55 protein-coding genes (1 of these 55 only partly in view) are annotated in these 56,216 nt (G+C 71.6%); 41 read left to right on the plus strand and 14 right to left on the minus strand.

Annotated features, from left to right (window positions below):
• Positions 1 to 115 precede the first annotated feature (115 nt).
• The 5 genes from folP to ACWGR4_RS10940 all read left to right on the plus strand — a co-directional run bounded on the left by folP (position 116) and on the right by ACWGR4_RS10940 (position 3,066).
• Positions 116 to 1,000, plus strand: a complete 885-nt coding sequence (gene folP / locus ACWGR4_RS10920) for a dihydropteroate synthase (protein WP_379999007.1) — start codon at positions 116 to 118, stop codon at positions 998 to 1,000.
• Positions 997 to 1,461 carry a nuclear transport factor 2 family protein gene (locus ACWGR4_RS10925; RefSeq protein ID WP_379999009.1) on the plus strand — a complete coding sequence of 155 codons (465 nt, stop codon included), beginning with the start codon at positions 997 to 999 and terminating at the stop codon, positions 1,459 to 1,461. Before folP ends, ACWGR4_RS10925 begins: the two co-directional genes overlap by 4 nt.
• Before the next feature lie 194 nt (positions 1,462 to 1,655).
• Positions 1,656 to 2,018, plus strand: a complete 363-nt coding sequence (gene folB, locus ACWGR4_RS10930) for a dihydroneopterin aldolase (protein WP_379999989.1) — start codon at positions 1,656 to 1,658, stop codon at positions 2,016 to 2,018.
• The gene (folK, locus tag ACWGR4_RS10935; protein WP_452131609.1) at positions 2,015 to 2,605 is read left to right on the plus strand and encodes a 2-amino-4-hydroxy-6-hydroxymethyldihydropteridine diphosphokinase; all 591 of its coding nucleotides are present in this window, start codon (positions 2,015 to 2,017) and stop codon (positions 2,603 to 2,605) included. The genes folB and folK overlap by 4 nt, the downstream gene beginning before the upstream one ends.
• A complete protein-coding gene (locus tag ACWGR4_RS10940; protein WP_078976563.1) occupies positions 2,602 to 3,066 on the plus strand; it encodes a DUF3180 domain-containing protein in 465 nt (154 codons plus the stop codon). Before folK ends, ACWGR4_RS10940 begins: the two co-directional genes overlap by 4 nt.
• 48 nt (positions 3,067 to 3,114) lie before the next feature.
• Here ACWGR4_RS10940 and ACWGR4_RS10945 read toward each other — a convergent pair whose 3' ends face one another.
• Complete coding sequence (locus tag ACWGR4_RS10945) at positions 3,115 to 4,263, minus strand: ABC transporter ATP-binding protein (RefSeq protein ID WP_379999011.1); 1,149 nt, start codon at positions 4,261 to 4,263, stop codon at positions 3,115 to 3,117.
• 168 nt (positions 4,264 to 4,431) lie between these two features.
• Here ACWGR4_RS10945 and ACWGR4_RS10950 point away from each other — a divergent pair, with 168 nt between their 5' ends.
• The 4 genes from ACWGR4_RS10950 (at position 4,432) to ACWGR4_RS10965 (ending at position 8,536) form a co-directional block, all read left to right on the plus strand.
• Positions 4,432 to 5,172, plus strand: coding sequence for an ABC transporter permease (locus ACWGR4_RS10950; protein WP_395794436.1), 741 nt, complete (start codon positions 4,432 to 4,434; stop codon positions 5,170 to 5,172).
• Positions 5,169 to 5,843 (plus strand): ABC transporter permease, encoded by a 675-nt coding sequence (locus ACWGR4_RS10955; RefSeq protein ID WP_379999013.1) that lies wholly within the window; start codon positions 5,169 to 5,171, stop codon positions 5,841 to 5,843. The genes ACWGR4_RS10950 and ACWGR4_RS10955 overlap by 4 nt, the downstream gene beginning before the upstream one ends.
• A gap of 50 nt (positions 5,844 to 5,893) precedes the next feature.
• The gene (locus tag ACWGR4_RS10960) at positions 5,894 to 6,790 is read left to right on the plus strand and encodes an ABC transporter substrate-binding protein (RefSeq protein ID WP_379999015.1); all 897 of its coding nucleotides are present in this window, start codon (positions 5,894 to 5,896) and stop codon (positions 6,788 to 6,790) included.
• 177 nt (positions 6,791 to 6,967) lie between these two features.
• Entirely contained in the window at positions 6,968 to 8,536 is a 1,569-nt protein-coding gene (locus ACWGR4_RS10965; RefSeq protein WP_452131608.1) for a hypothetical protein, read from the plus strand.
• Between the two features lie 46 nt (positions 8,537 to 8,582).
• Here the strand turns inward: ACWGR4_RS10965 and ACWGR4_RS10970 are convergent, their stop codons facing one another.
• The gene (locus tag ACWGR4_RS10970; protein WP_379999021.1) at positions 8,583 to 9,734 is read right to left on the minus strand and encodes an NADH-quinone oxidoreductase subunit D; all 1,152 of its coding nucleotides are present in this window, start codon (positions 9,732 to 9,734) and stop codon (positions 8,583 to 8,585) included.
• A 70-nt stretch (positions 9,735 to 9,804) separates the two neighbouring features.
• Between ACWGR4_RS10970 and ACWGR4_RS10975 the strand changes: the two genes are divergently transcribed.
• Genes ACWGR4_RS10975 through ACWGR4_RS10985 form a run of 3 tightly spaced genes read left to right on the plus strand, consistent with a single transcriptional unit; the run spans position 9,805 to position 12,992 of the window.
• Positions 9,805 to 10,302 (plus strand): PH domain-containing protein, encoded by a 498-nt coding sequence (locus tag ACWGR4_RS10975; RefSeq protein WP_101897100.1) that lies wholly within the window; start codon positions 9,805 to 9,807, stop codon positions 10,300 to 10,302.
• The gene (locus ACWGR4_RS10980) at positions 10,299 to 11,702 is read left to right on the plus strand and encodes a PH domain-containing protein (protein WP_452131607.1); all 1,404 of its coding nucleotides are present in this window, start codon (positions 10,299 to 10,301) and stop codon (positions 11,700 to 11,702) included. The genes ACWGR4_RS10975 and ACWGR4_RS10980 overlap by 4 nt, the downstream gene beginning before the upstream one ends.
• Positions 11,703 to 11,738: 36 nt before the next feature.
• A complete protein-coding gene (locus ACWGR4_RS10985) occupies positions 11,739 to 12,992 on the plus strand; it encodes a CaiB/BaiF CoA transferase family protein (RefSeq protein WP_379999026.1) in 1,254 nt (417 codons plus the stop codon).
• 532 nt (positions 12,993 to 13,524) lie between these two features.
• Here ACWGR4_RS10985 and ACWGR4_RS10990 read toward each other — a convergent pair.
• Positions 13,525 to 14,478, minus strand: coding sequence for an SAM-dependent methyltransferase (locus tag ACWGR4_RS10990; protein WP_452131606.1), 954 nt, complete (start codon positions 14,476 to 14,478; stop codon positions 13,525 to 13,527).
• A 107-nt stretch (positions 14,479 to 14,585) separates the two neighbouring features.
• Here ACWGR4_RS10990 and ACWGR4_RS10995 point away from each other — a divergent pair, with 107 nt between their 5' ends.
• From ACWGR4_RS10995 to ACWGR4_RS11005, 3 genes are all read left to right on the plus strand, one after another.
• Positions 14,586 to 15,764 (plus strand): sensor histidine kinase, encoded by a 1,179-nt coding sequence (locus tag ACWGR4_RS10995; protein ID WP_379999030.1) that lies wholly within the window; start codon positions 14,586 to 14,588, stop codon positions 15,762 to 15,764.
• A gap of 118 nt (positions 15,765 to 15,882) precedes the next feature.
• Positions 15,883 to 17,115, plus strand: coding sequence for a sensor histidine kinase (locus ACWGR4_RS11000; RefSeq protein ID WP_379999032.1), 1,233 nt, complete (start codon positions 15,883 to 15,885; stop codon positions 17,113 to 17,115).
• On the plus strand, positions 17,112 to 17,810 hold the full coding sequence (locus ACWGR4_RS11005) for a response regulator (RefSeq protein WP_078976573.1): 699 nt from the start codon (positions 17,112 to 17,114) through the stop codon (positions 17,808 to 17,810). The genes ACWGR4_RS11000 and ACWGR4_RS11005 overlap by 4 nt, the downstream gene beginning before the upstream one ends.
• A gap of 65 nt (positions 17,811 to 17,875) precedes the next feature.
• On the opposite strand, the gene ACWGR4_RS11010 is transcribed toward ACWGR4_RS11005, so the two are convergent.
• Positions 17,876 to 18,685, minus strand: coding sequence for an SDR family NAD(P)-dependent oxidoreductase (locus tag ACWGR4_RS11010; protein ID WP_379999035.1), 810 nt, complete (start codon positions 18,683 to 18,685; stop codon positions 17,876 to 17,878).
• Between the two features lie 211 nt (positions 18,686 to 18,896).
• On the opposite strand from ACWGR4_RS11010, the gene ACWGR4_RS11015 reads away from it, so the two are divergent.
• The 13 genes from ACWGR4_RS11015 to ACWGR4_RS11075 all read left to right on the plus strand — a co-directional run bounded on the left by ACWGR4_RS11015 (position 18,897) and on the right by ACWGR4_RS11075 (position 32,136).
• A complete protein-coding gene (locus ACWGR4_RS11015; RefSeq protein WP_452131605.1) occupies positions 18,897 to 19,355 on the plus strand; it encodes a 2,4'-dihydroxyacetophenone dioxygenase family protein in 459 nt (152 codons plus the stop codon).
• A 34-nt stretch (positions 19,356 to 19,389) separates the two neighbouring features.
• The gene (locus tag ACWGR4_RS11020; protein ID WP_452131604.1) at positions 19,390 to 20,571 is read left to right on the plus strand and encodes a cytochrome P450; all 1,182 of its coding nucleotides are present in this window, start codon (positions 19,390 to 19,392) and stop codon (positions 20,569 to 20,571) included.
• Positions 20,572 to 20,789: 218 nt separating this feature from the next.
• A complete protein-coding gene (locus ACWGR4_RS11025) occupies positions 20,790 to 21,227 on the plus strand; it encodes a hypothetical protein (protein WP_452131603.1) in 438 nt (145 codons plus the stop codon).
• Between the two features lie 64 nt (positions 21,228 to 21,291).
• A complete protein-coding gene (locus tag ACWGR4_RS11030) occupies positions 21,292 to 22,230 on the plus strand; it encodes a Rossmann-like and DUF2520 domain-containing protein (RefSeq protein ID WP_452131602.1) in 939 nt (312 codons plus the stop codon).
• The gene (gene panC, locus ACWGR4_RS11035) at positions 22,227 to 23,087 is read left to right on the plus strand and encodes a pantoate--beta-alanine ligase (protein WP_452131601.1); all 861 of its coding nucleotides are present in this window, start codon (positions 22,227 to 22,229) and stop codon (positions 23,085 to 23,087) included. Before ACWGR4_RS11030 ends, panC begins: the two co-directional genes overlap by 4 nt.
• Positions 23,084 to 23,515, plus strand: a complete 432-nt coding sequence (gene panD / locus ACWGR4_RS11040; RefSeq protein WP_395793821.1) for an aspartate 1-decarboxylase — start codon at positions 23,084 to 23,086, stop codon at positions 23,513 to 23,515. The genes panC and panD overlap by 4 nt, the downstream gene beginning before the upstream one ends.
• Positions 23,516 to 23,532: 17 nt before the next feature.
• Positions 23,533 to 25,161, plus strand: coding sequence for an L-aspartate oxidase (locus tag ACWGR4_RS11045; RefSeq protein ID WP_452131610.1), 1,629 nt, complete (start codon positions 23,533 to 23,535; stop codon positions 25,159 to 25,161).
• Positions 25,158 to 26,048, plus strand: a complete 891-nt coding sequence (nadC, locus tag ACWGR4_RS11050; protein ID WP_452131600.1) for a carboxylating nicotinate-nucleotide diphosphorylase — start codon at positions 25,158 to 25,160, stop codon at positions 26,046 to 26,048. The genes ACWGR4_RS11045 and nadC overlap by 4 nt, the downstream gene beginning before the upstream one ends.
• Before the next feature lie 104 nt (positions 26,049 to 26,152).
• Positions 26,153 to 26,941: a type III pantothenate kinase gene (locus ACWGR4_RS11055; protein ID WP_380033046.1), complete on the plus strand. Its 789-nt coding sequence runs from the start codon at positions 26,153 to 26,155 to the stop codon at positions 26,939 to 26,941.
• Between the two features lie 92 nt (positions 26,942 to 27,033).
• Positions 27,034 to 28,056, plus strand: a complete 1,023-nt coding sequence (locus ACWGR4_RS11060) for a hypothetical protein (RefSeq protein WP_452131599.1) — start codon at positions 27,034 to 27,036, stop codon at positions 28,054 to 28,056.
• Between the two features lie 143 nt (positions 28,057 to 28,199).
• Positions 28,200 to 29,801 carry a hypothetical protein gene (locus tag ACWGR4_RS11065; protein WP_452131598.1) on the plus strand — a complete coding sequence of 534 codons (1,602 nt, stop codon included), beginning with the start codon at positions 28,200 to 28,202 and terminating at the stop codon, positions 29,799 to 29,801.
• 91 nt (positions 29,802 to 29,892) lie between these two features.
• Complete coding sequence (lysX, locus tag ACWGR4_RS11070; protein WP_379999059.1) at positions 29,893 to 31,401, plus strand: bifunctional lysylphosphatidylglycerol synthetase/lysine--tRNA ligase LysX; 1,509 nt, start codon at positions 29,893 to 29,895, stop codon at positions 31,399 to 31,401.
• 102 nt (positions 31,402 to 31,503) lie between these two features.
• Positions 31,504 to 32,136, plus strand: coding sequence for a GDSL-type esterase/lipase family protein (locus tag ACWGR4_RS11075; RefSeq protein ID WP_379999061.1), 633 nt, complete (start codon positions 31,504 to 31,506; stop codon positions 32,134 to 32,136).
• A 34-nt stretch (positions 32,137 to 32,170) separates the two neighbouring features.
• Here ACWGR4_RS11075 and ACWGR4_RS11080 read toward each other — a convergent pair whose 3' ends face one another.
• The gene (locus tag ACWGR4_RS11080) at positions 32,171 to 33,031 is read right to left on the minus strand and encodes a M23 family metallopeptidase (RefSeq protein ID WP_452131597.1); all 861 of its coding nucleotides are present in this window, start codon (positions 33,029 to 33,031) and stop codon (positions 32,171 to 32,173) included.
• Positions 33,032 to 33,295: 264 nt separating this feature from the next.
• On the opposite strand from ACWGR4_RS11080, the gene ACWGR4_RS11085 reads away from it, so the two are divergent.
• From ACWGR4_RS11085 to ACWGR4_RS11100, 4 genes are all read left to right on the plus strand, one after another.
• On the plus strand, positions 33,296 to 33,652 hold the full coding sequence (locus ACWGR4_RS11085; protein WP_379999065.1) for a BlaI/MecI/CopY family transcriptional regulator: 357 nt from the start codon (positions 33,296 to 33,298) through the stop codon (positions 33,650 to 33,652).
• Positions 33,653 to 33,829: 177 nt separating this feature from the next.
• Positions 33,830 to 34,732, plus strand: coding sequence for a DUF11 domain-containing protein (locus ACWGR4_RS11090; RefSeq protein WP_452131596.1), 903 nt, complete (start codon positions 33,830 to 33,832; stop codon positions 34,730 to 34,732).
• A 229-nt stretch (positions 34,733 to 34,961) separates the two neighbouring features.
• The gene (locus ACWGR4_RS11095) at positions 34,962 to 35,471 is read left to right on the plus strand and encodes an amino-acid N-acetyltransferase (protein WP_452131595.1); all 510 of its coding nucleotides are present in this window, start codon (positions 34,962 to 34,964) and stop codon (positions 35,469 to 35,471) included.
• 233 nt (positions 35,472 to 35,704) lie between these two features.
• Entirely contained in the window at positions 35,705 to 36,046 is a 342-nt protein-coding gene (locus ACWGR4_RS11100) for a histone-like nucleoid-structuring protein Lsr2 (RefSeq protein WP_379999071.1), read from the plus strand.
• Positions 36,047 to 36,128: 82 nt separating this feature from the next.
• On the opposite strand, the gene ACWGR4_RS11105 is transcribed toward ACWGR4_RS11100, so the two are convergent.
• Positions 36,129 to 36,842 carry an SCO3374 family protein gene (locus ACWGR4_RS11105; protein ID WP_452134087.1) on the minus strand — a complete coding sequence of 238 codons (714 nt, stop codon included), beginning with the start codon at positions 36,840 to 36,842 and terminating at the stop codon, positions 36,129 to 36,131.
• Positions 36,843 to 37,320: 478 nt separating this feature from the next.
• Between ACWGR4_RS11105 and ACWGR4_RS11110 the strand changes: the two genes are divergently transcribed.
• A complete protein-coding gene (locus ACWGR4_RS11110) occupies positions 37,321 to 39,843 on the plus strand; it encodes an ATP-dependent Clp protease ATP-binding subunit (RefSeq protein WP_126639262.1) in 2,523 nt (840 codons plus the stop codon).
• 156 nt (positions 39,844 to 39,999) lie between these two features.
• On the opposite strand, the gene ACWGR4_RS11115 is transcribed toward ACWGR4_RS11110, so the two are convergent.
• Positions 40,000 to 42,180 carry an MMPL family transporter gene (locus tag ACWGR4_RS11115; RefSeq protein WP_452133611.1) on the minus strand — a complete coding sequence of 727 codons (2,181 nt, stop codon included), beginning with the start codon at positions 42,178 to 42,180 and terminating at the stop codon, positions 40,000 to 40,002.
• Positions 42,181 to 42,324: 144 nt separating this feature from the next.
• On the opposite strand from ACWGR4_RS11115, the gene ACWGR4_RS11120 reads away from it, so the two are divergent.
• The 4 genes from ACWGR4_RS11120 to ACWGR4_RS11135 all read left to right on the plus strand — a co-directional run bounded on the left by ACWGR4_RS11120 (position 42,325) and on the right by ACWGR4_RS11135 (position 45,462).
• Positions 42,325 to 43,011, plus strand: coding sequence for a TetR/AcrR family transcriptional regulator (locus ACWGR4_RS11120; protein ID WP_452133601.1), 687 nt, complete (start codon positions 42,325 to 42,327; stop codon positions 43,009 to 43,011).
• Positions 43,012 to 43,082: 71 nt separating this feature from the next.
• A complete protein-coding gene (locus tag ACWGR4_RS11125; RefSeq protein ID WP_379999077.1) occupies positions 43,083 to 43,835 on the plus strand; it encodes an SDR family NAD(P)-dependent oxidoreductase in 753 nt (250 codons plus the stop codon).
• Positions 43,836 to 43,978: 143 nt separating this feature from the next.
• Entirely contained in the window at positions 43,979 to 45,019 is a 1,041-nt protein-coding gene (locus ACWGR4_RS11130; protein ID WP_452133602.1) for an NAD(P)-dependent alcohol dehydrogenase, read from the plus strand.
• 92 nt (positions 45,020 to 45,111) lie between these two features.
• The gene (locus ACWGR4_RS11135; RefSeq protein ID WP_246126865.1) at positions 45,112 to 45,462 is read left to right on the plus strand and encodes a tetratricopeptide repeat protein; all 351 of its coding nucleotides are present in this window, start codon (positions 45,112 to 45,114) and stop codon (positions 45,460 to 45,462) included.
• A 9-nt stretch (positions 45,463 to 45,471) separates the two neighbouring features.
• On the opposite strand, the gene ACWGR4_RS11140 is transcribed toward ACWGR4_RS11135, so the two are convergent.
• From ACWGR4_RS11140 to ACWGR4_RS11150, 3 genes are all read right to left on the minus strand, one after another.
• Positions 45,472 to 46,152, minus strand: a complete 681-nt coding sequence (locus ACWGR4_RS11140; RefSeq protein ID WP_452133603.1) for a lysoplasmalogenase — start codon at positions 46,150 to 46,152, stop codon at positions 45,472 to 45,474.
• A complete protein-coding gene (locus ACWGR4_RS11145) occupies positions 46,149 to 47,015 on the minus strand; it encodes a sterol desaturase family protein (protein ID WP_452133604.1) in 867 nt (288 codons plus the stop codon). The genes ACWGR4_RS11140 and ACWGR4_RS11145 overlap by 4 nt, the downstream gene beginning before the upstream one ends.
• A 151-nt stretch (positions 47,016 to 47,166) precedes the next feature.
• Positions 47,167 to 48,255 carry a DUF2382 domain-containing protein gene (locus tag ACWGR4_RS11150; protein WP_452133605.1) on the minus strand — a complete coding sequence of 363 codons (1,089 nt, stop codon included), beginning with the start codon at positions 48,253 to 48,255 and terminating at the stop codon, positions 47,167 to 47,169.
• Between the two features lie 257 nt (positions 48,256 to 48,512).
• Between ACWGR4_RS11150 and ACWGR4_RS11155 the strand changes: the two genes are divergently transcribed.
• Together ACWGR4_RS11155 and ACWGR4_RS11160 are read left to right on the plus strand one after the other, a co-directional pair.
• Positions 48,513 to 48,752, plus strand: coding sequence for a GNAT family N-acetyltransferase (locus ACWGR4_RS11155; RefSeq protein WP_452133606.1), 240 nt, complete (start codon positions 48,513 to 48,515; stop codon positions 48,750 to 48,752).
• A gap of 83 nt (positions 48,753 to 48,835) precedes the next feature.
• The gene (locus ACWGR4_RS11160) at positions 48,836 to 49,303 is read left to right on the plus strand and encodes an N-acetyltransferase family protein (RefSeq protein ID WP_452133607.1); all 468 of its coding nucleotides are present in this window, start codon (positions 48,836 to 48,838) and stop codon (positions 49,301 to 49,303) included.
• Between the two features lie 17 nt (positions 49,304 to 49,320).
• On the opposite strand, the gene ACWGR4_RS11165 is transcribed toward ACWGR4_RS11160, so the two are convergent.
• Entirely contained in the window at positions 49,321 to 49,557 is a 237-nt protein-coding gene (locus tag ACWGR4_RS11165) for a hypothetical protein (RefSeq protein ID WP_452133608.1), read from the minus strand.
• Between the two features lie 416 nt (positions 49,558 to 49,973).
• Here ACWGR4_RS11165 and ACWGR4_RS11170 point away from each other — a divergent pair, with 416 nt between their 5' ends.
• Positions 49,974 to 51,812, plus strand: a complete 1,839-nt coding sequence (locus ACWGR4_RS11170; protein ID WP_452133609.1) for a hypothetical protein — start codon at positions 49,974 to 49,976, stop codon at positions 51,810 to 51,812.
• Here the strand turns inward: ACWGR4_RS11170 and ACWGR4_RS11175 are convergent.
• A complete protein-coding gene (locus tag ACWGR4_RS11175) occupies positions 51,736 to 52,689 on the minus strand; it encodes an A/G-specific adenine glycosylase (RefSeq protein WP_452133610.1) in 954 nt (317 codons plus the stop codon). The two genes, ACWGR4_RS11170 and ACWGR4_RS11175, sit on opposite strands and share 77 nt — an antisense overlap.
• Positions 52,690 to 52,870: 181 nt before the next feature.
• Here ACWGR4_RS11175 and ACWGR4_RS11180 point away from each other — a divergent pair, with 181 nt between their 5' ends.
• Positions 52,871 to 53,737 (plus strand): hypothetical protein, encoded by an 867-nt coding sequence (locus ACWGR4_RS11180; RefSeq protein ID WP_379999098.1) that lies wholly within the window; start codon positions 52,871 to 52,873, stop codon positions 53,735 to 53,737.
• 100 nt (positions 53,738 to 53,837) lie between these two features.
• Here the strand turns inward: ACWGR4_RS11180 and disA are convergent, their stop codons facing one another.
• Positions 53,838 to 54,947: a DNA integrity scanning diadenylate cyclase DisA gene (gene disA, locus ACWGR4_RS11185; protein WP_246126866.1), complete on the minus strand. Its 1,110-nt coding sequence runs from the start codon at positions 54,945 to 54,947 to the stop codon at positions 53,838 to 53,840.
• A gap of 350 nt (positions 54,948 to 55,297) precedes the next feature.
• On the minus strand, positions 55,298 to 56,216 hold the 3' portion of the coding sequence (radA, locus tag ACWGR4_RS11190) for a DNA repair protein RadA (protein ID WP_452133241.1). The gene runs 473 nt beyond the window's last position; the window shows 919 of its 1,392 coding nt (coding positions 474-1,392); its start codon lies beyond the right edge, outside the window; the stop codon is at positions 55,298 to 55,300.

The raw sequence follows: 56,216 nt of genomic DNA on the forward strand, positions 1-56,216 counted from the left end.
CCGTCCGCCCCCCGCGCCCCCGGGGCGGGCGGCGTGGCTGGCCCCTAACCCCGCCCCGCCGCTTGTGGGGGGGGGGCGCCGGCCCCCCCCCCCCCCCCCCCCTACTCTGTTCCCCATGACAGCGACGACCGGCCCGCGCCATCGGGCTCCCGACCGCCCGCCGAGGGTGCGCGGCCTGCCCGAGTTCGGCCGGTGCGCGGTCATGGGTGTGGTCAATGTGACCCCCGATTCGTTCTCCGACGGCGGTCTCTGGTTCGACGCGAAGGCCGCGATCACGCGCGGGCTCGCGCTGATCGAACAGGGGGCCGACCTGATCGACGTGGGCGGCGAGTCGACCCGCCCGGGGGCCGGTCGGGTGGACGCCGACGAGGAACTGCGGCGGGTCGTGCCGGTGGTGCGCGAGTTGGCCGCGGCCGGCGCGGTGGTCAGCGTGGACACCACCCGGGTCGAGGTGGCGAGCGCGGCGGTGGCGGCCGGCGCCCGGCTGGTCAACGACGTCAGCGGCGGGCTCGCGGATCCGGCGATGGCCGCCTACGTGGCCGAGAGCGAAGTGCCCGTCGTGGTCATGCACTGGCGCGGCCACTCGCGCGGGATGCAGGAGCGGGCGGTCTACTCCGACGTGGTCGCCGAGGTGCGCGCCGAACTCGCCGAGCGTATGGACAAGGTGGTCTCCGCCGGGGTCCATCCCGACGCGATCGTGCTCGACCCCGGCCTGGGCTTCGCCAAGACGGCCGAACACAACTGGCCACTGCTCGCCCACCTGGACGCGCTGCACGACCTCGGTCGTCCGCTGCTGGTGGCCGCGTCCCGCAAGACCTTCCTGGGGCGGCTGCTCGCCGCCGAGGACGGCACACTGCGCCCACCCCGCGGGCGCGACGACGCGACGGCCGCGGTCTCCGCGCTGGCCGCCGCCGCGGGCGCGTGGGCCGTCCGTGTGCACGAGGTGCCCGCTTCGCTCGACGCGGTCAAGGTGGCGGCTGCCTGGCAGGAGGCCCGATGAACCCGATCGACGACCAGACGTCGCCCGAGGCGGACGCGGTACGCGAGGTCAACCTCGCGCTGTGGACGGCCGTCGAGGAGGGCGACATCGACGCCCTCGGCGCGATCTGGGCCGACGGCGCCGACGCGTCGAGCGTGACCTGTGTGCATCCGGGCTGGCCCGCGCTGCACGGACGCGCGGAGATCCTGCGCTCCTATGCGCTGATCATGGCCAATACCGCGTACGTGCAGTTCTTCCTGACCGACGTCGAGGTCAAGCTGGCCGGCGAGGTCGCGGTGTTGTCCTGCACGGCCAACATGCTGACCGGGATGGCCGAGGAGGACGGCGGCGACGAGACGGGTTTCGCCGGGGGCCGTGCGGTGGTCACCAATGTCTTCCGGCGCACCCCCGCGGGCTGGCGGTTGTGGCTGCACCACGCGTCGCCGGTGATGGCGGAGGTCGACGCCGAAGAGGAGATCTGACCGGTCCCGACCGCTTCGAGGTGTCGTTCGGGTGCGTTCGAGGCACCCGGACGACGGAACCTGTCGGGACCGCTGGGTACATTCGTACCGCACAGAGGTGGTCCGGCCGTCGGCGCGACCGCCCCTCGACCGGAAGGGCGACCGACCGTTCGGGGTGCGCAGTGATGGGATACGCGCCGAGGAGGCGACTGATGCTGGACCGCGTCTCGCTGCGGGGGCTGAAGGCCCGCGGCAATCATGGAGTGTTCGCGAAGGAACGCGAAGAGGGCCAGACGTTCGTGGTCGACGTCGTGCTCGGGGTGGACACCCGACCGGCCGCGCGGGCCGACGACCTCACCCTCACGGTCCACTACGGCGAGGTCGCCGAGGACGTGGTCGGCGTGGTCCAGGGCGATGCGGTGGACCTGATCGAGACGCTGGCCCAGCGGATCGCCGACGTGTGCCTGGCCCGGCCGCTGGTGCAGGAGGTGGAAGTGATCGTGCACAAGCCCGACGCCCCGATCACCGTCCCGTTCGACGACGTGACCGTGACCATCGTGCGGGGGCGCGACCGATGACCGACATCTCCGCCGCGCGGACCCCGCGCGAGCCGGCCCCGGAGCGCCCCGCCGAGACCACCGCGCAGCGCGCGCAGCTGTCCTGGAGCCGGGTCGTGCTCGCGCTCGGCAGCAACCTGGGCAACCGGCTCGAAACCCTGCAGGGCGCGATCGACGAGATCGCCGACACTCCCGGGGTGACTCTGCTGCGGGTATCCCCGGTCTACGAGACCGACCCGGTGGGCGGCCCCGAGCAGGGCACCTACTTCAACGCGGTGGTCGAGGTGCGCACGCTGCTCACCCCGGATCTGATCCTGGAGCGCGCCAACTCGATCGAGGAGGCGTTCCAGCGGGTCCGGGTCGAGCGCTGGGGACCGCGCACGCTCGACGTGGACGTGATCTGGTTCGAGCACGTGACGCAGGACGACCCGCGGCTGACCCTGCCGCATCCGCGCGCGCACGAGCGTTCGTTCGTGCTCGCGCCCTGGCACGACATCGACCCCGAGGCGGAGCTGCCGGGTCACGGCCCGATCGCCGACCTGCTCGCGCGGGTGGGCCCGGCCGGCGTGCACCGCCGTGACGATCTGGAGCTGACCGCAGACCGATGAAGCCCACGCGCCCGCTCGTCCTGCTCGCCCTCGCGCTGGGGGCGGGCGGCATCGCGTATGCCGGAATCGACCTGTGGGACTCGCGCGGGACACCGCCCGTGGTCCCGATCCTGGCGCCCATCGTGCTGCTGTGCCTGGCCGCGGTCGCGCTGGCCACCGCATTGTCGCTGCGCTCGCGGCTGAAGGCGCAGCGCGAGCGGCGCCCGAACGCGCGCGCGGTGGACCCGCTGGTCGCCGCGCGCGCGGTGGTCTTCGCCAAGGCGGGCTCGCTCGTCGGCGCCCTGGTGGTGGGTCTGTACGGCGGCTACGCGCTTTACCTCTCGCACTTCCTGGAGGTCACCGAGCGCTCCGCACAGGCCCAGCGGTGCGCGTTCGCGGTGGGCGCGGGCGTGCTCCTGGTCGGCGGGTGTCTGTTCCTGGAGCGCATACTGCGCGTGCCCGAGGATCCCGAGGACAAGTGAATCGGGGGCCGGTACCCACCATCCGGTAGGCGGTACGGCCGGCCCCGCTCACCCCTCGATGGTGTCCAGGACGACCTCGGCCGGCGGGATGTCCCGCTCCTCGGCGCCGATCGACCGCCGCAGCGCCTCGTGCAGCCGCGCCGGGGTCAGCACCCCCACGAACCGGTCGCCGTCCACCACCGCGATCCAGCCGGCGTCGTGCTGCAACATCTCGCCGAACGCCTGCTTGAGCGAGGCGTGCACGGGCACCCACGCCTCCATCCGCCGGGCCCGGTCGCGCACCGTGCCGGTGGCCACCCGGTCGTCCACCCAGCCGTGCAGATCGCCCGCGTCGTCGAGCACCACCGCCCAGCGCGAGCCGGCCGCGCGCAGCTTCGCCAGCGCCTCCGGCATCGGGTCGTCCAGGCGCACGATGGGCGGCAGTTCGAGGTCGTCGGGGGTGATCTCGGTCACCGACAGCCGCTTGAGCCCGCGGTCGGCGCCGACGAAATCGGCGACGTAGTCGTTGGCGGGCGCGCCGAGCACGCTGGAGGGTGTGTCGAACTGCTCGATGCGACCGCCCATCGAGAACACCGCCATACGGTCGCCGAGCCGCACCGCCTCCTCGATGTCGTGGGTGACGAACAGGATGGTCTTGCGCAACTCCTGCTGCAGGCGCAGGAACTCGGTCTGCAGGTGCTCGCGCACCACCGGGTCCACCGCGCCGAACGGCTCGTCCATCAGCAGCACCGGCGGGTCGGCCGCGAGCGCGCGGGCCACGCCGACCCGCTGGCGCTGACCGCCGGAGAGCTGGTGCGGGTAGCGGTCGCCGAGTTTCGCCGGGTCCAGGCCGACCAGTTCCAGGAGTTCGACGCCGCGTGCCTTGGCTTTCTTGCGGTCCCAGCCCAGCAGGCTCGGCACGGTGACGGTGTTCTCCAGCACGGTGCGGTGCGGGAACAGGCCGCCGGACTGGATCACGTAGCCCATCCGTCGGCGCAGCTTGACCGGGTCGGCCCGGGTGATGTCCTCGTCGTCCAGGAAGATCCGCCCGGACGTGGGCTCGATCAGCCGGTTGACCATCTTCATCGTGGTGGTCTTGCCGCAGCCGGACGGGCCGACCAGGGTGACCAGCTCGCCCGTGGCGACGTCCAGGGACAGGTCCGCCACCGCGTCGGTGCCGTCGGGGTACCGCTTGGTGACGCGGTCCAGCCGGATCATGGGGGCCCTCCGGGGCATGGCAGGCGGTCGTGGCAGGTGTCCGGAGACCCGAGTGTTTCCCGACCCCCAGGGGAGGCAACGTACCCGGGTGCCCCTGCCCGCACACCGGGTGTGTCCGCCGTCACGGGCATGCGTGTCCGACCGCCTGGGTACTGTTCGCCCGTGATTGTGGCCTCCGGTGACTGCCTGAAGCGCAACTCGTGGATCTGCGGGAAGTACTTCGACGAGTACTCCGGGGAAATCACCACGGCGTTGCGTGAACACATCTATCTGACCGTCGTCTCGGTGGCGATCGGCGTGCTCGTCGCGTTTCCGATGGCCCTCGCGGCCCGGCGGTGGCGCCCGGCGGGCAGCGTGCTGCTCGGCTCCACCACGATCCTGTACACGATCCCCTCGCTGGCGATGTTCGCTATTTTGCAGCCGTTCACCGGCTTGACCGAGACCACCGTGATCATCGGTCTGGTGCTGTACTCGCTGACCATCCTGGTCCGGAACATGCTGGCCGGTCTGCGGGCGGTGCCGCCCGATGTGGTCGAGGCGGCGAAGGGGATGGGCTACGGGCCGGGGCGACTGCTCTTCCAGGTCGAACTGCCGCTCGCGCTGCCCGCGATCATGGCGGGCGTGCGAGTTGCCACGGTGTCCACGGTCGCGCTCACCACGGTCGGCGCGATCGTCGGCTCGGGCGGCCTCGGCAATCTCATCTACTCGGGCATCGACACGCTGTTCAGGGCGCAGGTGCTCACCGCGTCGGTGTTGTGCGTGGCGCTGGCGATCGTGGCGGACCTGCTGTTGCTGGGCGTACAGCGGTTGTTGACGCCGTGGGAGCGGGCGGGCGGCCGCAAGCGGCGGTTGCCGCTCGTGTCCGCGCCGACCGCCGAGGTCGACACACGAGCGGGGGCGGCGGCGTGACCGTACTGGGAGACGCCTGGGACTGGTTGGCCGACGGTGCGAACTGGAGCGGCGAGAGCGGGGTATGGAACCGACTCACCGAACATGTCCTGCTGACCGTGGTGTGCGTGCTGATCTCGGTCGCCATCGCGTTGCCGATCGCACTGTGGCTGGGTCATCTGGGTCGGGGCGGCGCGCTCGCGATCAACATCTCCAACATCGGCCGGGCCATCCCCACGTTCGCGGTGCTCGTGCTGCTCGGGCTCAGTCCGATCGGCATGGGCGACACCGCGACGATCATCGCGCTGGTGCTGTTCGCGATCCCGCCGGTGCTCACCAACGCCTACGTCGGCATGCGCGGAGTGGACCGGGACGTGGTCGAGGCCTCGCGCGGCATGGGCATGACCGGCGGCCAGATGTTGCTGCGCGTCGAGCTCCCGCTTGCGCTTCCGTTGATCATGACGGGAATTCGTACGTGTGCCGTTCAGGTTGTTGCCACGGCAACACTCGCGGCACTGGTCGCGGGGGGCGGTCTCGGGCGCATCGTCACGGCCGGTTTCGACCTGCAGGACAACGGTCAAGTAGTCGCGGGGGCCTTCCTCGTGGCCGCGTTGGCTCTGGTGGTGGAGGGCCTGTTCGCGCTCGTGCAGCGGTTCACGGCCCGGACACCGCGTGGCGGTGTGACCTCGTGAGAACGGAAAGGGCGGTGCATCGCATGCCGAAGCGGCGCGGTGGAACGGGTATGACGGTCGGTGTGGCGGCGGGACTCTCGCTGGTCTTCCTGGTGGGCGCGACGGGGTGTTCGTCCTCGGACGACGACAAGACGACGGTCGGTTCGGCCGGCTTCACCGAGTCCGAGATCCTGGCGCAGATGTACAAACAGCTGCTCGACAAGGGCGGGGTGAAGGCGAGCATCAAGACGGTGAAGAACCGTGAGCTCTACGAACCCGAGCTGGAGAAGGGCAAGATCGCGGTTGTGCCGGAATACGCGGCGACCATGGCGGAATTCCTGAACCGCAAGAAGAACGGCCCCGACGCGGCTCCGGTCGCCTCGCCCGATGTGACGGCCACCGTCGCCGCGTTGAACACGCTCGCGGGTCCGGCCGGGCTCAAGAGCGGCGAACCCTCGCAGGCGGTGGACCAGAACGCGTTCGCGGTGACCAAGGACTTCGCCGCGAAGTACAACCTCAAGACGCTGTCGGACCTCGGCAAGGCCGGCGTCGATGTGAAGATCGCGGCGGGCGAGGAGTGCAAGACGCGGCCGTTTTGCGCACCGGGCCTGGAGAAGACGTACGGCATCAAGGTCTCCGGCGTGGACCCGCTCGGCGTCGGTACCACCGCCGCCAAGCAGGCGGTCAAGAACGGCAGCGACCAACTGGTCCTGACCACCTCCACCGACGCCACCCTGGACCAGTTCGGTCTCGTCGTGCTCACCGACGACAAGAAGCTGCAGAACGCCGACAACGTGCTTCCGGTGGTCAACTCGGGCAAGGCGGACAAGATCCTGCCGCTGGTGAACAAGCTCGCCCCGGTGCTCACCACCGAGGACCTGACCGCGCTGAACAAGCAGGTCGACGAGGACCGCAAGAAGCCGGCCGATGTGGCGAAGGCATACCTGAAGTCGAAGAACCTGATCTGATTTTTCGGTAAAACCTCGTCACCGGCAAATACCCCGACGCCGGCCGGAGTTGCATATGACCGGCCGGTGTTCGGGGCCGTTTCGAGCGGAGTTGCGGGTAGCGAAGGCGGAAAACGACACGCGCGCACGACAGCCCCCGCACCGAGCCGAACACCGTGTGCGCGCTAACGTCTCCATATGCCCCGTGGACGCCATCGCTCGGTCTCGACCGCCACACGCATATCCCTGCTTGCCGCCATATGCGCACCGGCGCTGGTCGCCGTCGTGCTGGCGGTGGTCGCGGGGGGTGCGAACACCCTTCGAATCGCCGTGCTGCTCGGTGTGTCGTCCGCCGTCGGTGCGGTCGCGTGGGTGGTTCGCGGGAGCACCGCGCACCAGCGGCGTCTGGCCGAGGAGAGCATCGCGCGGCGTCGCGAGCGCGAGCGCATGGCCGAGGAACTGCGGCTGGCCGTCGAGCGGGCCGAGGAACACGGGCTGGTTCTGGACGTGGCCGCCGAGCATCTGACCTCGCGTCCGCAGCAGTTGACCCCCGATCTGTTCGCGCGGGCCGCGGCCGTGCTCGATCTGCTGGACCGCCGCGGTGGTGGGGCCCGGCCCACGGCGCCGTCCATCGTGCCGGCCGTGCGGCGACCTCCGGTGTCCTCGCCGGACCTGGTTCGGGCCTATGCCGCCTCGATGTTCGGCCCGGGTGCGCGGTCGGGCGTACGGCCTCCGGTCGCGCCGGCGGCCGCGGTCGCGGCGGCCGCGAACGAGGCGGTGCGCAGCGACGAGCGGCGCGTCGCGCCTGCGGCGGGCGTGCGGGCGATGCCGGAGGCCGGTGCGTCCCGGGCGGGCGCCGCGTCCGAGTCCGATGCCGTGCCGGCGTCGACGCCTGGGTCCGGGAAGGCCGGTGTGCCCGAGCCTGCGATTGCGGCCGTGACCAAGGCAACGCCCCTGCCTGCGGCGGCGGTTGATGCCGAGTCCGGACCTGCGGCTGCGCCGACGCCCGTGGCCGCGACCGTGCTTGGATCCGAGACCGTGCCGGCCGTTGCGGCCGCGCGGCCCATGGCGCCGATCGCGCCGCCCACCGAACTCACCCGGTACACCGAGGCCGTTCGCGTCGCCGAGCAGCCCGCCGGCGCCGGGACCACGCCCGAGGCGGCTGCGCCCGTCGCGGAACCGCGTGCCGCCGAGGCGCCGGCCGACGTCCCGGTCACCGGGGGCTCCGCGGATGTACCCGCCGTGACCGAAGCCGCGGACACACCCGGCGTCGAGAGCCCCGCGAGCGTGCCCGTCGCCGCCGAGACCGCCGAGGTGACCCGGATGGTGCGGGACAAGGTGCTCGAGGTGACCCGTCGGGTGGCCGGCGCCGGTGCGTCCGGACGGTTCGACTTCTTCGCGCCGCGTGCGCCCCTGGCCGAGCCGGAGGCCACCGGCTTCCTCACCGACGAACTGTTCGGCTCCGACGCGCGCTACGACGCGCTCATCGCCGGCCGCCCGCACGTGGACCCGGTCGAGCCGGCCGACGTCGCGCCCGAGACCGACGACATCGAGGCCGACCGGATCGCCGACCCGGTGCACGCCGAGGCCGAGGCCCCGGCCGCACAGCCCGCGCCGGTACACCGTGGCCAGGGTGTGCGCTTCGCCCCCGCCGAGCCCGGCCGGACCCCCACCGGAGCCACGCAGCGCAAGCCGCTCCCGGTGGACCTCACCGCGCACGACGACACCGAGGAAATCCCCCGCATCGACATCCGCAAGCACGCCTAGGCCCTGTCCGGCTGTAGGCGGACCCGACGGATCCCGGCGGGTCCGCCTACTTGTCGATGTCGCCGACGACGAAGAACAGCGAGCCCAGGATCGCCACCATGTCCGCGATCAGGCAGCCCGGCAGCACCTCGCCGAGCACCTGCACGTTGTTGTACGACGCCGAGCGCAGCTTGAGCCGCCACGGGGTCTTCTCGCCCCGGGACACCAGGTAGTAGCCGTTCAGGCCGAGCGGGTTCTCGGTCCACGCGTACGTATGACCCTCGGGCGCCTTGAGTACCTTCGGCAGCCGCAGGTTCACCGGCCCCTGCGGGAGGCCGTCGAGCCGGTCGCAACACGCGTCGGCGAGGTCCAGGCTCACGTGTACCTGCTCCAGCAGGCATTCGAAGCGGGCCAGGCAGTCGCCCTCTTCGCGGGTGACCACGCGCAGTACGTCGGTCAGCTCGCCGTAGGCCAGGTACGGCTCGTCCCGGCGCAGGTCGAAGTCGACCCCCGAGGCGCGCGCGATCGGCCCGCTGACCCCGTACGCCGCCACCACGGCCGGCGTCAGTACGCCCACGCCCCGGGTGCGGGCGCGGAAGATCTCGTTGTCGGAGACCAGGTCGTCGAGCCGGGCCAGCCGGGTGCGCACCGTCGCCACCGCGTGCCGCACCCGCCCGGTCCAGCCCGCCGGCAGGTCCTCCTTGAGGCCGCCGACCCGGTTGAACATGAAGTGCATACGACCGCCGGAGATCTCCTCCATCACCGCCTGGATCTCCTCGCGCTCGCGGAACGCGTGGAAGATCGGGGTGATCGCGCCCAGCTCCAGCGGATACGAGCCGAGGAACATCAGATGGTTGAGCACCCGGTTCAGCTCGGCGAGCAGGGTCCGCGCCCACACCGCGCGCTGCGGCACCTCCATGCCCAGCATGCGCTCCACCGCGAGCACCACGCCCAGCTCGTTCGCGAACGCGCTCAACCAGTCGTGCCGGTTGGCGAGCATCACGATCTGCCGGTAGTCGCGGACCTCGAACAACTTCTCCGCGCCCCGGTGCATGTAGCCGACGATCGGCTCTGCGGAGACGATCCGCTCGCCGTCGAGCACGAGTCGCAACCTCAACACGCCGTGCGTGGAGGGGTGCTGGGGCCCGATGTTGAGCACCATGTCGGTCGTGTCGAGCTGGTCGGCGCCGATACCCACGCCCACGGTCCTGGCGGTCATGGACCCTGAGTCTGCCAGTAGTCGCGGCCTCCTTCGCACCCTTGTGTGCCCACCTGGGAAGGTTGCCCCTATGAAACCGGCCGACGACGCCCTGGCACCCCCCGACCTCGACTGGCGTTCCGTTTCGGAACAGCTGTACCGGATGCGTCGGGCGCTGCTGTTCGGCGTGTGCATCCTGTTCGCGATACTCGGCGGCGGCCTGCTCGGGTGGCTGGTCGTGTGGTGGGCGGGCGCGGTGTTCGTGGTGGGTGTGGCCGGCTTCGGGGCCTGGGCGCTCCCGCTGATCCGGCGCAACCAGCGTTCGTGGCGCTACGCGGAGCGGGCCGACGACCTCCTGATCGAACACGGCGTGCTGCTGCGCAGGCTGGTGGTGGTGCCGTACGGGCGGATGCAGTTCGTGGACGTCGCGGCGGGTCCGCTGGAGCGGCACTTCGGGATCGCCACGGTGACCCTGCACACCGCGTCGGCCTCTTCCGACGCACGGGTACGCGGCCTGCCGCCCGCCGAGGCCGCGCGCTTGCGCGACCGGCTCGCGGCGCTGGGCGAGGCCCGATCGGCGGGGCTGTGACCGGCGACGAACGACCGGTGGAGCCGTCGGTCGAACAGCAGGGCGAGCGGCCGGGCGCGCCGACGGTCGAGCCGCGTCGGCTGCACCCGCTGACCCCGCCCGCGCGCGGCTGGGTGGTCATCGCGGCCTGCCTCGGCGTGGTGGTGCACAACGTCAACTCCGGCTGGGCGACCCCGAGTCGGTTGATCATCGGGCTCGGCGTGCTGGTGCCGCTCGCGTTCGCCTACGGCTATCTGTCGTGGTGGTTCACCACGTTCCGGATCGAGGGCGACGACCTGCGGATCGATTCCGGGATGGTGTTCCGCCGGACCCGGCACGTGCGCCTGTCCCGGCTCCAGGCGGTCGACGTGGTGCGTCCGCTGGTGGCCCGGTTGTTCGGGCTGGCGGAGTTGCAGTTGCAGGTGGCGGGAGGGGACAAGGCCGAGGCGAGTCTGTCCTATCTGGGCGAGGCCGACGCGCAGCGGTTGCGGGCCGAACTGCTCGCGCGCGCCGCCGGGGTGCGGCCGGACGTGGGGGAGGCGCCCGAGCAGCCGTTGGTGGCGGTGCCGCTGTCGGCGGTGGTCGGCTCGGTACTGCTGTCGGTGGGCACGTGGGCCGCGTTGGCGCCGAGCGTGGCGATCCTGGTGTTGGCCTTCGTACTGCACGAACTCGCTTTCGTGTTCGGCACGTTGCCGTTGTTCCTGGCCGCGTGGCAGTTCACCGCGGGCCGGGTGATCCGCAACTTCGACTTCACCGTGGCGCGCTCGCCGGACGGGTTGCGGTTGCGGCACGGGCTGCTGGAACAGCGGCATCAGACCGTGCCGCCCGGTCGGGTCCAGGCGGTGCGGATCGTGCAGCCGTGGTTGTGGCGGTTGCCCGGCTGGGTCCGGGTCGAGATCAACGTGGCCGGCTACGGCGGCAAGGACACGGACGCCAAGGAGACGATCCTGCTGCCGGTGGCGCCGCGCGCGGTCGCCCACGGGCTGCTCGGCCAGATCCTGCCGGGTGTGGACATCGACACGATCGAGCTGATCCCGGCTCCGCGCCGGGCCCGCCGGCGCGACCCGGTGGGCTGGTCGGCCTACGCCTACGGTGCGGACGCCGAGGTGTTCGTCGCGCGCAGCGGGCGCTTCCACCGGATCCTCGACGTGATCCCGCACGCGAAGGTGCAGAGCGTACGACGCACCCAGGGACCGTGGGAGCGCCGGTTGGGCCTGGCCACGGTGCACCTCGACTCGACCCCGGGCCCGGTACACGTGCGGGCGGCCCGACGGGACGCGGTGGAGGCGGAGACGATTGTCGCGGAACAGGCCGAACGCTCGCGTACAGGGCGTCGTGGAGCGGGCACGGAACGCTGGATCCAGGGGGCATCTGACAGCTCGTCAGGTTCCGCCTCTTCCCTCGGCGAGGGCGCCGGTTAATATCTGACGCATCGTCATATTCGCAGGGAGGCAGCGATGAGTCAGGTCGAGTCGAAGGGTGGGGCCCCGCTCGCGGGGGTTCGCATCATCGAATGTTCGATGCTGGGACCGGCCGCGATCACCTCGTCGCTGGTGGACCTCGGCGCCGAGGTGATCAAGATCGAGCCGCCGCAGGGGGACTACATCCGCGACATGACGTGGCCGATCGTGGAGGGCACCTCGCTGATGCACCTCCACGTCAACCGCGGCAAGAAGTCGCTGGTGCTGGACCTGCGCAAGCCGGAGGCGATCGAGACCTTCAAGGCGCTGGTCAAGGACGCCGACGCGGTGATCGAGGCGATGCGGCCGGGCGGGCTGGCGCGCCGCGGGATCGGCTTCGAGGACCTGCGGAAGATCAACCCGAGGATCGTCTTCTGCACGATCTCCGGCTACGGCGCCACCGGTCCGTACCGGGACATGCCCAGCCACGGTGTGGCCTACGACACCTGGGCCGGGGTGGTCAAGCCCGCGATCGACGAGGACGGCTTCCCGTACCTGCCCGAGCACGCCTCGATCGGCATCCACGCCGGTCCGATGTTCGGCGCGCTCGGCGTGCTCGCGGGCATCATCCGGGCCCGGGCCACCGGTGAGGGCGGCATGATCGACATCGCGCAGTCGGACGCCGCCGCGTCGATGGACTGGCTGCGCAGCGAGACCTGGAAGGCGTACGAGCGGCCCGAGTCCGAGGTGACGGGGAACAAGTCGGACGGCTACGCCCGGCGGGCGCCCGGCACCGGTGGCATGGAGAAGGGCGTCCGGTACCAGATCTACGCGACGAAGGACGACCGGCACGTGCTGTTCATGGCGTCCGAGCAGTCGTTGTGGAAGAACTTCTGCGAGGCGGTGGACCGGGCCGACCTGTTCGAGCGCTGGCCCGGCTCGAAGTACGCGGACCACGCGGTCGGCAACGTCGAACTGCGGGGCATCCTGCGGGACATCTTCGCCACGCGAACCGCGCGCGAGTGGATCGAGTTCGGCAACGAGGCGAACACGCCGATCGCGCCGGTGAACACGCCGCAGACGATCGCCGAGGACCCGCAGTTCCGGCACAGGTTCCCGTGGATCGGTCAGGATCGGCTCGGCTGCGAGCAACTGCCGTCGCCGATCAAGTTCGTCGGCGAGACGCTTCCCGTGCCGGAGCGGGCACCGACGGTGGGCGAGCACAGCGCGGCCGTCCTCGCGGACCTGCTCGGGTACGACGAGGCCAAGATCGCCGAACTCCGTGCAGCGGGCGCACTCGGCGCGAGCTGACCCCACGGCGCGGGGCCGCGCCCACGCGGCGCGCGCGTTGGGCGTGGGCAGGGCCGGGGTGGGCTTGTGTGGCCGGGCCCGGCTCATGTGTCGGTTGGGCTGGGGTGGCCTCAAACGCCGGCCGGGCTGGATTGTGTCGGTTGGGTTGGGGTGCCGCCGGTGTCGGTCGGGGTGAGTGGGGCGCGCTTCATGTGCGGGCCTTGAACGTTGGCCGGGTCGGGCTTGTGTGGCTGGGTCCGGCTCATGCGTTGGTTGGGCTGGGGTGGCCTCAAACGCCGGCCGGGCTGGATTGTGTCGGTTGGGTTGGGGTGCCGCCCGTGCCGGCCGGGCTGGATTGTGTTGGTTGGGGTGCCGTTGGTGCCGGTCGGGGGGCGCTTGTGTTGGGTGGTGAGGTTGGGCTCGTGGGCCGACCCGGTCTCACGTGCCGTTGCGTTCGGCTTGGCTATACGCGCTGCCCGTTCCGCCCCGGCCTTGCGTGCCGTCCTGGCGCGGACTCTGCCCGTTGCCGCTGTTTGCCCGGTTCGGCGCGGAGTCACCGGGTGGGGGCTGTTTGGGTCAGCCAGTGGAAGTCGCCCAGGCCGCCCCTGGCGGTGAGTTCGCCGGCTTCGCCTGCGTCGCGGAGGGCCGACAGGTATGCGGTCGGGTCGGTGCGGGCGAGTGCGTAGGGTGGGCGTTGCCCGGTTACGCCCAGTGCGCGCAGCGCGTGTCGCTGGGTGGTCAGGACCGTGCCGCCCGCCCCCGCGGCCTCGCCCGCCGCCGCCACCGCGTCCATCGCCACATGGCACGTCACGTCGCACGTGCCGTCCGGCACCGGCGGCACCTGGCGGCCCTGTCGATACCCCGCCAGCGACCCGTACGGCGGTCGCCCCCCGCCCACGTGCCCGTAGTCGATCGCGACCGCGACCCCCCGCTCCAGCCGCCCGACCGCCCGCGCCCACGCCGCGTCCCGGGGCGCGCCGATCTCCGCCCGACGCCCCGGCCGCGCGTCCCCCAGCGGCCACCACCGCTCCAGCCAGCGCGCGTCCTCGCCGCCGACCGGTGCGCCGAGCCGCTCGTGACCGGTGCGCACGTCCACCTCGACCACCCGCACCACCCCGCGCGCGTCCACCTCGACCACGTCGACGGGGATGTTGTCCAACCACTCGTTGGCGACCAGCAGCACATTCCGGCCGGCCGGGATCTCCGGCCCCCAACCGATCGACGGCGGCAACACCTCGGGGCGGTCGGCGACGTCGACGCCGACCGACTCCAGATGCGGCGCGATCCGGCACAGCGCGATCAACAACTCGCCGCGCCCCGCGCCCACGTCCACCACGGTGTCCAGGCCCGAGGCCGCCGCGAGGTCCGCCAGCGCCCGGGCGAACAGCGGGGAGGCGTGTACCGAGGTGCGGAAATGCCCGGCCGGCCCCTCGGCCCGGCGGTAGAAGCCCTCTGCTCCGTACAGCGCCCGACGGGTGGCTTCCTGCCAGGTCAGCCATCGTTCCATCGCACCCGACGGTACCGGCCCGCCGATGCTGCCGTGCGATCGAGGTCGGGTCCGTGGCGATCCGTCCGGAGTGTGGGCGAACGTGTGTGCCCGTCTACCCTGCCTGTGTGCATCACCTGTACGCCTGGCTCCGTGGGCGCCCCCTGCTCGTCGACGGGGCGTGGGCGCTGCTGCTGCTCATGTTCGGCGGGTTCGAGGTGATCATCGATCAACCCGGTCCGCCCGACGTGCCGCACCTGGTCGCGCTCGGCGCGATGTCGCTGGTGCTGCTGATCCGCCGGCGCAATCCCACCCTCGCGTTGGTGGCCACCCTCGTGATCGGGATCTTCCAGCTCTTCGACGACGTGGCGCCGGGCCTGGAGGCACTGGCGATGCCCGCGATCGCCTACAGCGCCGCCGCGTACAGCCCGCGCTGGGTCTCGCGCACGGCGCTGGTCGCCGGCGTGCTCGCGCCGATCGCGGCGGTGCTGCGCTGGTGGGACAACCCGGACGTCGGCGCCACCGGGGTGATCTTCTTCACGCTGCTGCTGATGGGCCCGTTCGTGATCGGCTGGGTGCTGGGCGACTCGATGCGCACCCGGCGGGCCTACTACGTCGAGTTGGAGGACCGGGCCGATCGGCTGGAGCGCGAGCGGGACCAGCAGGCGCAGATCGCGGCGGCCGGCGAGCGGGCCCGGATCGCGCGCGAGCTGCACGACGTGGTGGCGCACAACGTGTCGGTGATGGTCGTCCAGGCCGACGGCGCCGCCTACGCGCTCGACAACGCGCCCGAGCTGACCCGCGAGGCGCTGGGCACGATCTCCTCGACCGGGCGCGAGGCGCTGGCCGAAATGCGTCGCCTGCTCGGCGTGCTGCGCTCGCAGACCGAGACCGACACCTACGTCCCGCAACCGGGCGTCGAACAGCTGGAGGACCTCCTCGACCGGGTCCGCAACGCCGGCCTCCCGGTCGACCTGACCGTGCAAGGGGTGCCGGTCGAGCTGTCCCAGGGCGTGGCGCTGACCGTGTACCGGATCGTCCAGGAGGCCCTGACCAACACCCGCAAACACGGCGGCCCGAACGTCAAGGCGCTGGTGCGGCTGCGCTACCTGGGCGACGACGTCGAACTGGACGTCGGCGACGACGGGCGCGGCGCGGCGGCGCCGGGCGACGGGATGGGGCACGGCCTGGTCGGCATGGGCGAGCGGGTCGCGATGTTCGGCGGCCGACTGGAGACCGGGCCCGCACCCGGCGGCGGTTGGCAGGTGCGCGCGCTGCTGCCGGTACGACCCGCGGACGGTGCCTGAGCCGATCCGGCCGGCCTCCGGAGCGAGACGCACCCGGCGCGGGGTGCGACTTGTGGCGGAGGGATGATTCGGTAAGTCGGTGGACGCGCGTCGGGCGGGGCCCACGTAGCGTCGAAGTGTGCAACGAATCTACGCGTGGCTGCGAGCACACCCCCTGTGGGTCGACTCGGTGTGCACGATTCCGGTCTTCGGCCTCGGTGTGCTTCAGGTCTTCTCCGACGGGTCGAGCTCGGACGCCCCCACATGGTGGTGGCTGCTCCTGACCACGCTGCTCAGCCTGGGCATGATGCTGCACCGGGTGCGCCCGTTCACCGCCACCGCGCTGGTCGTGGTCGGCGGGTTGATGCAGCTGGTCTGGGACAACACGATCACCGCCGCCAACTACGCGATGCTCGTGTCGTTGTACACCGCCGCCAAATCGGGCCCGCGCTGGCTCTCCCGGGCCGGCCTGGCGATGACCCTGATCGGGCCGGCCGTACTGCTCGCCCGGTTCCCCTCCTCGGCCGAATCCTCGTTCAAGGCCAACCTCTTCGGCCTCACGTTCACCGTGGTCCTGCTCGCCATCGCATGGGTGCTGGGCGATTCGATGCGTACCCGGCGGGCGTTCTACGCCGAGTTGGAGGAGCGGGCCACCCGGCTCGAGTTCGAGCGCGACCAGCAGGCGCAGATCGCCGCCGCGGCCGAGCGGGCCCGGATCGCCCGCGAGTTGCACGACGTGGTGGCGCACAACGTGTCGGTGATGGTGGTGCAGGCCGACGGCGCGGCGTACGCGATCGACGCGGCGCCGGATCGCGCCCGTGAGGCGCTGGGCACGATCGCGGCGACCGGACGCGAGGCGCTGGCCGAGATGCGCCGCCTCCTGGGCGTGCTGCGCTCGCAGAGCGAGACCGAGGCGTACGTGCCGCAGCCCGGCGTCGAGCAACTCGACGAACTGGTCGAGCAGGTGCGCACCACCGGCCTGAACGTGGAGCTCACGGTCGCGGGCGTGCCGGTCGAATTGCCGCAGAGCGTGGCGCTGACCGCGTACCGGATCGTCCAGGAGGCGCTGACCAACACCCGCAAGCACGGCGGCCCCGACGTCACCGCGAAGGTCGGTGTCGGCTACGGGGAGGCCGGCCTGGAGATGGAGATCAGCGACGACGGGCGGGGCGCGGCGGCGCCGGGCGACGGCATGGGGCACGGCCTGGTCGGCATGCGCGAGCGGGTCGCGATGCTGGGCGGCCGGTTGCGGACCGGCCCCACCGTCGGCGGCGGGTGGTCGGTCAGTGCGATGCTGCCCTACGCCGGCCGGTCCGATTCCGCGTCCGCCGCCGCAGGCCCGTCCCGAACGACTCTTCAAGGAGCCCAGTGAGCATCAAGGTGATGCTGGTAGACGACCAGGAATTGTTGCGGACCGGCTTCACCATGGTGTTGCAGGCGCAGCCGGACATGAGCGTGGTGGCCGAGGCCGGCGACGGCGTCGAGGCGCTCGACAAGCTGCGGCACGTCGACGTCGACGTGGTTTTGATGGACGTGCGGATGCCGCGCATGGACGGCGTCGAGGCGTGCCGCCGGATCTGCGCGGACGGTGGGGAGAACGCCTTGGTGCTGCCCGAGGGTCGGGTGCGGCCCAAGGTGCTCATGCTGACCACCTTCGACCTCGACGAGTACGCGTTCGCCGCGCTCAAGGCCGGGGCGAGCGGCTTCCTGCTCAAGGACGTGCCGCCGCCGGAGCTGCTGTCCGGGATCCGGGCGGTGGCCTCGGGCGACGCGGTGGTGGCGCCGAGCACGACCAAGCGCCTGCTCGACCGGTTCGCGCCGATCCTGCCCAGCGACCACGAGCCCCGCCCGGACGTGGTGGACGCGCTGACCGAGCGCGAGCTGGAGGTGATGATGCTGGTCGCCCAGGGCCTGTCCAACGCGGAGATCGCGCAGCGGCTGTTCCTGTCCGAGGCGACCATCAAGACGCACGTCGGTCGGATCCTGATGAAGCTCGGGCTGCGCGACCGGGTCCAGGTCGTGGTGCTGGCGTACGAAACCGGCCTGGTCAAGGCCCGCGGCCGGTAGCCTCCCGGGCGCGCGGGCCGACCGCCCGGCCCGCGCACCCGGCCGGCTTGGTCGGCTCGGCCGGGTCAGTCGGTGTAGAAGCCGCCGTCCGGGTGCAACATCTCGCCGGTGAAGTAGGACGACTGGTCGCTCGCCAGGAACAGCGCCGCGTTGGCCACCTCGCGCGCGGTGCCCATCCGGCCCAGCGGCACGCTGCCGAGCAGCCGCTGCTCCAGCTCCGGCACGCCGCGCAGGACCGCGGTCATGTTGGTCTCGATGAAGCCCGGGCCGATCGCGTTGACCCGGATCCCGGCCGGGCCGAGCGCGAGGGCCGCCTGCTTGGTCAGCATCCACACGCCCGCCTTGGACACCGCGTAGCCCGGCCCGCCGGTCTCGGGGTGGCGCGCGGCGATCGAGGCGACGGTGATGATCGAGCCGCGCCGGCCCCGGGCGACCATCCAGCGGGCGGCGGCCTGGACCGCCAGGAGCGTGCCGGTCAGGTTCACGTCCAGCACCCGCTGCCACTCGGCGAGCGGGCTGTCGGTGAACCGCCTGATCGGGTCCGACTCGACCGGGGCGGCCCGCCGGCGCCGGCCGCCGACGTGGTCGGCCGTGGTGATGCCCGCCGCGGTGACCAGCACGTCGATCGCGCCGAACGTGTCGATCGCGTGCTGCATCACCGTCCCGGTGTCGGTCGGACTGCTCGGGTCGGTGTGCATGTAGGTGGCCCGTCGGCCGCGCTTCTCGACCGCCTCGATGGTGTCCATCGCGGCCTCGTCGCGCACGTCGGCGACCACGATGTCGGCGCCCTCCTCGGCGAAGCGCTCACAACACGCGCGGCCGATCCCGTCGGCGCCGCCGGTGACCACGGCGACTCGTCCGTCGAGCTGTCCCATCTCCGCTCCCCATCCCCTGTACCCGTCCCCTGTGCCCGTCGCCGCACGTGTCCCCGCGCGTACGCGTGCGATCGATGGTGTTGCCCATCCTGCGCGGCCCTCGAAACTCGGCGCCGTTCGAGGCATGCTGTTACACCGTTACAGACATGCTGTCGCGCCGCCGCGGACGCGGCGCCCGTCCCGGGGGACCCGCCATGACCAAGGAGATCGCATGACCACCAGCGCACCCGGCCGCCCCGCCGTCCACCTCGGCGTCGACGACCTGCCGTTCGTCGACATCGGCGGCGGCAACAAGCTCAAGGTGTTGTGCGTCAAGGAGGAGGAGGGCCTGTGGATCGTGGAGAACGTCTTCCAGCCCGGCTTCGCGGTCGAGACGCACCGGCACACCGGACCCGTGTACGGCTACACCACCTCGGGCGCGTGGAAGTACGCCGAGTACGACTACGTCAACCGGGCCGGCTCGTTCCTGTACGAGCCCGCCGGTTCGGTGCACACGCTCACCTGCGTGGAGCCGGACACCCGGGTCTGGTTCCAGATGTACGGCGCCAACCTCAACCTGGACGCGGACGGGAACATCACCTCGGTGACCGACGGTCCCGGCACCCTGCGGGCCTACCGCGCGCTGTGCGAGGCGCAGGGTTTCGGCCGGCCGAACGTGCTGGTGGGTTGAGGATGTCCGCGAGTCGAGATTGCGAGGGGGCACGATGACCGCCATCGCCGAGCGGGCCGAACCGGACCTGTACCACCCCGAGCGGTACGTGGACGGCCCGCCGCACGCGCTGTTCGCCGAGTTGCGCCGGACCCGGCCGGTGTACTGGCAGGACATCCCGGGGCAGCCGGGCTACTGGGCGGTGCTGCGGCACGCCGACGTCGAGTACGTCTCGCAACACCCCGAAATCTTCTCCGCCGAGGCCGGCGGGATCCTCGTCGAGGACCTCGAACCGGACCGCCTGGAGGCGCTTCGCGGCACGCTGCTCTCGATGGATCCGCCGCGGCACCGGGCCTACCGCAAGCCGCTGGTCAAGTCCTTCACCGCGCGGGTCGTCGGCGGCATGGAGGATCGGATCCGGGCCATCTGCCGGGAAATCCTGGCCCGGGTGGGCGGCGGCGAGGTCGAGTTCGTGCACGACGTCACCTCCGGGCTGCCCACCCAGGTGATCGGCGAGCTGATGGGCCTGCCGGCCGCGGACTGGGACCACATCCACGCGCTCGCCGAACGCAACACGGCGGGCGAGGGCGGCACGGCGGCGATCGAGATGGCCCGCTACGCGATGGGCTTCGCGGCGCGGCGCCGGATCGAGGAGCCGCGCGCGGACATCACGTCGCTGATCCTGGAGTCCGAGTTCGGCGGCCGGATGATGACCGACCTCGACTTCGGCCGGTTCTTCGTGCAGTTGGTGACCGCGGGCAACGACACCACCAAGACGATGCTCTCCGCCGGGCTGGACGCGCTGCTCGCCCACCCCGACCAGCTCGCCGCGCTGCGCGCGGATCGGGCGCTGGTGCCGGGCGCGGTGGAGGAGATCCTGCGCTGGGCCAACCCGCTGCACTACTTCCGCCGCACCGCCACCCGGGACACCGAACTGCGCGGTGTGCGGATCCGGGCGGGCGAGAAGGTGGCGATGTACTACACCTCGGCCAACCGCGACGAGGACGTCTTCGCCGACCCGCAGCGCTTCGACATCACTCGCAGGCCCAATCCGCACCTGTCCTTCGGTTTCGCCGAGCACTTCTGCCTGGGCGTGCACATCGCCCGACTGGAGGGCCGGGTGTTCTTCGAGGAGCTGCTCGCGGCGCATCCCGTGATCGAGCGGACCGGCGAGCCCGAGCGGTTGTGCTCCAACCTCAACAACGCGCTCACCCGGCTGCCGGTGCGGCTGGGGTAGCGAACGACGACCGAGGGTGACCCCGGGCGGGCCGGGCCCGCCGGGGGTCTCCGCATGCGCTTTTTCCGGTTTCCCGGAGCGTGACAGGCATGCGACACGGGTCGAAAGGGGACACATAGACGATCGACTCGGGGAAGGTGAAGAGGGCCGAATCCTCGTACCCGGCCCGCACAGGCTCGTACTCGGTTTCATCGGCACCGGTCTCCGGGAGGCTTCCCATGGGCAGCCGTCAACTGGTCATACGCGCGGGACGCCGCTGTGCGCTCGCGGTCGCCGCGGTCGGGATCGTCGCGGCGGCCGGAGCCCTGGACGCCGGCCCGGCTCCCGCTCCGTCACCCGAGCGCAGTAGCGCCGTCGCGTCGGTGGAATCCGCGCCCCGAGGCGACGGAGCGAGCCCGTCCGCCTACTCGCTGCAGACCCAGGGCGGTCCGCGCAGCGTGCGGGTCGCCCGGGTGGTCACCGGCACGATGTTGCTGACCGGCCTCGTGCTCACCGCGCTCGGCGCGATCGGCATGCGCGGACCGGAGCTGATCCGCCGCAAGGTCGCCCTGCGGGCCTCCTACGCGGCCGGTGCCTCCCGCTACCGGTGGCCGGCGCCGAGTCCGCGGCCGGCCCACCCGCCGACCATCCCGGGGACCGGTCCGCCCGGCGCGTGAGTACCCTGATCGGGCCAGTACTCGTCCGGTACCCGCCGCGGACTGGAACGGAAGGCTCGCTCGCGTGAACAACGACATCACCGCACGCCCGTATCCGCACGGCCGCCCGCCCGACCCCGCCGACCGCCCCGCGCGGCTGCGCGTGGGCGTGGTGGGCACCGGCCGCGTCGGCCCGACCCTGGCCGCCGCCCTCGCCCTCGCCGGGCACTCGGTGGTGGCCGCCTCCGGCGTCTCCGAGGCATCCCGGCGCCGCGCCGAGGAACTGCTCCCGGGTGTCCCGCTGGTCACCCCGCAGGAGGTCATCGCGGCCTCCGACCTGACCCTGCTGACCGTGCCCGACGACGCGCTGGAAGCCCTGGTGCACGGCCTGGCCGAGACCGGGGCGATCAAGGCCGGTCAACTCCTGGTGCACGCCTCCGGGCGCTACGGCGTCGCCATCCTGGAGCCGGCCACCCGCGCCGGCGCGTTGCCGCTCGCGCTGCACCCCGTGATGACCTTCACCGGCAGCACCGTCGACCTGGAACGGCTGGCCGGCTGCTCCTTCGGGGTCACCTCGCCCGAGGTGCTGCGACCGGTCGCCGAGGCGCTGGTGGTGGAGATGGGCGGCGAGCCCGAGTGGATCGAGGAGCAGGACCGCGCGCTCTACCACGTGGCCCTGGCCAACGGCGCGAACCACCTGGTCACTCTGGTCGCGCAGTCGATCGAACTGCTCGGCGCGGCCGGCGTGCGGGCCCCGGGCCGGATGCTCGGGCCGCTGCTCGGCGCCGCCCTGGACAACGCGCTGCGCGCCGGCGACCACGCGCTGACCGGTCCGGTGGCGCGCGGCGACGCGGGCACGGTGGCCGCGCACGTTGCCGAGCTGCGTCGGGTCTCGCCCGAGGCGCTGGCCGCCTACGTGGCGATGGCCCGGCTGACCGCGGACCGCGCGCTCAACGCCGGGCTGCTCAAGGCCGAGGCGGCCGAGGCGCTGCTCGGTGTACTGGCCGAGGGAGGCCGACCGTGACCGATGTGCGACTGGCCCGGACCGCGGCCGAACTCGCCGAGGACACCCGCCCGCACGGACTGCGCGCGGTGGTGATGACGATGGGCGCGCTGCACGAGGGGCACGCCGCGCTGATCCACGCCGCGCGTGCGTTCGTCGGCCCGGCCGGACACGTGGTGGTCACCGTGTTCGTCAACCCGCTCCAGTTCGGCGCGGGGGAGGACCTGGACCGCTACCCGCGCACCCTGGACGCCGACCTGGCGGTGAGCGCGCGGGCGGGCGCCGACGTGGTGTTCGCGCCGTCGGTGGACGAGGTGTATCCGGGCGGCGAGCCGCAGGTGCGGATCACCGCCGGACCCACCGGCGCGGTCCTCGAAGGCGCCTCCCGCCCCGGCCACTTCGACGGCATGCTCACCGTGGTGGCCAAGCTGCTGCACCTGACCGACCCGAAGGTCGCCTTCTTCGGCGAGAAGGACGCCCAGCAACTGGCGCTGATCCGGCGTATGGTGCGCGATCTGAACTTCCCCGTCGAGATCGTGGGCGTGCCCACCGTCCGCGAACCCGACGGACTTGCCCGGTCCAGCCGCAACCGCTATCTCTCCGCGTCCGAGCGGGAGATCGCGCTCTCCCTCGGGCGCGCGCTCGACGCGGGCGCCGGGCGCGCCGCCGACGGCGCGGCGGCGGTGCGGGCCGCGGCCGAGGGGGTGCTGCGGGCCGTACTCGAGCCCGACTACGTGGAGTTGGTCGATCCCGACGACTTCACCCCGGTGGCCGCGGACCACGCGGGCCCGGCGATCCTGGCGCTGGCGGCCCGCGTCGGCACCACCCGCCTCATCGACAACGCCCGCCTGACGATCACGGGAGTCCCCCGGTCATGATGCGCACGATGTTCAAGTCCAAGATCCACCGCGCGACGATCACGCAGGCGGACCTCCACTACGTCGGATCCATCACCATCGACGAGGATCTGCTCGAAGCCGCCGACATCCTGCCCGGCGAACTGGTGCACGTGGTCGACATCGACAACGGCGCCCGCCTGGAGACGTACACGATCGCGGGCCCGCGCGGCACCGGCGTGATCGGCATCAACGGCGCCGCGGCACGGCTGGTGCACACCGGCGACCTGGTGATCATCATCGCGTACGCGCAGGTCACCGACGCCGAGGCGCGGGCGATGAAGCCGCGCGTGGTGTTCGTCGACGCGGCCAACACGATCACCGGCACCGGGCACGACCCGGCCGAGGCGCTGCCCGGCGGGGAGACCGTGCGCGGCGACCGCGTGGCCCCCGTCCGGACCACGTCGTGAACGCGCCCGCACAACCCATGCGCCTGGCCGCGCCCGATCCCGGCTGGACCGTACGGGCCGATGTCATCGTGGTCGGCTCCGGCGTGGCCGGCCTGACCGTCGCGCTGCGGGCCCGGCGGGCCGGCCGGGTGTTGTTGGTGACCAAGGGCCGGCTCGACGAGGGCTCCACCCGCTGGGCGCAGGGCGGGATCGCGGCCGCGCTCGACGAGGGCGACAGCCCCGAACAGCACCTGCGCGACACGCTCGTGGCCGGCGCCGGGCTGTGCCTGGAGGACGCGGTCCGGGTGCTGGTCACCGAGGGCCCCGACGCGGTGCGCCGACTGATCGACACCGGCGCCGAGTTCGACCGGGGCCCCGACGGCGACGTGCTGCTCACCCGCGAGGGCGGCCACCTGCGCAACCGCATCGTGCACGCGGGCGGCGACGCGACGGGGGCGGAGATATCGCGCGCGCTGGTCGCCGCGGTGCACGCCCTGCCCGACATCGAGGTGATCGAGAACGCGCTCGTGCTCGACCTGTTGAAGGACGAGAGCGGGCGGGCCGCCGGGGTCACGCTGCACGTGATGGACGAGGGCGCGCGCGACGGGGTCGGCGCCGCGGTGGGTCGGGCCGTCGTGCTCGCCACCGGCGGCATGGGCCAGGTGTTCTCGTCCACCACCAACCCCTCGGTGTCCACCGGTGACGGGGTCGCGCTCGCGCTGCGCGCCGGGGCGGAGGTCACCGACCTGGAATTCGTGCAATTCCACCCGACCGTCTTGTGGTTGGGCCCGAACGCCGAGGGACAGCAGCCGCTGGTCTCCGAAGCGGTCCGCGGCGAGGGCGCGTACCTCGTGGACGCGGCGGGCGTACGGTTCATGACCGACCGACACCCGCTCGGCGAACTCGCCCCGCGCGACGTCGTGGCCAAGGGCATCATGCGTCGGATGGCCGAGACCGGCGCCGAGCACATGTACCTGGACGGCCGGCACTTCGGCGCGCAGATGTGGAAGCACCGCTTCCCGACCATCCTGGCCGCGTGCCTGGCGCACGGGATCGACCCGGTGACCGAGCCGATCCCGGTCGCTCCCGCCGCGCACCACGCGAGTGGAGGGGTCCGCACCGACCTGCACGGCCGCACGAGCGTGCCGGGGTTGTACGCCTGCGGGGAGGTGGCCTGCACCGGCGTGCACGGCGCCAACCGGCTCGCCTCCAACTCGCTTCTGGAGGGCCTGGTCTTCGCCGAGCGCATCGCCGCCGACCTGGCCAGGGAACTGCCGCCGTTCGCCGAGCCGGTCGCACCGAGCGCACCCGCGGGGCTGCTGGGCGAGGCGGTGCGCCTGCCGCTGCAACGCGCGATGACCTCGGGCGCCGGGGTGTTGCGCAACGAGGCCGGGATGGCCGCGACCGAGGCCGCGCTGACCGGCCTCGCGGCGCGCGCCGGCGACGATCCGTGCACGTCGACGTGGGAGACCACCAACCTGCACCTGGTCGCGAGCGCGCTCACTCGTGCCGCGCGGCTGCGCGAGGAGACGCGCGGCTGCCACTGGCGCGAGGACCACCCCGACCCCGACGACACGGCATGGCGCGGCAATCTGGTCACGACGCTGCGCGATGGCGAGCTGCGGGTCGCCTATCAGGCCCACGAACCGAAGGAGTCCACCGAGTGAGCACCGACCAGCTGTCCGCCGACCTCACCGCGCGCCTGGCCGAGGCCGGGCTCGACCCGCTCGCCGTCGCCGCGCTCGTGGCCGCCGCTGTCGCGGAGGACCTGGCCGGCGGCGTGGATGTCACCTCGGTGGCCACCATCCCGGAAACCGCGCGCGGGCACGCCGACTTCACCGCCCGCGCCGCGGGTGTGGTCGCGGGCCTGCCGGTCGCCGAGGCGGTCCTCGAACTCGTCTGCGGCGCCGACCTGGTGGTCACCCGGCACGTCTGGGACGGCGACGCGGTGGCGCCCGGCACGGTGCTGTTCGGCGCCGAGACGGGCACCCGCGCGCTGCTCACCGCGGAGCGGGTGGCGCTGAACCTGCTCTCCCGGCTGTCCGGGGTGGCGACCGTCACCCGCGCGTGGGTGGACGCGGTCCACGGCACCGGCGCCGCGATCCGGGACACCCGCAAGACCACGCCGGGTCTGCGCGCGTTGGAGAAGTACGCGGTGCGCTGCGGCGGCGGGGTCAACCACCGCATGTCGCTGTCCGACGCGGCGATGGTCAAGGACAACCACGTCGTCGCCGCGGGCGGGGTCGCGGAGGCGTTCAAGGCCGTGCGGGCGGCGTTCCCGGACCTTCCGGTCGAGGTCGAGGTGGACCACCTCGAGCAGATCCCGCCGGTCCTGGAGGCGGGTGCCGACCTGATCCTCCTGGACAACATGAGCACCCGACAGATGCGCGAGGCGGTGGCCCTGGTCGCGGGCCGGGCCCGACTCGAGGCCAGTGGCGGGCTCACCCTGGGGACCGCCCGGGAGGTCGCCGAGACCGGTGTGGACTACCTCTCGATCGGCGCGCTGACCCACTCCGCCCCGATCCTGGACATCGGTGTGGACCTGCGCGCCTGAGCGACCGGTACCGTTCACCGGATCAACCGTCCCCGCTCCTCCCGCCCTCCCGAAGCCGCGCTCCGTCCCCCACGGCCCGAGCCAGAACACCAAGGACGCCCACGATGTTGCTCACCATCGACGTCGGTAACTCGCATACCGTGCTCGGCCTGTTCGACGGTGACGAGATCGTCGAGCACTGGCGCATCTCGACCGAGGCCCGGCGGACCGCCGACGAACTCGCGGTCGTCCTCGCGGGCCTGCTCGGCCAGCACCCGCTGATCGGCGCCGAGGGCATCGACGGCATCGCGATCTGCTCCACCGTGCCGTCCGTGCTGCACGAGATGCGGGACATGGTGCGGCGCTACTACGGCGACATCCCCACGGTCGTGGTCGAACCCGGGGTCAAGACCGGCGTGCCGGTCCTGATGGACAACCCCAAGGAGGTCGGCACCGACCGGATCATCAACGCGCTCGCGGCCGTCAAGCTGTACGGCGGCCCGTGCGTGGTGGTCGACTTCGGCACCGCGACCACGTTCGACGCGGTCAGCACCAAGGGCGAGTACGTCGGCGGCGCGATCGCCCCCGGCATCGAGATCTCGGTGGACGCGCTGGGCGCCCGCGGCGCGCAGTTGCGCAAGATCGAGCTGATGCGCCCGCGCAGCGTGATCGGCAAGAGCACGGTCGAGGCGATGCAGGCCGGCATCCTGTACGGCTTCGCCGGCCAGGTGGACGGTGTGGTCAAGCGCATGGCGGCCGAGTTGTCCCCGGACGACCCGGACGCGGTCACGGTGGTGGCCACCGGCGGGCTGGCCACGCTGGTCCTGGGCGAGGCGTCGGTGATCGACGTGCACGAGCCGTGGTTGACCCTGATCGGGCTGCGGATGGTGTACGAGCGCAACGCGGCGGTCTGAGCGCGGGCCGGGCCCGGATTCGCCGTCCAAGTCGGAAAAACACAAGCATGAAATAAGCAGGATTGTCCGGCTCGCCGCATACAGTGCGTGGTATGCCGACGCCACATGGTGACCAGGGGATGGCCTTCAGCGCGCACGAGGTGCGGGTGCTGCGTCGGGCGCTGACCGTCGCGCTGCGCGGCGGGCGCGACTCGGTCGACTTCTGGTTGCTGGGCCGGGCGATCAGCGAGGCGCACGACGAGCGGGAGCGGCTGCGTGTCTTCATGTCGGCCGAACTGCGCCGCTATCGCGCTGCGTTGCCGGGGAGCGCGGCCACGTTCCTGACCTGCCTGCGCAACGCCGTGGACGAGATCGCGCACGTGCCGTCGGCCGAGGACCTGGCCGCGCTGCGCACGGTCGTCGACCTCCCCTGCGGCCCCCACGAACGGGCAAGCCGCGCGGCCCTGTTGCGCCGCTGCACGCACTTGGCCGAGGCCGCCCTCGAACAACGCCTCACCGCCCGCGCCCACCGCCGAGCCGCCGCCGAAGCCGACCGCGCCACCCGCCCGGACCCCCTCGACATCCTCATCCCGGGCCGCGCGACAGCCGCTCCGCCTCCGTCGCGCCCGACGGCCGGCACCACTCGACCCACCCCGCCCCCCGCGCCGGCGCAACCCACGACGCCGGAGGTCGAGGCGCACGCACCGGCCGCGCCCGAGCCGGCCGCCGTCGAGCCCGCCGCGACCGAGCCCGTCGAACCCGCAGCGCCGAAGCCGGAAGTCGTCGAGCCCGAGGCAACCGAGCCCACCGACCCGGAGGCCACCCGATCGGAGCACCCCGAGCCGGAAGCCGCGGGACCCGAGGCGCACGAGCCCGAGACCAGGGCCCCCGAGGTCCGGGAACCCGAAGCCCACGGTCCCGAAGCCCACGAGCCCGAAGCCCACGGTCCCGAAGCCTCGACTCTCGAACGCGAAGCCCCCACACCGGAATCCACTCGCGAAGACGCACCGACAACGCCGCCGGCCGTCGACGTCCGGCCGACGGAAACCCTCTCCCAGGTGATCCCCCATCGCCGCCAAGGCCGCATCCTCGGTCAACTCCCCACCCCGGAAATCCTCCAGACCGGCACCGGCTGAATTCCGTGCTGTGGTCGGGTCGGCCTTGGGGGATCGTTTCCCACCGCCGCCTCGGCGACGTGGCCTCGACCCGGGTGGTCACAGGACCTCGTCGACCGCGGGGTCGTACGCTCACCTCGTCCGGTCGAGCCTGGGGGATCGTCGTGCTCCACACCTGTTCGTCCCGTGCGCGAGCCCTCGTGGTGATCGTCGCCGCGTTCGTATTGCTCGGCGCCGGTGCCGCGGTGACCCCGGCGCGCGCCGCCGGACCGACCCTGACCCTCGGTTTCGTGTCCTCCCACATCACGATCAACGATGTCGTGGTGAACGAGGCGGCGCCGACCTCCGGGTTCGACCTGTGGCTGACCTCCTCCGGCGGCGCCGTCGAGGACGTGCGGATCCTGATCGACACGACACGCATGACCGACTACCACGTGGGCCTGCCGGAATGCGGCGGCGGGGAGAAGGAGGGCCTCCTCGACTGCCCCGTCGGCACGGTCGACGGCTATCGCGAACTGCCGCCGATGCGCGTCGGCACCCGCAACGGGCCGCGGGCTCCCGAGGAGCGATTCGGTCTGACGGTCGTGGCCGGCGACGGGCGAGTCCTCGTCGCGAAGACCGAGTTCACGGTGTCGAAGGACACTGCGCCGCCCAACGTCTACGGGCTGAAGAATCCCGTCCCGGTGCAGGCCGACGGGACGGTCGACGCGGCACCCATGTTCCGCAACCAGGACGACGAGGCCGTCGGGGACCTCGTCGTGCACATGCGAACGGGACCGGGCGTCGACTTTCGCGAGCGGTTCGGCAACTGCTACTACTCGTCCGCCGACGGCGCGGAACCACCCGAGGCCCTGTGTGTGGCCACCGGACCCTTCAGCGCCCAAACCACATATCGGCCGACGAGTCGCGTCGGCCTCGGCGTCGCGCAAGACGTCGTGCTCTCGCACTTCACCGTCGAGGTGCAGAACTTCGAGCGGCGAGACCTCGACGATTGGCTGGCTCGGCACGGTCGACCCCGTCCCGGCGACGGACCCGCGCTCGTGTTCACCGAGGTCGACAGGGTCGACGGCGATCTATACCGCCCCTTCAGCGACCCCTACCACCCCAAGTGGAACGAGCGGATGGACATTCGCTCGCCTCGGGCCGACTTCGTGCTGTCCGACGGCGTCGTCGTGTCCACCCATCCCGCCGGCATGGGCTCTTCGGCGACCTACGTTGACTTTTCCGTCCGAGTGCGGAACGTGAGCCCGGGTCGGGCCTACGGGCACCTCCTCGACCTGGCCGTGGACCTGCCTCCGGACATCGGGGCGGGCAGCAAGCTCTGTCGACCGCAGGGCCAGGGTCTCCGCACGTACACGTGTCAGGTGATCGCGGATCTGGCCGCCGGCGAGAGTGTCGACTACCGCATGCAGGTAGTGGCGGAACCCGGCTCGGGCGGCAGCGTGCGGGTGAGCACGGCGGGGGCGGGTCCGACGCCGGGCAATCACTCCGTGCGGATCGCCTTCCCCGTGGCTCCCGGGACTCCCCGGACCACTGGGACACCCGAGCCGATGCGGAGTGACGAGGCCGACCCGCCTCCGCCGACAGTCCCCGAAACCGGTGCCACCTCCACCTCCACCACCTCCGGCGGCCTGTCGACCACGGCACTGGCCGCCCGCTGGGCCGTGGCCGCTCTCGCGGTCGCGGCCGTCGGGTTCGTCGGGTACCGGCGCCACCGGGCGTCCCGCGCCGGCGCCGCGGGATCGCCCCGCCCGCCTGCCGAGTGACGGCCGGGCCTTCGGTCGGGGTGCCGGGGCGGCTCGCCCGGACCGGGGAAACCGGTTCGAGGGTCCGACGGCGGGTCGGTAGCCTTGTCCCGTGACCGAGCAGAGCGCAGCGCAGCCGCAGATCGACGACCTTCCCGAGCAGATGCGGGTTCGCCGCGACAAGCTCGACCGGCTTCGGGCGGAGGGGACCGACCCGTACCCGGTCGGCTTCCCCCGCACCACCACGGTGGGCGCGCTGCGTGCGGAGTTCGACGGTCTCGAAGCCGATGTGGAGACCGGGCGCCGGGTCGGCGTGACCGGCCGGGTCGTGCTGTACCGCACCGGCGGCAAGCTGTGCTTCGCCACGCTGCGCGACGGTGACGGCGACATCCAGGTGATGGTCTCGCTGGACGGCGTCGGCGCCGAGTCGCTGGCCGCCTGGAAGAGCGACGTCGACCTGGGCGACCATGTCGGTGTCGAGGGCCAAGTGATCACCTCCCGGCGCGGCGAGTTGTCGATCATGGTCGACTCCTGGGCGATCACGTCCAAGTGCCTGCGTCCGCTGCCGGACAAGCACAAGGGCCTGACCGACCCCGAGGCCCGGGTCCGCCAGCGCTACGTCGACTTGATCGTCAACGACGAGTCGCGGGCGATCCTGCGCACCCGCAGCCGGATCGTGCGCGCCATCCGCGAGTGGTTCGACGCCAGGGACTTCCTGGAGGTCGAGACGCCGATGCTGCAGCCGGTGCACGGCGGCGCCACCGCGCGCCCGTTCGTGACCCACATCAACGCGTACGACATGGACCTGTACCTGCGCATCGCGCCGGAGCTGTACCTCAAGCGCCTGGTCGTCGGCGGCGCCGAGAAGGTCTTCGAGATCAACCGCAACTTCCGCAACGAGGGCGCGGACTCGACCCACAACCCCGAGTTCACCATGCTCGAGGCGTACGAGGCGTACGGCGACTACAACACGGTGGCCACCCTCACCCGCGAGGTCTACCAGCACGTCGCGCAGGACGTGTTCGGCTCGCAGATCTTCCGCTACGGCGACCGCGAGGTGGACATCTCCGGCGACTGGCGCGAGATCACCGTCTACGGCTCGGTCTCCGAGGCGCTCGGCGAGGAGGTCACCCCCGAGACGCCGATCGAGGCCGTGCGCAAGCTCGCCGACGCCCGCGAGATCGAATACGACAAGTCCTGGGGCCAGGGCAAGCTCGTCCAGGAGATCTTCGAGGCGCTGGTCGAGCACACCTTGATCGAGCCGACCTTCGTCCGCGACTACCCGATCGAGACATCGCCGCTGACCCGCCAGCACCGCAGTGTCGCCGGCGTCGCGGAGAAGTGGGACCTGATCGGCTTCGGCATGGAACTGGGCACCGGCTACTCCGAGTTGGTCGACCCGGTCGAGCAGCGCCGGCGGCTCACCGAGCAGTCGCTGCTCGCCGCGGGCGGCGACGTCGAGGCCATGCGGATCGACGAGGACTTCCTGCGCGCGCTGGAGTTCGCGATGCCGCCGAGCGGCGGCGTGGGCATGGGCATCGACCGGATGATCATGGCCTTCACCGGTCGCGGCATCCGCGAGACGATCCTGTTCCCGCTGGTGAAGCCGACCACCGACTGATCGACTCGACGGGAGCCCCCTCGGTGACGGTTCGTCGCCCCCGAGGGGGCTCCTGTCGCATTTCCGGGCGCGTCACCCGTTCGTACGCATAGGGTCGGCCGCATGGAAGCAGCAGCCCCCGATCTCCGGATCTGCGTCGCCGGCGACTCGTTCGTACAAGGTGTCGGCGACCTCTCCGGCGGCGGATGGGTCGGCCGCCTCGCGGCCGAGTCCCGTCGCCGGGGCCGGCAGGTGACCGCGTACAACCTGGGCGTGCGGTACGAGACCTCGGCCGACGTCGCCGAGCGCTGGTACGGCGAGGCCGTACCGAGGATGCGGCACGCCGACGGCACCGGCATGGTCTTCGCGTTCGGCGTCAACGACGTGCGGATCGAGAACGGCCGCCGCCGGGTCGCCCACGCCGACAGCGTCGCCAATCTCGACGCGATACTGGACACCGCGACCGGCGCCCGCTGGACCTGCCTGGTGGTCGGCGCGCCGCCCGTCCCCGGCGAGCGGGACCACGGTGAGGCCGCGCTCGCGCTGGAGGACGCCTACGCCAAGACCTGCGCCGCGCGGGGCATCCCGTTCGTGCCGATACAGCGCGCGCTGCGCGAGGACCCGCAGTGGTGGGCCGGCATCGAGGCGTACGGCGACGGCGCGCACTGCGACGCCGTGGGCTACGCCAAACTCGCCGCGCTGATCGCCGACGGCGGCTGGTGGGACTGGTTGGACTCGCTGGCCCCGGGGCACTGAGCGCGGCGGCCGACCCGCCGCGCCCGTCGTCCGGTCAGGGCTTGACGCCCCGGCCGGTCAGCCACGTGTTCGGGTCCACGGCCGCGCCGCCGTCGGGGTGCACCTCGAAGTGCAGGTGCGGGCCGGTCGAGTTGCCGGTCGTGCCCACGTAGCCGATCACCTCGCCCGCGGCCACCGAGCCGGAGGTCTTGGCGAACCGCGACTGGTGGCAGTACCAGGTCCGGGTGCCGTCGGGGTGGGTGAGCACGATGCGGTTGCCGAAGGCGCCGGCCGGACCGGCGGAGGTTATGGTCCCGGCCGCGGCGGCGCGGATCGGGGTGCCCGAGGGAGCGGCGAAGTCCAGGCCGGTGTGCGTGTGTGCCCAGCGTGCGCCGCTGTTGCCGAAGCGGCCGGTCAGCGTGTAGCCCGAGGTCGGCAGGACCCACCCCGAGGCGGCCCGCTCCGCGTCCGCCCGCGCCGCCGCGGCCTCCCGCTCGGCCTGTTCGGCCTGCGCCGCGCGCTCGGCCTCCCGGGCCTGCTCCGCCTCGGCCTCCCGGGCCTGCTCCGCCTCGGCGGCCGCCTGCTCCGCCTCGCGCGTCTCGCGGGCCTGGCGGGCCGCCTCCGCCGACCCCGCCGCGTCGAGCGTCGAGCGCTCCTCGGAGCGGGCCGCGACGTCCGCGCCACGATCGGCGAGCCGCCGCGCCGTCTCCGGATCCGCGCTCGCCGCACCGGCCGCCCGCTTCCCGGTCGAGTCCGTCCCCGTGCCCTGGACACCGACGGTGACCGCCACGGCCAGCAGCGCGAGGCCGGAGACCACGACGACCGCCCGACCCGGACGCGCGCCGCGCAACCGGGCGCGGCGGTCGACGGGCGTGGCGGGGACTTCGGTGGGTGGGGAAGCGGGGGAGTACGGCACGAATACCTCGGGGTGTCGACGACGGGGCCGACACCAGTGGTAACAATCCGCCGCATATCCACCAAGTCGTAACGGAGCGGACACTACGCCACCGCGTAGTAGCAAAACCTGCACCCCACGCCAGGCCCCGATCCCGCCGAACCGACGGTCCCCGTTTGAAACCGGGCAAACTCGGACGAAGATCCCCCTACGACGCCGCATAGGAGGCATCGCGGCAGGCGTGACGCAGTTCACGGCCCGACGAGGTTTCCCGAAGGGCGGGACATGAATCGACTAGGCGAACTCGAAGCCCAGGTGATGCTCCGGATCTGGCGGCGCAACAGCCCCGCGTCGGTACGCGAGGTGCAGGAGGCACTGCTGCCCGATCGGGAGCCCGCCTATACGACGGTGATGACCGTGCTCGACAAACTGTTCCGCAAGGGACTGCTGCGCCGCCGGTTGGTCGGGCGGGCCTATCTCTATGAAGCGGTGCACTCGCGCGACGCCCATACCGCCGAGTTGATGCGCGACGACTGGATCTCCGGCGGTGGTCGAGCCGGCGCCCTGGTGCACTTCGTCGAGGGCATGACGCCCGAGCAGATCGAAGTGTTGCGCGACGCGCTGCGAGTCGCGCTGCCGTGAGCCGATTCGCGCGATCTTCGGCACTTCCCTGGGCTGATCGGGGGCCTTGTCAATTCGTTCGGCGCAATCCGCAGCGTCTTCGGGGAGCAACTCTGCGTAATCGTATTAATGATCTACGTAAGAAAAGCGGACTTCCGCGCGGTGGAACGGAAGCTGTGGAACGGAAAGTGGGCCGACATGATGCGAGCGAAAACCCGAGCGGGACGTGCCCTCGCGGCGGTCGCGGTCGGGGCGACCGTCGCGGTGGGCGCGAACCTGGCCGCGGTCGGTACGGCGACCGCGACCCCCGCGCCGCAATACCGGCCGCAACCGGCCGCGGCCGCCCACGCCGGCAATTCCGCCACCGATTTTTCCCGGACCTGGTACACGAGTGCGACGAGTTCGACCGGGACCCGATCGGCAGATTCGTACCCGGGCTCGTACGGCTGGACGTGGTGGTCCTCCACGCGCGATTCCACCCCTACCGACCGAACCGCCCTCGACGACGCCATGGCCGACCTGCGGGCCCGGCTCGACGGCCTGCGGGCGACGCTCGGCCGACAACTCCAGGGCTCGCGCGCCGACCTGACGAGCCGGTTGACCGGCGCGCTGCCGCCGGAGTCCACCAAACCGCCGCTGCCGACCCTCCCGACCAAGCCGGCCGTGCCGCCGTCGCAGCCCGTCGACGTCGCCGCGCCGCCGAAGCTGGAACTGCGCCGCGTGGCCGACCCGGCGCAGGCCAAGCCCGGCGACCGGATCACCCATACGGTGACCGTGCGAAACGACGGCGGCACCGAGGCGAAGTCGGCGATCGTGCGCAACGCGTTGCCGGCGGGCGTGAAACCGGTCGAATCCAAGCCCTCGCAGGGTGAATTCGACAGCGCCACCGGAGTGTGGAAGACCGGCGGGATCAAGCCCGGCGCCGAGGTCTCGCTGATTCTCGTGCTCACCGTGCCGGAAGGCGCGGCCGGATCCGAGATGATCGCGAGGTCGAGTTTCGTCAGCGCGCCCGGTGCCAAGCCGGTGATCCGCAACGCGTGTACCGACGACGCCGAGGCGGCCTGTGCGGGCACACGCGTGGCCGATTCCCGGACACGGTAATGGCCGGGGAAATCCGTCCATATCCGGCCTGATCACTCCACAAGGGCACGGTTCGGATCTCGGCACCGGATCTCGGCACCGCATGTATGAAGAACGTGTGGCCCGGGCGGTGGGAAACCTCGCCCGGGCCTTCGCGTGTCCATCCGGGTGTTTCCACCGCCACCGGGGCGGATCGGTGGTAAACCGGGCGGAGCGGCGACGCCTATCGTGATCGCGATAGCGTCAGCCCATGGAAGTGACGATCCGACGTGCCAGAACGTCCGATGTGCGGGCCATTCGGCGCCTTGTGGATGGGTACGTGGGGCTACGCATCCTTCTCGACAAACCCACGGTCACCCTCTTCGAAGACGTGCAGGAGTTTTGGGTCGCCGAGCGGGACGACAACAGCGAGGTGGTCGCCTGCGGGGCCCTGCACGTGATGTGGGAAGACCTCGCCGAGGTGCGCACTCTCGCGGTGGATCCGGCGTGTACCGGACGCGGCGTGGGACACCTCTTGCTCAGCAAACTTCTGGAGACCGCGCGTTGGCTGGGTGTTCGACGGATATTCTGCTTGACCTTCGAGGTCGACTTCTTCGCGAAGCACGGCTTCGTCGAGATCGAGGAGACACCGATCGACGGCGATGTCTACAGTGAACTGATGCGTTCGTACGACGAGGGCGTGGCCGAGTTTCTGGATCTGGAACGCGTCAAACCCAACACCCTTGGCAACACGCGGATGCTGCTCCATCTCTGGCAGTGATCTCGATCCGCGTAGACCGGACGAGTGTGGCGGAGATCGCGCGACCGGTGCCGGCGAACCCCTTGACGCTTCTTGCCCGCGGCGGTGTGGTGTGCGGTGAAGTCGTGACCACAAACCCGGTAACGTATTGCCGACTCGACGGGGTTCCGCGCCCGTGGGTTTGTATTTTCCCGCAGAAAGCGGTTTCCTTTTCTTGAGCTCGTTGTGAACCCTCCCGATGAAAGGGAATCCTGGTGGCACAGAAGGTCCAGATTCTTCTCGTTGACGACCTCGACGGCGGCAAGGCCGATGAGACGGTGACGTTCGCGCTCGACGGTGTCTCCTACGAGATCGACCTGAGCGCCACGCACGCAGAGCAGCTTCGCGCGGCGCTGACGACCTACGTCGACGCCGGCCGCAAGACCGGTGGCCGGGTCGCCGCCCGCCGCGGCGTTCGCCAGGTGGTCAAGGGTGGTGCCGCCTCGGGCGACACCGCCAAGATCCGCGCCTGGGCCAAGGAGAACGGCTACGACGTGAGTGAGCGCGGTCGTGTGCCGGGCAACATCCGCGACGCCTACGAGAAGGCCCACGCCTGATCGCCGACGCCGTAGACGAGCGGTGCTCTCCCCCGGTACGTACCGGGGGAGAGCACCGCTCGTGTCGTTTTGTGCCCGGTGCTCAGGCGGCGCCGGGACGGTGGTGGGTCAGCAGCCTGGGCTCGCGCATCCGCGGCCTCGGGAACAGTCGTACGTGCTGGCAGGCGTGCGCCAGCGTGCCGATCAGCCGGGTGACGTCCGGGAAGCGCACGTCCACGTGTGGAAGCGCGGTACGCGCCGCGAGGTCGTCCACCGGGGGCATCCGGCCGGGGTCGACCGGGGGCCGCACCCAGCGCGCGTGTTCCCACGACCGGGGCCAGGGCGAGCGCCAGGTGGCCGGCCACGGGAACGGCGCGGCCACCGTGTCGCCCTCGCCGTACGCGCGCAGGTCCAGGTCCAGGTCGGCCCAGTCCAGCCAGTCGAGCAGCGCGGGCAGGTCGCCCGCCACGCCGGGGGCGACGAAGAACTGCGTGCGCCCGCTGCCGGTCGCCGCCACCGGCCCGACCGGCAGCCCCTGGCGCTCGACCCGGTCCAGTGCCCACGTCCCGGCCGCGCCCGGCACGTCCAGGACGTCGAACCGCACCCCCGCGGCCAGCCGCACGGCGGCCCCCGGCGTGTTGGCCCAATACGCCGAGAGCAGCCGCGGATCGGTGGTCGCGGCCGGGATCGGGTCGGCCGACTCGACCGTCCCGGGAGCCGCGGGCCAGCCCAGGGCCCGCGCGTACCACATGGCCTCGTCCAACGGACCGGGCACGACGGGCGCCGAACGGGACGCGAAAACAAGCGTGGCTGCCATACCGTGTTCAACTCCGGGACGACAGCGAGGTTACGAAAGGTGATATGCCAACCGCGATGAGTGACATGGTTCGAGGGCTCGCCGCGCGGCGCCGCCCCCGGTGCCGGCACGGTCGCGTACGCACCGGTCGTGACCTGCCGGTATACAGCAGGTGTCGTCCGGGGTATGACCCGAACATGGAGGGGAGACGGGGAAGCGAAGTCGTCGACGGCGGCCGGATTCGGTGCGATCGACGGCGAAACCGGCGATCGAAAATGCCGCGTTCGCTTCTGGCGTACTCGGAATCGGCCTCAGTACGTGGCCGGCGGGAACATCGTCTCGCACCATCGGGTTTGACTAGTTGTCCAAGGCGGTCCGCAACACGTGGGTCGCCCGTCTTCACGGACGAATCGAGCGGTCCTGCGTGCAGGACTAGCATGCGGAAGGACAGGGAGGGGACCGTCCCCGATCTGCACGACCGCTCTGAGGAGCGATAACGATGTTCGAGAGGTTCACCGACCGCGCGCGGCGGGTTGTCGTCCTGGCTCAGGAGGAGGCCCGGATGCTCAACCACAACTACATCGGTACTGAGCACATCCTCCTTGGCCTCATCCACGAGGGTGAGGGCGTCGCTGCGAAGGCCCTGGAGAGCCTCGGCATCTCGCTTGAGGCAGTGCGTCAGCAGGTCGAGGAGATCATCGGCCAGGGCCAGCAGGCCCCGTCCGGTCATATCCCCTTCACGCCCCGTGCGAAGAAGGTCCTCGAGCTGTCGCTGCGCGAGGCGCTTCAGCTGGGCCACAACTACATCGGCACGGAGCACATCCTCCTGGGTCTGATCCGCGAGGGCGAGGGCGTCGCCGCCCAGGTCCTCGTGAAGCTCGGCGCCGACCTCAACCGGGTCCGCCAGCAGGTCATCCAGTTGCTCTCCGGCTACTCGAGCGGCAAGGAGTCCGCGACCCCGGGCGGCAGCGGGCAGGAGGGCACGCCTTCGACGTCCCTCGTGCTCGACCAGTTCGGGCGCAACCTGACCCAGGCGGCCCGCGAGGGCAAGCTCGACCCCGTCATCGGGCGAGAGAAGGAAATCGAGCGGGTCATGCAGGTGCTGTCCCGCCGCACCAAGAACAACCCGGTCCTGATCGGCGAGCCCGGCGTCGGCAAGACCGCCGTCGTCGAGGGCCTGGCCCAGGCGATCGTCAAGGGCGAGGTGCCCGAGACGCTCAAGGACAAGCAGCTCTACACGCTCGACCTCGGCGCGCTCGTGGCGGGCTCCCGCTACCGCGGCGACTTCGAGGAGCGCCTGAAGAAGGTGCTCAAGGAGATCCGCACCCGCGGCGACATCATCCTGTTCATCGACGAGCTGCACACGCTCGTCGGCGCGGGTGCCGCCGAGGGCGCGATCGACGCGGCGAGCATCCTCAAGCCGATGCTGGCCCGGGGCGAGCTCCAGACCATCGGTGCGACCACGCTGGACGAATACCGCAAGCACCTGGAGAAGGACGCGGCGCTCGAGCGCCGGTTCCAGCCGATCCAGGTCGCGGAACCGTCCCTGCCGCACACGATCGAGATCCTCAAGGGTCTGCGCGACCGCTACGAGGCGCACCACCGCGTGTCGATCACCGACCAGGCCCTGGTGGCTGCGGCGACGCTCGCGGACCGGTACATCTCCGACCGGTTCCTGCCCGACAAGGCGATCGACCTCATCGACGAGGCCGGTTCGCGGATGCGCATCCGTCGGATGACCGCGCCGCCGGACCTGCGCGAGTTCGACGAGAAGATCGCCAACGTGCGTCGGGACAAGGAGTCCGCGATCGACGCGCAGGACTTCGAGAAGGCCGCGTCCCTGCGCGACAGCGAGAAGAAGCTGCTCGCCGACAAGGCGAAGCGGGAGAAGGAGTGGAAGGCCGGCGACATGGACGTCGTGGCCGAGGTCGACGAGGAACTGATCGCAGAGGTTCTCTCGACCGCCACCGGCATCCCGGTCTTCAAGCTGACCGAGGAGGAGTCCGCGCGACTGCTCCGCATGGAGGACGAGCTGCACAAGCGGGTCATCGGCCAGAAGGACGCCATCAAGGCGCTTTCCCAGGCCATCCGGCGCACCCGCGCCGGACTCAAGGACCCGAAGCGTCCCGGTGGTTCGTTCATCTTCGCCGGCCCGTCCGGTGTCGGTAAGACCGAGCTGTCGAAGACGCTGGCCGAGTTCCTGTTCGGCGACGAGGACGCGCTCATCCAGCTGGACATGAGCGAGTTCTCCGAGAAGCACACGGTCTCGCGCCTGTTCGGTTCGCCGCCCGGATATGTGGGTTACGAAGAGGGTGGCCAGCTCACCGAGAAGGTCCGTCGCAAGCCTTTCTCGGTGGTCCTGTTCGACGAGGTCGAGAAGGCCCACCCGGACATCTTCAACTCGCTGCTGCAGATTCTGGAAGACGGTCGGCTGACCGATTCCCAGGGTCGGGTGGTGGACTTCAAGAACACCGTCATCATCATGACGACCAACCTCGGCACGCGGGACATCTCGAAGGGCTTCGGCCTCGGTTTCTCCGGATCGTCCGACGTCAAGACCGGTTACGACCGGATGAAGGCGAAGGTCAACGAAGAGCTGAAGCAGCACTTCCGTCCCGAGTTCCTCAACCGTGTCGACGACACGATCGTCTTCCACCAGCTTTCCGAGGAAGACATCATCCAGATCGTCGACCTGATGATCGCCAAGGTGGACGAGCGGCTGCGCGACCGGGACATGGGCATCGAGCTCCGTCCGGCCGCCAAGACGCTGCTCGCCAAGCGGGGCTACGACCCGCTGCTGGGCGCCCGTCCGCTGCGGCGCACGATCCAGCGCCAGATCGAGGACAACCTCTCCGAGAAGATCCTCTACGGCGAGCTGCGTTCGGGGTCGATCATCGTGGTCGACACCGAGGGCGAGGGCAAGGACGAGAAGTTCACCTTCGAGGGCATGGAGAAGGCACCGCTGCCGGACGCGCCGCCCGTCGAGGCGACCGGCTCGGGCCCGAACCTGACCAAGGAGTAGTCGCCGGCGCGAGCCGACGCGAGATGTGACGAAGGGGCCGCCCCCGGGATGCGAATCCCGGGGGCGGCCCCTTTTCGTGTGCCGCACCCTCCCCCGCGTGACAGGGTGCGGCGGTCCATGAGCGAACCTGCCGGCCGCCGCAGTGTCCGGCACAGGTCAGCGCACGGCGCCTGGCACGTCCGCGCCACGCTCGGCGCCCGCCCGGGCGGGCAGCGCCGGGCCGGACTCCGGGGCCGACTCGTGCAGGCCCACCCGCGCGTGCAGCCTGCGCAGCACCGGCGGGGCGTACCACGCGTGCCGGCCGAGCAGGCGCATCGCCGCGGGCACCAGCACGCCCCGGACCAGCGTGGCGTCCAGCAGGATTGCCAGCGCCGCGCCGAAGCCGAACAGTTGCAGGAAGCTCACGGTGCTGGTCAGGAACGCCACGAAGGTCACCGCGAGCAGCGCAGCCGCCGTGGTGACGATGCGACCGGTGCGACCCAGGCCCTGGCGGACCGCGTCCGCGTCGGACGCGCCCGCGTCGTGCAGTTCCTTGATTCGGCTGGTCACGAACACCTCGTAGTCCATGGACAGCGCGAACGCGATGCAGAACAGCAGCACCGTCATCGAGGTGTCCATCGGCAGCGGGGTGAAGCCGAGCAGGCCGGACAGGTGCCCGTCCTGGAAGACCCACACGGTGATGCCGACCGCGGCCGTGATGCTGAGCCCGTTCAGGAGCAGTGCCCGCAGCGGTTGCAGGATGCTGCCGGTGAACAGGAACAGCAGGACGAAGGTGCTGAGCACGATCAGCCCGAAGGCGAGCGGCAGGCGGTCGCCGATCGAGGCCTTGGTGTCGACCAGGCGGGCGTCGGTGCCGCCGACCAGGGCCTCGGTGGCGTTCGGGGCGGGCACCGCGCGCACGTCGTGGACCAGGTCCTGCGCGGCGTCCGACTTGGCGGGCAGTGTGGTGATCACCGAGATCAGCCGCGCGTTCGGGCGGATCCGGTCGGGGCCGGCGGTGTCCACCCGGGTCACCCCGGGCAGCGCGGCGAGCCGACCCGCGTAGGCGTCCACCGGGGCCTGGGCGCCGGTGCCGAGCAGGACCACGTCGAGCGAGCGGGTGTCGTCGAGGCTGTAGTCCGTGCGCAGCGTGTCGCCGACCTGGCGGGCCTGGGTACTGGTCGGCAGGACCCGCTCGTCGGGCGTGCCGAAGGTGACTCCGAGCAGCGGCGAGGCGGCGAGCAGCAGCACCGCGACCACGGGCAGCGCGGTCAGCACGGGCCGGCGGGTGACGAAGCCGGCGAGTCGGGACCAGATCGGCGCCTCGGCGCCTTGGACGCCCTTGATGCCGCGGATGCGCATCGACTCCACGCGTGGGCCGAGCACGGTCAGCAGGGCCGGGGCGATGATCAGCGCGGCGAGCGCGGAGATGATCACCACGCCGATGCCCGCGTAGGCGAACGAGCGCAGGAAGTACTGCGGGAAGACCAGCAGTACGGCGAGCGCGGCGGCCACCGTCGCGGCGGAGAAGACGATCGTGCGCCCGGCGGTGCGCACCGTGCCCACCACCGCGTCGTGCAGGTCGTGTCCGGAGTGCAGCAGTTCGCGGTGTCGGGCCACGATCAGCAGCGCGTAGTCGATGGCCAGCCCCAGGCCCAGGGCCGTGGTGAGGTTGATCGAGAAGATCGACACGTCGGTGAGGCTGCCGAGGACGAACAGTTCGGCGAACGTGCCCATGATCGCGACGAAGCCGATCACCAGCGGCACCAGGGCCGCGATCAGGCTGCCGAACGCGAGCACGAGCAGCAGCAGGGTCAGCGGCACGGCGATCGACTCGGCGATCGCGAGACTGGTGCCGACCTGGCCGCTGACCGCCGGGCCGATCGCCGTGTCGCCGCCGATCCGGACCCGGAGCGGGCTGTCGGCGGGCAGTCGCGCGCTCTCGGGAAGTTCGGCGATGTCGTCCTTGGCCGAGTGGGCGACGAGCAGCGCGCCGCGTCCGCCGTCGGCCTTGAGACCGGGTGCGTTGGTGGTCCAGTAGGAGGCCACCTGGTCGAAGCCCGGCGCGGCGGCGAGGGCGGCGGTGAGTCGCCGTCCGGCGTCCGCGACGGCGGGGGTGTCCACGCCGGAGCCGTCCTTGGCCCGGACCTCGATCACCACATTCGGGCGACCGCCGAAGGTGTCCTTGATCTCGTTCTGGGCCCGGGTGGAGGCCGAATTCGGCGCGTCGAACCCGCCCGACTTCAGCTTGCCGAAGGCTCCGAAGCCCACCCCGGCCGAGACGAGCAACACCAGTGTGCCGATCACGAGCACGGCGCGCGCTCGGCGGAAGACGAGGTCCCCTAGTCGTTCGAGCATGATCATCGACCTTCCATGCGATCCGTGGGGAACGGAGGGTGCGGAGTCCGGCGAGTCATGTTGACGCCGATAACAATGTTGGCATTGATAACTTTGCATTGAATGTGCGCGGTGTCAACATGGGGCTGGATCGAATGGAGAACCATGCCAAGCGAGCAAGCCGCCGGTACGCCGAGCCGACGCGGATATCACCACGGCGACCTGCGCAACGCGCTGACCGAGGCCGCGGTGGAGCGGGCCCGGGCGGCCGGTCCACAGGCGATCGTGCTGCGCGAGGTGGCCCGGGCGACGGGGGTGTCCTCGACCGCCGCCTACCGGCACTTCGCCAACCATCACGAGTTGGTCGTGGCGGTCAAGGACCACGGCTTGGCGCTGCTCGCGGCGACGATGCGGGCCGAGTTGGCCAAGGGCGAGCCGTGCCCGGACCCCGGTGACGAGGCGATGCGCCGATTGCGCGCGGCGGGTCTGGGCTACGTGCGCTTCGCGTTCGCCGAACCCGGGCTGTTCCGCACCATCTTCTTCGGCGGCGCCGAGGAGGAGCCGATGGTCGGCCGGCGGCAGACGGCCGAGGTCGAGGGCGACGACGGGGAGGCGTACGGCACGCCCGACGTGTCGGACGAGTCGTACGCGCTGATGTCCGAGGCGCTGGACGAACTGGTCGCGCTGGGCCGACTCCCGCAGGAGCGGCGCAGGTATTCCGACGTGGTGATGTGGTCCGCGGTGCACGGCCTGAGCGTGCTGCTCCTCGACACGGAACTGGCCCGGCTCCCGGACGACGTCAAGGCCGACATCGTCAGCCGCGGCCTCGACGTGGCGCTGAACGGTCTGTAACCCCGGCCGGCGTCCCCCGATAGGCCCTCTCCGGCGGGCGGGTGTGGTGGCGGGATCCCAGGATCGAAGGCATGAGTGCCGACTTCGCCGCCAGGACCGCCATCGTCACCGGGGCCGCCTCCGGGATCGGCGCGGCCGTCGCCCGGCGGCTCGCGGCCGACGGCGCTCGGGTCGTGGTCGCCGACCTCGACGACGTCGGCGCGGCCCGCGTCGCCGCCGAGATCACCGAGGCCGGCGGCACCGCCCGGGGCATGCGGGTGGACGTGGCCGACCCGGACTCCGGCGCGGAGCTGGTGCGGGCGACCGTGGCGGCGTTCGGCGGCCTGCACCTCGCGGTCAACAACGCGGGCGTCACCGGCCCGCACGCGCTCACCGGCGAATATCCGGCGGACGGCTGGCGCACGGTGATCGACGTCGATCTCGGCGGTGTCTTCCACGGGATGCGCCACCAGATCCCGGCGATGCTGGAGTGCGGCGGCGGGGCGATCGTCAACGTGGCGTCGATCCTCGCCGTGGTCGGCTTCCCGAACGCGGCCGGCTACGTGGCCGCCAAACACGGCGTGCTCGGCCTGACCCGGACCGCCGCGATCGAGTATGCGCAGCGCGGGATCCGGATCAACGCGGTCGGTCCGGGCTTCGTCGAGACCCCGCTGCTCGCCGACGCCGACCCGAAGGCGCGCGCCGCGCTGACCCGGCTGCATCCGATGGGCCGACTCGGCACCCCCGAGGAGGTCGCCGAACCGGTCGCCTTCCTGCTCTCCGACCGGGCCTCGTTCATCACCGGGAGCTACCACCCGGTCGACGGCGGCTACACCGCGCCGTAGCACGCGCGTCGGGATACCCCGCCCCGGTAATCCATCCGGTTGGCGGGTCCTAGTCTGGAAACGACGTCGCCGGCCCACCGTGCCACCCGAGCACCAGCCATGTCACCCGCATGGGGGCCGGTACGCCGGAAAGGGAGAAACCCATGAAGGCCGTCCAATACGTCGAGTTCGGCAAGCCGGTCGAGGTGCGGGAGATCCCCGCACCCGAACCGGGCCCCGGGCAGGTACTGCTCCGGGTCACCGCCGCGGGCGTCTGCCACTCCGACATCTTCGTGATGAGCCGCCCGCCCGCCGATTTCGGCTTCGCCGCCCCGCTCACCCTGGGCCACGAGGGCGCCGGCGTGGTCGCCGCGCTCGGCGAGGGGGTCACCGGCCTGGAGATCGGCGACGCCGTCGTCGTGTACGGACCGTGGGGTTGCGGCACCTGCCACGCGTGCGCGCAGGGCCGGGAGAACTACTGCTCGCGCGCCGCGGAACTCGGCATCCGCCCGCCCGGCCTGGGTGCCCCCGGTGCGCTCGCCGATTACCTGCTGATCGACGACCCGCGCCACCTGGTCCCGATCGGCGACCTGGACCCGGTGCGGACCGTCCCGCTGACCGACGCCGGGCTGACCCCGTACCACGCGATCAAACGTTCGCTGGACAAGCTGTACGCGGGCAGCACGGCCGTGGTGATCGGCGTCGGCGGCCTCGGCCACATCGGAGTGCAGTTGCTTCGCGCGCTCTCCGCCGCGCAGGTGATCGCGCTGGACGTGAGCGAGGACAAGCTGGAGTTGGCCCGGGCCTCCGGCGCGCACATGGCGATCACCTCCGACGCCAAGGCCGCCGACATCGTCCGCGAGGCCACCGACGGACGCGGCGCGCAACTCGTGCTCGACTTCGCCGGCGTACAACCCACCGTCGACCTCGCCGCGAAGTGCGCCGCCGTGGAAAGCGACCTGACCATTGTCGGCATCGGCGGCGGCACCCTCCCGGTCGGCTTCGGCCTGATCCCGTACGAGTGCTCGGTCAGCACCCCCTACTGGGGCTCGCGCGCCGAACTGATCGAACTGATCGACCTGGCCCGCCGCGGCGCGGTGAAGGCGCACGTGGAGACGTTCACGCTGGACGACGCTCCCGAGGTGTACGACCGGCTGCACCACGGCCGGATCAACGGCCGCGCGGTGCTCGTCCCGGGCGCCTGAGCGGGGTCCGCGCAACCGTTGGAATACCCGGCCGGGGTATTCGGTTCTGTCGGGTGTCCGACGCCGTCACGAGCATCGCGAAGGGAGCCGACGTGACGCTGACCCTGGAGACCTACCGCATGGCCGAAGGACTGGTCGAGCAGCGCGAGCCGCTGCGTGCGCTGCGCCTGTTGGAGCCGGCCCTCGACGAGGAGCGCGACAACGTCGCCGTGCAGCAACTGGCCGGGCGGGCGTACTACCTCTCGCTTCAGCTCCGCCGGGCCGAGGCCACGCTGCGCCGGGTGATCGAGCTGGACCCGTGTGACGCGTGGGCCACCCACGCGCTCGGCCGCACCCTGGAGCGGGCCGGCCGAGGGGCCGAGGCGGCGCCGTACCTGCGGCTCGCGGCGGCGATGAACCCGGAGCCGGAATACACCGCGGCGGCGGCCAGGTACGCCGACTGACCGACCCGCTCAACCCGACGAGGCGGTGGACCGAGAGTCCGCCGCCTCGTCGGCGTGCCGGCCGGGAAACGGCCGGCTTGCCCAGGTGAGCGCCAGCAGCAGCTGCCCGGCCACATAGGTGGGCATCACCAGCGCCGCCTGCCCCGGAAACAGGTCGACATCGGCCAGGCCGAGGGCGATCACCGCGTCGGAGCCCAGGAACAGCGCACCGCCGAGTCCGGTGCGCCGACTCACCCCGGCCGCGCACACGGCCATCGCGGTGAGCAGGAGGCTGTAGCCGAGTACCGGCACCAGCAGATCGTCCAGTCCGCCGCGGACGGTGGCCATCATGGCGCCCCAGGCGAGCAGGTACACCGCGGGCAGCCACGCCGGCAGGGTGATCCCCACCCGCCGGAAGGCGAGCAGGTAGCAGACGTGCCCGACGGCGAACCCGGCCATCCCGACCAGGAACGTGGCCTCCCGATCCACCAGCAACCCCACGTCCCCGACGAACCCGCCCACGAGCGCGCCGATCGGCAGCCGCAGGTCGTGCTCGGCGCCGGGCCGCGCGGCCACCCACACGAAGGCGATCAGCACCGGCATCAACAGCGTCTTGGTGACCCAGCGCGGCCCGTCCACATCCGCCGCCGCGAGCACCGAGTCGGCGACGCCCAGCGTCAGGTAGGCGACGAGCAGTGCACGAGCCCTCACGCCGCGGCCTCGGCGGCGGCGCCCGCCGGGGCCGTCGGCGCGGCCGGCGCGGGCTGCCACCCGGGACCGCGCAGCACCCGCCCGAACCGCACCCGCCAGGTACGCGCGGCCCGCACGTCGCGCGCGATCGCCGCGTATTCGTGAAAGGCCACCCGCAGCGGGTTGTACGTCTCGATGTTCTTGGTCAGCCCGTAGTTCACCGGCTCGCCCTCGGGCTCGAAGCTGCGGAAGAGCCGGTCCCACACGATCAGGATGCCGCCGTAGTTGCGGTCCAGATATCGCGGATTCGAACCGTGGTGCACCCGGTGGTGCGAGGGGGTGTTGAAGACGTACTCGATCGGTTTCCAGAGCCGGCCGATCCGCTCGGTGTGGATCCAGAACTGGTACAGCAGATTGATCGAGAAGGACGTGACCACCATCGCGAAGGGGAAGCCGAGCAGCAACATCGGCCCGATGAACACGATGTGGTGCGCGCCGGTCCAGGTCTGCCGCAGCGCGGTGGAGAGGTTGTAGTGCCGGCTGGAGTGGTGCACGACATGGCTCGCCCACAGCAGCCGCACCTCGTGACCGGCGCGGTGCTCCCAGTAGTAGAAGAAGTCGACGCCGACGATCACCAGGACCCACGTCCACCACGTGTGCGGGAGCCGCAACGGAGTCAGCTCGTGCAGCCCGTCCCAGGCAAGGACGGTCAACAAACCCCAGCCGAGGCCGGCCGCGATGCTGCCCAGGCCCATGGTCAGGCTCGTCGCGGTGTCCTTCACCGCATACCCGCGCTCGTCGTCGTCGGGGGCGAAGCGATACGACACCCACTCGACGACCAGGAGGAGGGTGAAGGCCGGAATGGCGAACACCGTGAGGTCCATGCTCGGACCCTACTGGCGAGTAACGCCGGGTGGAAGGGGTGATTTCCCGCGATTTTCCCGGGCCGTGCGGGCCGCGCGGGCTCGCGCGAAAGCCCCCGATCGCCGCCGGAGGATGTTCCGGGGTGATCGGGGGCTGCGTGTGGTGCAGGCGTCAGCGGTTCTTGTCGAGCCGTTCGCCCTTGCCGTCGAGGACCTGCACCTTGTCCCCGTCGTGCAGTTCGATCCGCTCGCGGCGGACCTCCTCGGTCACCCGCTGCTCGCCCTGCACCCGCTTGGAGACCAGCCGGATGCGCTCGACCGGGACGACCTCCTTGTGCACGACGACCCGCTCGGCGTGCAGCACGATCTCCAGCGCGCTCTCCCGCATGTCGGGGCCCTTGAGTGCGGCGCCGCGGTTGGAGTCGTCGATCGGCTCGCGGACGATCTCCCACTCCTCGTGCATCACCGGGACGACCTTGTCCACCCGCTCGGTCTCGACCACCTTGCGCAGTGCGGCGCGGCCGGCCTCGATCGTCTCCACGTGCACGTCGAGGCGTTCCTCGGAACGGGTCATCCACTCCATGCCGGCCTTGCCGGAGGTCGCCTCGGTCCGGGCGGTGCCCGAGGCTGCGGAGGCGGGCCGGGTCGTGGCGCCGGCGGCCCCGGTGTCGGTCCGCGCGGTCGGGCGGGCGGTCCGGCCGCTCACGGCGCCGGCGGTGCCGGCGGCCGTGGTGTCCAGGGCGCCCGCGGCCCGGGCCGGCGGATCGTTCGTCCGCACCGACGGGTCGTGCCTGCCGGTCAGCTCCTCGTAGCCGTCGTCCGAACCGGCGAGCTGGGACTTGGACATGTCGGGCCGGTGCCGGGTGCCCGCGGCGGCGGCCGTACCGGCGGCTCCGGCGGCGGTGCCGGCGGTGCCTTCGGCAGTCCCGGTGCGGGTCATGCCGGCCGAGGGCGTGACGCTGTAGTGGCGGTAGAGACGGGCCTCCTCCTCCGGCGACAGGTGCTCGTCGGTACCCAGACTGGGCGCCTCCTTGACCAGCTCCTTGTCGAACGGCACACGCAGGTCGTCACCCTGCATGTCGGCCGGGCCCAGCGGTACGAAGCTCTCGCGTCCGCCGAACATGCCGGTCTTGACGGTGACCCACTCCGGCTCGCCGGTGCGGTCGTCCAGGTACACCTGGCCGATGGTCCCGATCTTGCTGCCTTCGGAATCGACGACCTTGCGGCCGATCAGTTCCTGTGGGGTGACATTCGTCTTCACGAGCCAACGCTCCTGTTCCCGGAGTCGCGGCGGGGGGTGCCGCCGGCCGGAGGTAGTCGTGTGGGAGCTTCGTTCTCCAGCAGACGGCGAATCGGGCGAAGCGACAACCGGAGGGGGCCGGGACGGGGTCGGGCGGTACCCCGGTGCGGCGCCGTCAACTGGGGGAATGCGATCCGCGCCGGCTCGTGCGCGGGCGGGTTGGATTTCACCCGAGTGGGTGAGTGGGCGGTGGTCGGCGCTGGGATGCCCCGGCGGGGGTGGGGCGGGCACGCTCCGACAGGATTCGTGCGGTGTGGGAGATGGTCGTGGATCCGGCGGTGCGTGGGCGCGGGCTGGGGCGGATGGTGTGCGCGTTCGTACTGGCCGAGGCCCGGGGCCGACACGGGCGTGCGGCGCTGATGGTCGACGAGTGGAACCACGCCGCCGTCCGGATGTACGAGGGCCTGGGGATGGTCTATCGACCGGTCAAGGCGGCGGCGTGGCGGTCGGGCCGCTAGGAGGCTTTGCCCGGTCCGCCGGGATTCCCCCAAGAGCGGCCGGGCGTCGTGCCCCGGGCGGTCCCGATTTGTAGGCTCTCGGCATGACCATGACCATCCGCCCGGCGACCGCTCGGGATCTGTCGGGTTTGCTCGCGCTCTACGCCGAATTCCATCCCGGGGACGTGCCGTTGCCGATCGAGCAGGCGCATCCGATCTGGGCGGACATCGCCACCCAGCGCGGGCGCACGGTGCTGGTCGCCGACCTGGACGGGACAGTCGTGGGCACCGTCGACAGCGTGGTGTTGCCCAACCTGACCCGGGGCGGGCACTCGATCATGTTCGTGGAGAACGTCGTGGTCGCCGCGTCGCATCGCCGGCGGGGCATCGGCGGGCGACTGATGGCCGCCGTGCTCACCGCCGCCGGCGACGCCGGGTGCTACAAGGTGCAACTGCTCGCCGCCGACGGTGCCGAGGTGCACGCCTTCTATCGGGCCTGCGGGTTCGACGCCCTCGCCCAGGGGTTTCGGCGTTATCTGCGACCCGTTGCGGGTGGTGCGGCGCGCGGTTGAGGGTGGGTCCGCGCGGGTCAGGTGCCGGTGCGCCAGGGACCGCCCGTGGAGCCCTCGGGGGGATCGGTCGGGCCGTTGCGCAGCCAACCGGTGCCCCGACAGTGCGGACAGCGGGTGCCCGCCCAGATCGTCGACACCTCGCGGTGCCGGCTGCGATACACCCGACCCGAGGTGTCCAGGCCGGTGCCCTGGCAGCCCATGCACTGGATCGCGTCGCCCGGTCCGCGCTCGTCGTGGCCGGCGTCCTCCATCACCGCGTCCCCCTTCGCTGTCGGTGTACCGCCGCGCTGCGCGGCCGGATCGCGTTGCGTAGCCGCCGCGTGCACAACCAGTATTCGCCCGTCGGAGGCCGAGCGCCGGCATTCCGGGCGGAACGCCGCGCCGCGTCGCGGGCGACCGGGGGAGTGGCGCGCGGCGAGGGGGCCGGTCCGGGGCCCGCAGTCCTCGGGCCGCCGGTCGGTCGGGCCGGGGCGGGCGGGTAATGCGTTCGCTCGGTTATTTCGTTACGTTGGAAAAGAATAGGCCCGCAAAGACGATGTCGGGCGCGGTCGTCGATACAGTTTGCGATCGCATTGCCGGGCTTCGGGCAGGGGTAATTCGAACACGTATTTCACCGATGTTATTATCTCGCGGATCGAAGTGTGAACCACAACAGCTCGGGGGCAGGACGATGGGCGTAGAAGGCGCCTTGGTCGAGGACCACGCGGTCGAGGGCGCGAAGAATTCCGGTCCCGAAATATCGCCACAAAGACCGTGGTATCGGCCGGATGCGCGGACCGGATGGGCCCTCGCCGTCGTCCTGGTCCCGGCCCTGCTGCTCGGCGTGGCCGCGTTCCGGCGGCGCTGGATCGGCGACGACGGACTGATCTTCGTCCGCGTCTCCCAGCAGATCCTGGACGGCAACGGACCCAATTTCAACGTGGGCGAGCGGGCCGAGGCGGCGACCTCGACGTTGTGGCCGTGGCTGCTCGCGCTGGTCGGCGGGGCGACCGGGATCGACCTGGTGGCCGTCGCGGTCTACGGCTCGCTCGGCTGCGCGGTCGTCGGCCTGGCGCTGGCCTCGGCGGGCACTCGCCGGCTCTACCGCGACCTGCCCGGCGGCGGATGGCCGCTGCCTGCCGGCGCGCTCGTGATCGCCGCGCTCCCGCCGTTCTGGGACTTCGCCACCTCGGGCCTGGAGATGGGCCTGATCTTCGTCTGGCTGGGCACGAGTTGGTGTCTGCTGGTCCGGCTGGACCGGAACACCTCGTTCCGACGCCAGGCGTGGACCTCGTTCGCGCTCGGCATGGGTGTCCTGGTGCGGCCCGACCTCGCGCTCGGCACCATCGTGTTCGCGGTGGCCGCCTGGCTGCTGCTGCGGCCGACCCGGAAGCGGTTGGCCGTGCTCGCGGCGTGCGGCGGGCTGCTGCCGGTGCTGTACCAGCTCTTCCGGATGGGCTACTACGGCGTCCTGCTGCCCAACACGGCGATCGCCAAGGAGGGCACCAAGACCGACGTCGGGCGCGGGTGGACGTACTTCGAGGACTACGCGAGCCCGTACAACATCTGGGCGCCGCTGCTGCTGACCGTGGTCGCGGTCGGTCTGTTGGCGACCGTCGGACGCTCGGTGGGCGACTTCGAGCGCTACCGGATCCGGGTGCTGACCGGGACCGCGCTGGTCGCGGGCACGGTGCTGCTCGGCTACGTGATCGTGGTCGGCGGCGACTTCATGCACGCCCGGCTGCTGCTGCCGGGCACCTTCGCCTTCCTGTTGCCGGTCCTGGTGTTGCCGCTGCAACGGCTGTACGCGGGTACCGCGGCCGCGCTCGCGGTGTGGTCGCTGGTCTGCGCAGCCGCGATGCGGGTGCCGTATCAGGGGTTCGGGCCGAAGAACATCGAGGACACCCGCACCTGGTACACGGCCTGGACGGGCGAGTCGAACCCGGTCACCGCGGCGTCCTATCGGGCGGCGTTCGTGAAGCGGCTCGAAGGGGTCGGCCGGGAATGGCAGGCGGATCGGGCGACGCCCGGCGCGCAGTTCGTCTATCTGACCTACTACCACGAGCCCGACAAGTTCTGGATGCTGAACTTCGACTTCCGGTCCGCGCCGCTCAAATATCATGTCCCGGTCACCGACTCGGTCGTCTACGGCGCCCTCGGCCAGCCCGCCGTGCTGGTGCCGACCTCGGGTCTGGCGATCGACATCTTCGGCCTGGCGAATCCGCTCGGCGCACACCTCGACCTCGACTACCGCACCCGGTCGGGGCACGACAAGCTGACCTACATCGAATGGATTCTGGCCGACTTCACCCGGCCGGGCACCCCGCTCGACCTGCGCAACGTCGACCCGGCAAAGGTCGAGGCGGCCCGTCGGGCACTGAATTGCGGCGGAATTCGCGAACTTCAGGAAGCGACCCGCGAGCCGATGTCGCTGTCCCGGTTCTGGAAGAATTTCACCGGCTCGGTGAAACGGAATTCGATGCGGATTCCGACGAATCCGATCGACGCGGAGAAGAAGTACTGTCACTGAGCGGACCGGCCGGCAGGCGGTACACACCCGCCGCCAACGGTTCCACCAGCCCGTCGGCGACCAGCCCGTCCAGCGCTCGCGCGCGTTGGACGGGTTCGTCCCACACCGCGTCCAACGCGGCCTGGTCCACCGGTTCGGCGCTGTCGCGCAACACCGCGAGCAGTCGGCCCCGGACCTGGCGATCGGTGCCCGCGTACGTCTGCCCGCGTCGCGGCGGACCCGTGTAGGCGGGCTTGCCGGCCAGCCGCCACGCGCACAGCGCCGCGATCGGACACCCCACGCATTTGGGCGACTTGGCCGTGCACACCAGCGCGCCGAGCTCCATGATCGCGACCGCCCAGGTCGACGCCGTCTCGGCGGTGTCGGGCAACAGCGTGGTCGCGGTGCGCCGTTCGGCCGGCGTGGTGGCCTGCGGCGGATACTCGACGCCGTCGATCGCCCGGCCGATCACCCGGCGCACGTTGGTGTCCAGCACGATGTGCCGCTGTCCGAACGCGAACGAGGCGATGGCGGCGGCGGTGTACTCGCCGACCCCGGGCAGTGCGAGCAGGTCCGCGTGTGCGCGCGGGACCTCGCCGTCGTGTCGGTCGACCATCGCGGTCGCCGCGCCGTGCAGGCGCAGCGCGCGGCGCGGGTAGCCGAGCCGGCCCCACATCCGCACCGCCTCGCCCGGCTCGTCGGCGGCCAGTGCGGCCGGGGTGGGCCAGCGCTCCAGCCAGGCCGTGTAGACCGGCAACACCCGGGCCACCGGGGTCTGTTGCAGCATGAACTCGCTGACCACCACCGCCCACGCGGACGCGTCGGGGGTGCGCCAGGGCAGATCGCGGTTGTTGGCCGAATACCAGTCGAGGATCGGCTCGTGCAGTGCGTGTGACATCTCCCCCCGATCCTCGCACGTTACGGGTGGTCACTCGGGCGGGTGACGGTGGCTTCTGCCCGCAAATGCCGGAATAGGCCCGCGACCAGGGCTTCTTCGGTCGCGACACGGCCGGAAAATCCAACGCTTCGGACGGTGTGGCTACACCGGACGGCGTAACGATCTCCCCTAGAGTTTGCGCGTGGACTCGATGCGCCGTCCCGTGGGTCACCTGCCGTCAACCGTCTATTGGCGTCGGCGGGTCGTCGTGCTGCTCGCCCTCGCGCTGTTGATCGCGCTGGTGGCCTGGGCATGCACTGCCGGTGGGGACTCCGACGACAAGAAGAACGCCTCGGACAAGAAGCCGATCCCGTCGGGTTCGGTCTCGCCCGATCCGAGCGCCATCACGCCCGGGGCCAACCCGACCAACGGCGCCAACCCGCCGATCCCGGGCGGGAGTACGGGCACGCCGGGCGGCACCTCCGGCGCGTCCTCGGGCACCTCCGCCGGTACGTCGGCCGGCGCCTCCGGTCAGCCCGGCGGGCAGAGCGGCCAGGCCGGCCAGTCGGCGGGCGGCGCGGGCACCCCGGGCGGCGGCACGGTCCCGGGTGGTGGCAAGCCCGCACCGGGCGGGGGCACCTGGTGCACGCCGGCCATGATCCGGGTGCAGATCCAGCCGGTGGAGGCGGGCAAGAGCGCCTACAACGCCTCGCAGAACGTGGCCCTGAAGGTGATCGTCACCAACGAGTCGGGCCCCACCTGCTACGTCGACCTCGCGCCGAGCCACGCCTACATCGAGGTGCTGTCCGGCAGCGACCGGCTGTGGAGCTCGGCCGACTGCGCGGCCGGCCCGGGCACCGACGTGCGCCAGATCCAGCAGGGCGCCTCGCAGGCCGTGTCGATCACCCGGGACTGGGCCTGGACCCGCTCCGACCCACGGCAGTGCGCCACCAACGGCGGGCAGACCAAGGCCGCCCCGGCGGACAAGGCCGCCTACCGGGCCAAGGGCGTGCTGGCGGGCCTGGAGCCCTCCGGCGAGTTCATCTTCACCGCCACCGTCGGCAAGTAGCGGCGTACCGGCAGGGCGGGAGCCGAACGCGGGACGAGAACGCAACGGGAAGGGCCCCGGCGCCGAGCGCCGGGGCCCTTCCCGTGTCACCACCGAGCGATCAGACGTAGCGCTCCAGGATCGAGGACTCGGCGAGGCGGGACAGGCCCTCGCGGACGCTGCGAGCCCGGGCCTCGCCCACGCCGTCCACCGCCTGGAGGTCGTCCACGCTGGCCGCGAGCAGCTTCTGCAGGCCGCCGAAGTGCTCCACGAGCCGCTCGATCACCACCGGTGGGAGCCGGGGGACCTTGGCGAGCAGTCGGTAGCCGCGGGGGCTGACCGCCGAGTCGAGGACCTCGTGGCCCGAGGTGAAACCGAGCGCGCGGGCCACCGTCTGCAGGTCGAGCAGATCGGCGTGGGCCAGGCCGTCGAGTTCGTCGAGCACGTCGGCCTCGGTCCGGCCGCGCTTGATCGCGCGTTCCGGCACGTAGTCGCGGGCGACCAGCTTGCGGTCGTCCTCGACACCCGCGATCAACTCTTCGAGTTGCAGCGAGAGCAACCGGCCGTCGACCCCCAACTCGGTGACGTAGCCGTCGATCTCGCGGGCGATCAGGCGCACCATCTCCAGCCGCTGGGACACCGCGCACACGTCGCGAACGGTGACCAGGTCCTCGATCTCCAGGGCGGACAGCGTGCCCGACACCTCGTCGAGGCGCAGCTTGTAGCGCTCCAGCGTGGCGAGCGCCTGGTTGGCCCGGGACAGGATCGCCGCCGAGTCCTCCAGGACGTGTCGCCGACCGTTCACGTAGAGCGCGATCAGGCGCATGGACTGGCTCACCGAGACCACCGGGTAGCCGGTCTGCTTGTTGACCCGCTCGGCCGTGCGGTGCCGGGTGCCGGTCTCCTCCGTCGGGATCGACGGATCCGGGACGAGCTGCACGCCCGCCCGGACGATCTTCGTGCACTCGCGGTCGACCACCACCCCGCCGTCGAGCTTGCACAGCTCGCGCAGCCGGGTCGCGGAGAACTCGACGTCGAGCACGAAGCCGCCGGTGGACAGCGCCTCCACCGTCTTGTCGAAACCCAGCACGATCAGGCCGCCCGTGTTGCCCCGGAGGATGCGCTCCAGGCCGTCGCGCAGGGCGGTGCCCGGGGCCACGGACTGCAGCGCGGCCCTCACGAGAGCCGCGTCGGCACTCGTGCCCTTGTCGGTCCGGTCATTCGTAGCCACAGAACTCCCCGTGGTCGTTGCCATCCTCGGCCGGCCATCGGCCGTCACCCGGGCATTTGCTCCGGTATGCACGGCCGGGAGCGCCTCAGGACCTGCGGACGACACAGGTCGGCCGCTACGTCGGAAGATCGGTGGAAAAGTCTAGTGCCTCCCGGCCGCCGACCGGTCGCCGCAACCGACTCGAAGCCGTGTTTCGGCACGGGTCGCGCGCGCCGCTCCGCGTGTCGAGTATGTCCGAGGCGACACATGGTCACTCCTCGGGGCACCCGGAAAGTTGCCGGACGGGGCCCGGGAGCGGGGCCGGGCACGCGGGGGAGGGTGTCGCGGGCCCGGTCGGCGGGCCCCGCCGATCATGTGCGGTCGTCCCGGCGCTCGCGTGCGGAGACCAGGTTGAACGCGCGCAGCGCCTCGCGGATGTCGGCCACCTCGATCACCTTCATGCCCTTGGGGATCTTGCCGGGATCGGGCGGCACCAGGGCGTGTGTGAAGCCGAGCCGGAACGCCTCGGCGAGCCGCCGCTGTACGCCGGTGGTGCGGCGGATCTCGCCCGCGAGGCCGACCTCGCCGACCGCGACCAGCTTGGTCGGCAGCGGGTGGTCGGCGGCGGCGCCCGCGAGGGCCAGCGCCGCGGCCAGGTCGGCGGCCGGTTCGGTGAGCTTGACGCCGCCGACGGTGGCGGTGTGGATCTCGGTCTTCTCCAGGCGCACCCCGCCGCGCCGCTCCAGGACCGCGAGCACCATGCCGATCCGGGCCGAGTCCAGGCCCGAGGTGGCCCGTCGCGGGGTGGGGATCTGGGACGGGGCCACCAGCGCCTGGACCTCGACCACCAGGGGCCGTTTGCCCTCCAGGGTCACCGTGACGCAGGTGCCGGAGACCGGCTCGGCGCGCTGGGTCAGGAACAGGCCGCTGGGGTCGGTCAGGCCGGTGATGCCCTCGTCGTGCAGTTCGAAGCAGCCGACCTCGTCGGCGGTGCCGTAGCGGTTCTTGATCGCGCGGACCAGGCGCAGTCGGGCGTGTCGATCGCCCTCGAAGTGCAGCACCACGTCGACCAGGTGCTCCAGCAGGCGCGGGCCGGCGATCGAGCCGTCCTTGGTGACGTGGCCGACCAGCACGGTGGCGATGTTGCGTTCCTTGGCGATGCGGATCAGCGCGCCGGTCACCTCGCGGATCTGCGACACGCCGCCGGGCGCGCCGTCGATCGCGGGCGAGGCGATGGTCTGCACCGAGTCGACCACGAGCAGGGCGGGCTTGACCGCGTCGACGTGGCTG

It is taken from the genome of Embleya sp. NPDC055664 (assembly GCF_053618075.1).

Bases quoted from the DNA above. Each gene is read 5' to 3' on its own strand.
- ACWGR4_RS11120 (WP_452133601.1), top strand. From the start codon at position 42,325: ATGCCAAGCGAGCAAGCCGCCGGTACGCCGAGCCGACGCGGATATCAC.
- ACWGR4_RS11175 (WP_452133610.1), bottom strand. From the start codon at position 52,689: ATGTCACACGCACTGCACGAGCCGATCCTCGACTGGTATTCGGCCAAC.
- ACWGR4_RS11130 (WP_452133602.1), top strand. From the start codon at position 43,979: ATGAAGGCCGTCCAATACGTCGAGTTCGGCAAGCCGGTCGAGGTGCGG.
- ACWGR4_RS10945 (WP_379999011.1), bottom strand. From the start codon at position 4,263: ATGATCCGGCTGGACCGCGTCACCAAGCGGTACCCCGACGGCACCGAC.
- ACWGR4_RS11025 (WP_452131603.1), top strand. From the start codon at position 20,790: ATGGGCAGCCGTCAACTGGTCATACGCGCGGGACGCCGCTGTGCGCTC.
- ACWGR4_RS11125 (WP_379999077.1), top strand. From the start codon at position 43,083: ATGAGTGCCGACTTCGCCGCCAGGACCGCCATCGTCACCGGGGCCGCC.
- ACWGR4_RS11110 (WP_126639262.1), top strand. From the start codon at position 37,321: ATGTTCGAGAGGTTCACCGACCGCGCGCGGCGGGTTGTCGTCCTGGCT.
- ACWGR4_RS10940 (WP_078976563.1), top strand. From the start codon at position 2,602: ATGAAGCCCACGCGCCCGCTCGTCCTGCTCGCCCTCGCGCTGGGGGCG.
- ACWGR4_RS11020 (WP_452131604.1), top strand. From the start codon at position 19,390: ATGACCGCCATCGCCGAGCGGGCCGAACCGGACCTGTACCACCCCGAG.
- ACWGR4_RS11105 (WP_452134087.1), bottom strand. From the start codon at position 36,842: ATGGCAGCCACGCTTGTTTTCGCGTCCCGTTCGGCGCCCGTCGTGCCC.
- ACWGR4_RS10985 (WP_379999026.1), top strand. From the start codon at position 11,739: ATGAGTCAGGTCGAGTCGAAGGGTGGGGCCCCGCTCGCGGGGGTTCGC.
- ACWGR4_RS10975 (WP_101897100.1), top strand. From the start codon at position 9,805: ATGAAACCGGCCGACGACGCCCTGGCACCCCCCGACCTCGACTGGCGT.
- ACWGR4_RS11055 (WP_380033046.1), top strand. From the start codon at position 26,153: ATGTTGCTCACCATCGACGTCGGTAACTCGCATACCGTGCTCGGCCTG.
- ACWGR4_RS10970 (WP_379999021.1), bottom strand. From the start codon at position 9,734: ATGACCGCCAGGACCGTGGGCGTGGGTATCGGCGCCGACCAGCTCGAC.
- ACWGR4_RS11160 (WP_452133607.1), top strand. From the start codon at position 48,836: ATGACCATGACCATCCGCCCGGCGACCGCTCGGGATCTGTCGGGTTTG.
- ACWGR4_RS11090 (WP_452131596.1), top strand. From the start codon at position 33,830: ATGATGCGAGCGAAAACCCGAGCGGGACGTGCCCTCGCGGCGGTCGCG.
- ACWGR4_RS10925 (WP_379999009.1), top strand. From the start codon at position 997: ATGAACCCGATCGACGACCAGACGTCGCCCGAGGCGGACGCGGTACGC.
- ACWGR4_RS11145 (WP_452133604.1), bottom strand. From the start codon at position 47,015: ATGGACCTCACGGTGTTCGCCATTCCGGCCTTCACCCTCCTCCTGGTC.
- ACWGR4_RS11060 (WP_452131599.1), top strand. From the start codon at position 27,034: ATGCCGACGCCACATGGTGACCAGGGGATGGCCTTCAGCGCGCACGAG.
- ACWGR4_RS10960 (WP_379999015.1), top strand. From the start codon at position 5,894: ATGACGGTCGGTGTGGCGGCGGGACTCTCGCTGGTCTTCCTGGTGGGC.
- ACWGR4_RS11115 (WP_452133611.1), bottom strand. From the start codon at position 42,180: ATGCTCGAACGACTAGGGGACCTCGTCTTCCGCCGAGCGCGCGCCGTG.
- ACWGR4_RS11015 (WP_452131605.1), top strand. From the start codon at position 18,897: ATGACCACCAGCGCACCCGGCCGCCCCGCCGTCCACCTCGGCGTCGAC.
- ACWGR4_RS10965 (WP_452131608.1), top strand. From the start codon at position 6,968: ATGCCCCGTGGACGCCATCGCTCGGTCTCGACCGCCACACGCATATCC.
- folK (WP_452131609.1), top strand. From the start codon at position 2,015: ATGACCGACATCTCCGCCGCGCGGACCCCGCGCGAGCCGGCCCCGGAG.
- panD (WP_395793821.1), top strand. From the start codon at position 23,084: ATGATGCGCACGATGTTCAAGTCCAAGATCCACCGCGCGACGATCACG.
- ACWGR4_RS11045 (WP_452131610.1), top strand. From the start codon at position 23,533: ATGCGCCTGGCCGCGCCCGATCCCGGCTGGACCGTACGGGCCGATGTC.
- ACWGR4_RS11095 (WP_452131595.1), top strand. From the start codon at position 34,962: ATGGAAGTGACGATCCGACGTGCCAGAACGTCCGATGTGCGGGCCATT.
- ACWGR4_RS11010 (WP_379999035.1), bottom strand. From the start codon at position 18,685: ATGGGACAGCTCGACGGACGAGTCGCCGTGGTCACCGGCGGCGCCGAC.
- ACWGR4_RS11085 (WP_379999065.1), top strand. From the start codon at position 33,296: ATGAATCGACTAGGCGAACTCGAAGCCCAGGTGATGCTCCGGATCTGG.
- ACWGR4_RS11075 (WP_379999061.1), top strand. From the start codon at position 31,504: ATGGAAGCAGCAGCCCCCGATCTCCGGATCTGCGTCGCCGGCGACTCG.
- folP (WP_379999007.1), top strand. From the start codon at position 116: ATGACAGCGACGACCGGCCCGCGCCATCGGGCTCCCGACCGCCCGCCG.
- ACWGR4_RS10990 (WP_452131606.1), bottom strand. From the start codon at position 14,478: ATGGAACGATGGCTGACCTGGCAGGAAGCCACCCGTCGGGCGCTGTAC.
- ACWGR4_RS11170 (WP_452133609.1), top strand. From the start codon at position 49,974: ATGGGCGTAGAAGGCGCCTTGGTCGAGGACCACGCGGTCGAGGGCGCG.